The organism is uncultured Bacteroides sp. (assembly GCF_905207245.1).
Lineage (GTDB): Bacteria > Bacteroidota > Bacteroidia > Bacteroidales > Bacteroidaceae > Bacteroides.
The window spans coordinates 1-57671 of record NZ_CAJLKP010000023.1 but is presented as its reverse complement, the minus strand read 5'-3'; the positions used below and the strand labels follow the sequence as shown (position 1 = coordinate 57671).

The 57671-nt window shown below is 39.8% G+C and carries 52 protein-coding genes (1 of these 52 running past the window's edge); 43 read left to right on the top strand and 9 right to left on the bottom strand.

Annotation, left to right across the window (positions count from 1 at the left end):
- The 12 genes from QZ135_RS09440 to QZ135_RS09385 form a co-directional block, all read left to right on the top strand.
- Positions 1-471 carry the final stretch of a FecR family protein gene (locus QZ135_RS09440; RefSeq protein WP_294608325.1) on the top strand. Its footprint begins 534 nt before the window's first position, so the window shows 471 of its 1005 coding nt (coding positions 535-1005); the start codon falls outside the window, past its left edge; the stop codon is at positions 469-471.
- A gap of 57 nt (positions 472-528) precedes the next feature.
- On the top strand, positions 529-2808 hold the full coding sequence (locus tag QZ135_RS09435) for a GH92 family glycosyl hydrolase (protein ID WP_294608323.1): 2280 nt from the start codon (positions 529-531) through the stop codon (positions 2806-2808).
- A gap of 192 nt (positions 2809-3000) precedes the next feature.
- Complete coding sequence (locus QZ135_RS09430; RefSeq protein ID WP_294608321.1) at positions 3001-6363, top strand: TonB-dependent receptor; 3363 nt, start codon at positions 3001-3003, stop codon at positions 6361-6363.
- Positions 6364-6367: 4 nt separating this feature from the next.
- On the top strand, positions 6368-7984 hold the full coding sequence (locus QZ135_RS09425) for a RagB/SusD family nutrient uptake outer membrane protein (RefSeq protein ID WP_294608320.1): 1617 nt from the start codon (positions 6368-6370) through the stop codon (positions 7982-7984).
- 21 nt (positions 7985-8005) lie between these two features.
- Positions 8006-9007 carry a glycoside hydrolase family 18 gene (locus QZ135_RS09420; RefSeq protein WP_294608308.1) on the top strand — a complete coding sequence of 334 codons (1002 nt, stop codon included), beginning with the start codon at positions 8006-8008 and terminating at the stop codon, positions 9005-9007.
- Positions 9008-9015: 8 nt separating this feature from the next.
- Positions 9016-10182, top strand: a complete 1167-nt coding sequence (locus QZ135_RS09415) for a DUF1735 and LamG domain-containing protein (RefSeq protein ID WP_294608305.1) — start codon at positions 9016-9018, stop codon at positions 10180-10182.
- 30 nt (positions 10183-10212) lie between these two features.
- Complete coding sequence (locus QZ135_RS09410; RefSeq protein WP_294608302.1) at positions 10213-12156, top strand: DUF1735 domain-containing protein; 1944 nt, start codon at positions 10213-10215, stop codon at positions 12154-12156.
- 125 nt (positions 12157-12281) lie between these two features.
- Positions 12282-14291, top strand: coding sequence for a glycoside hydrolase family 97 protein (locus tag QZ135_RS09405; protein ID WP_294608300.1), 2010 nt, complete (start codon positions 12282-12284; stop codon positions 14289-14291).
- A 26-nt stretch (positions 14292-14317) separates the two neighbouring features.
- Positions 14318-16603: a GH92 family glycosyl hydrolase gene (locus QZ135_RS09400; protein WP_294608297.1), complete on the top strand. Its 2286-nt coding sequence runs from the start codon at positions 14318-14320 to the stop codon at positions 16601-16603.
- Positions 16604-16619: 16 nt separating this feature from the next.
- The gene (locus tag QZ135_RS09395) at positions 16620-17930 is read left to right on the top strand and encodes an MFS transporter (RefSeq protein WP_294608294.1); all 1311 of its coding nucleotides are present in this window, start codon (positions 16620-16622) and stop codon (positions 17928-17930) included.
- Positions 17931-17961: 31 nt separating this feature from the next.
- A complete protein-coding gene (locus QZ135_RS09390; RefSeq protein WP_294608291.1) occupies positions 17962-18933 on the top strand; it encodes a glycoside hydrolase family 130 protein in 972 nt (323 codons plus the stop codon).
- Between the two features lie 30 nt (positions 18934-18963).
- The gene (locus QZ135_RS09385) at positions 18964-21216 is read left to right on the top strand and encodes a GH92 family glycosyl hydrolase (RefSeq protein WP_294608288.1); all 2253 of its coding nucleotides are present in this window, start codon (positions 18964-18966) and stop codon (positions 21214-21216) included.
- Positions 21217-21245: 29 nt separating this feature from the next.
- On the opposite strand, the gene QZ135_RS09380 is transcribed toward QZ135_RS09385, so the two are convergent.
- The 4 genes from QZ135_RS09380 to QZ135_RS09365 form a co-directional block, all read right to left on the bottom strand.
- Entirely contained in the window at positions 21246-22700 is a 1455-nt protein-coding gene (locus tag QZ135_RS09380) for an ATP-binding protein (protein ID WP_294608286.1), read from the bottom strand.
- Positions 22701-22907: 207 nt separating this feature from the next.
- Positions 22908-23777, bottom strand: a complete 870-nt coding sequence (locus tag QZ135_RS09375; protein WP_044137555.1) for a DUF4373 domain-containing protein — start codon at positions 23775-23777, stop codon at positions 22908-22910.
- Positions 23778-23797: 20 nt separating this feature from the next.
- Positions 23798-24148: an SH3 beta-barrel fold-containing protein gene (locus tag QZ135_RS09370; protein ID WP_294608280.1), complete on the bottom strand. Its 351-nt coding sequence runs from the start codon at positions 24146-24148 to the stop codon at positions 23798-23800.
- A gap of 185 nt (positions 24149-24333) precedes the next feature.
- Positions 24334-24681, bottom strand: coding sequence for a hypothetical protein (locus QZ135_RS09365; RefSeq protein ID WP_294608278.1), 348 nt, complete (start codon positions 24679-24681; stop codon positions 24334-24336).
- A 589-nt stretch (positions 24682-25270) separates the two neighbouring features.
- Between QZ135_RS09365 and QZ135_RS09360 the strand changes: the two genes are divergently transcribed.
- The 31 genes from QZ135_RS09360 (at position 25271) to QZ135_RS09210 (ending at position 50786) form a co-directional block, all read left to right on the top strand.
- A complete protein-coding gene (locus tag QZ135_RS09360; protein ID WP_294608276.1) occupies positions 25271-25804 on the top strand; it encodes a UpxY family transcription antiterminator in 534 nt (177 codons plus the stop codon).
- 43 nt (positions 25805-25847) lie between these two features.
- Positions 25848-26327: a UpxZ family transcription anti-terminator antagonist gene (locus QZ135_RS09355; RefSeq protein WP_294608274.1), complete on the top strand. Its 480-nt coding sequence runs from the start codon at positions 25848-25850 to the stop codon at positions 26325-26327.
- Between the two features lie 568 nt (positions 26328-26895).
- Positions 26896-27309: a hypothetical protein gene (locus QZ135_RS09350; RefSeq protein ID WP_294608271.1), complete on the top strand. Its 414-nt coding sequence runs from the start codon at positions 26896-26898 to the stop codon at positions 27307-27309.
- Positions 27310-27315: 6 nt separating this feature from the next.
- The gene (locus QZ135_RS09345) at positions 27316-27396 is read left to right on the top strand and encodes a transposase (RefSeq protein ID WP_294608345.1); all 81 of its coding nucleotides are present in this window, start codon (positions 27316-27318) and stop codon (positions 27394-27396) included.
- An 18-nt stretch (positions 27397-27414) separates the two neighbouring features.
- Entirely contained in the window at positions 27415-27549 is a 135-nt protein-coding gene (locus QZ135_RS09340; protein ID WP_294608268.1) for a transposase domain-containing protein, read from the top strand.
- 314 nt (positions 27550-27863) lie between these two features.
- Positions 27864-28712 (top strand): 3-deoxy-manno-octulosonate cytidylyltransferase, encoded by an 849-nt coding sequence (locus QZ135_RS09335; protein WP_294608342.1) that lies wholly within the window; start codon positions 27864-27866, stop codon positions 28710-28712.
- 27 nt (positions 28713-28739) lie between these two features.
- The gene (locus QZ135_RS09330) at positions 28740-30302 is read left to right on the top strand and encodes an aldolase catalytic domain-containing protein (protein ID WP_294608266.1); all 1563 of its coding nucleotides are present in this window, start codon (positions 28740-28742) and stop codon (positions 30300-30302) included.
- Between the two features lie 8 nt (positions 30303-30310).
- Complete coding sequence (locus QZ135_RS09325; protein WP_294608264.1) at positions 30311-30988, top strand: inositol monophosphatase family protein; 678 nt, start codon at positions 30311-30313, stop codon at positions 30986-30988.
- Positions 30989-31011: 23 nt separating this feature from the next.
- Positions 31012-32538, top strand: coding sequence for a hypothetical protein (locus tag QZ135_RS09320; protein WP_294608261.1), 1527 nt, complete (start codon positions 31012-31014; stop codon positions 32536-32538).
- Positions 32525-33334, top strand: coding sequence for a 6-hydroxymethylpterin diphosphokinase MptE-like protein (locus QZ135_RS09315; protein WP_294608258.1), 810 nt, complete (start codon positions 32525-32527; stop codon positions 33332-33334). Before QZ135_RS09320 ends, QZ135_RS09315 begins: the two co-directional genes overlap by 14 nt.
- Positions 33335-33345: 11 nt before the next feature.
- On the top strand, positions 33346-34506 hold the full coding sequence (locus QZ135_RS09310) for an ATP-grasp domain-containing protein (protein ID WP_294608256.1): 1161 nt from the start codon (positions 33346-33348) through the stop codon (positions 34504-34506).
- 1 nt (position 34507) lies between these two features.
- Positions 34508-35428: a hypothetical protein gene (locus QZ135_RS09305; protein ID WP_294608253.1), complete on the top strand. Its 921-nt coding sequence runs from the start codon at positions 34508-34510 to the stop codon at positions 35426-35428.
- Entirely contained in the window at positions 35425-36183 is a 759-nt protein-coding gene (locus tag QZ135_RS09300) for a glycosyltransferase (RefSeq protein ID WP_294608251.1), read from the top strand. Before QZ135_RS09305 ends, QZ135_RS09300 begins: the two co-directional genes overlap by 4 nt.
- A gap of 12 nt (positions 36184-36195) precedes the next feature.
- A complete protein-coding gene (locus QZ135_RS09295; RefSeq protein ID WP_294608249.1) occupies positions 36196-36948 on the top strand; it encodes a glycosyl transferase family 2 in 753 nt (250 codons plus the stop codon).
- Positions 36938-38008: an N-acetylneuraminate synthase family protein gene (locus QZ135_RS09290; protein ID WP_294608247.1), complete on the top strand. Its 1071-nt coding sequence runs from the start codon at positions 36938-36940 to the stop codon at positions 38006-38008. Before QZ135_RS09295 ends, QZ135_RS09290 begins: the two co-directional genes overlap by 11 nt.
- Positions 38005-38514, top strand: a complete 510-nt coding sequence (locus QZ135_RS09285) for an HAD family hydrolase (protein WP_294608245.1) — start codon at positions 38005-38007, stop codon at positions 38512-38514. The genes QZ135_RS09290 and QZ135_RS09285 overlap by 4 nt, the downstream gene beginning before the upstream one ends.
- Before the next feature lie 35 nt (positions 38515-38549).
- Entirely contained in the window at positions 38550-39725 is a 1176-nt protein-coding gene (locus QZ135_RS09280) for a glycosyltransferase family 4 protein (protein ID WP_294608243.1), read from the top strand.
- Positions 39726-39766: 41 nt separating this feature from the next.
- A complete protein-coding gene (locus QZ135_RS09275; protein ID WP_294608240.1) occupies positions 39767-40960 on the top strand; it encodes a hypothetical protein in 1194 nt (397 codons plus the stop codon).
- A 5-nt stretch (positions 40961-40965) separates the two neighbouring features.
- Positions 40966-41994 (top strand): polysialyltransferase family glycosyltransferase, encoded by a 1029-nt coding sequence (locus QZ135_RS09270; protein WP_294608236.1) that lies wholly within the window; start codon positions 40966-40968, stop codon positions 41992-41994.
- Between the two features lie 49 nt (positions 41995-42043).
- The gene (locus tag QZ135_RS09265; protein WP_294608233.1) at positions 42044-42802 is read left to right on the top strand and encodes an SDR family oxidoreductase; all 759 of its coding nucleotides are present in this window, start codon (positions 42044-42046) and stop codon (positions 42800-42802) included.
- Positions 42803-42808: 6 nt separating this feature from the next.
- Complete coding sequence (locus tag QZ135_RS09260; protein WP_294608231.1) at positions 42809-43462, top strand: sugar transferase; 654 nt, start codon at positions 42809-42811, stop codon at positions 43460-43462.
- 5 nt (positions 43463-43467) lie between these two features.
- Complete coding sequence (locus tag QZ135_RS09255) at positions 43468-44481, top strand: transketolase (RefSeq protein WP_294608229.1); 1014 nt, start codon at positions 43468-43470, stop codon at positions 44479-44481.
- A gap of 9 nt (positions 44482-44490) precedes the next feature.
- Positions 44491-45408: a transketolase C-terminal domain-containing protein gene (locus QZ135_RS09250; protein WP_294608227.1), complete on the top strand. Its 918-nt coding sequence runs from the start codon at positions 44491-44493 to the stop codon at positions 45406-45408.
- Positions 45405-46232 (top strand): glycosyltransferase, encoded by an 828-nt coding sequence (locus QZ135_RS09245; RefSeq protein ID WP_294608224.1) that lies wholly within the window; start codon positions 45405-45407, stop codon positions 46230-46232. The genes QZ135_RS09250 and QZ135_RS09245 overlap by 4 nt, the downstream gene beginning before the upstream one ends.
- A 363-nt stretch (positions 46233-46595) precedes the next feature.
- On the top strand, positions 46596-46946 hold the full coding sequence (locus QZ135_RS09240) for a hypothetical protein (protein ID WP_294608221.1): 351 nt from the start codon (positions 46596-46598) through the stop codon (positions 46944-46946).
- A 395-nt stretch (positions 46947-47341) separates the two neighbouring features.
- Complete coding sequence (locus tag QZ135_RS09235; RefSeq protein WP_294608218.1) at positions 47342-48868, top strand: transposase; 1527 nt, start codon at positions 47342-47344, stop codon at positions 48866-48868.
- 41 nt (positions 48869-48909) lie between these two features.
- A complete protein-coding gene (locus QZ135_RS09230) occupies positions 48910-49077 on the top strand; it encodes a hypothetical protein (protein WP_294608216.1) in 168 nt (55 codons plus the stop codon).
- Positions 49078-49244: 167 nt separating this feature from the next.
- Entirely contained in the window at positions 49245-49472 is a 228-nt protein-coding gene (locus QZ135_RS09225) for a DUF6364 family protein (RefSeq protein ID WP_294608213.1), read from the top strand.
- A complete protein-coding gene (locus QZ135_RS09220) occupies positions 49472-49885 on the top strand; it encodes a PIN domain-containing protein (protein ID WP_294608210.1) in 414 nt (137 codons plus the stop codon). The genes QZ135_RS09225 and QZ135_RS09220 overlap by 1 nt, the downstream gene beginning before the upstream one ends.
- Positions 49886-50098: 213 nt before the next feature.
- On the top strand, positions 50099-50599 hold the full coding sequence (locus QZ135_RS09215; protein ID WP_294608208.1) for an HU family DNA-binding protein: 501 nt from the start codon (positions 50099-50101) through the stop codon (positions 50597-50599).
- Positions 50600-50690: 91 nt separating this feature from the next.
- Positions 50691-50786, top strand: a complete 96-nt coding sequence (locus QZ135_RS09210) for a smalltalk protein (protein ID WP_294608205.1) — start codon at positions 50691-50693, stop codon at positions 50784-50786.
- Positions 50787-50942: 156 nt separating this feature from the next.
- On the opposite strand, the gene QZ135_RS09205 is transcribed toward QZ135_RS09210, so the two are convergent.
- The 5 genes from QZ135_RS09205 to QZ135_RS09185 are packed head-to-tail and all read right to left on the bottom strand — an operon-like array spanning position 50943 to position 57538.
- Positions 50943-51827 carry a TraB/GumN family protein gene (locus tag QZ135_RS09205; RefSeq protein WP_294608203.1) on the bottom strand — a complete coding sequence of 295 codons (885 nt, stop codon included), beginning with the start codon at positions 51825-51827 and terminating at the stop codon, positions 50943-50945.
- A gap of 27 nt (positions 51828-51854) precedes the next feature.
- The gene (locus tag QZ135_RS09200; protein WP_294608201.1) at positions 51855-52367 is read right to left on the bottom strand and encodes a C40 family peptidase; all 513 of its coding nucleotides are present in this window, start codon (positions 52365-52367) and stop codon (positions 51855-51857) included.
- 2 nt (positions 52368-52369) lie between these two features.
- A complete protein-coding gene (locus QZ135_RS09195) occupies positions 52370-53179 on the bottom strand; it encodes an ABC transporter ATP-binding protein (protein ID WP_294608198.1) in 810 nt (269 codons plus the stop codon).
- Positions 53180-53187: 8 nt separating this feature from the next.
- Positions 53188-54681 (bottom strand): DUF5687 family protein, encoded by a 1494-nt coding sequence (locus QZ135_RS09190; RefSeq protein ID WP_294608195.1) that lies wholly within the window; start codon positions 54679-54681, stop codon positions 53188-53190.
- Positions 54682-54703: 22 nt separating this feature from the next.
- On the bottom strand, positions 54704-57538 hold the full coding sequence (locus tag QZ135_RS09185; protein WP_294608192.1) for a M16 family metallopeptidase: 2835 nt from the start codon (positions 57536-57538) through the stop codon (positions 54704-54706).
- Positions 57539-57671 lie beyond the last annotated feature (133 nt).

The following is a 57671-nucleotide window of genomic DNA, read 5'->3' as shown; positions in this document are numbered from 1 at the left end:
AAACCTTTTATTGTACGGAGTGAAGCCATGCAGGTCAGAGTTTTGGGAACTGTCTTTAATCTGAAGAGTGACAAGGCCAACCGCTCGGCGGTAGCCACGTTGATAAAGGGAGAGATTGAAGTAAAAGGGAATCATGAAGAAGGGATGATTGTTCTGTCTCCGGGACAGAAAGCGGAACTGAATGGTATGACCCGCCGTCTGGTAGTGAAGCAAGTGGATACAGGAATTGAAAACTGGCATAATAACCAGTTTGTATTTGAGAAGGCGGATATTTTCACCATTGCACGAACATTGGAAAATTCTTATGGAGTGAAAATTATTCTGGCACCCGATATGGACGTGACAAAGACATATACCGGTGCATTAAAAAAGAAGAATAGTGTGGAGGAAGTGTTGAACTCAGTTAAGAATGTGATACCTATTGAATATAAAATAGTGGGAAATAGTGTATTTTTGTCTTCGAAGAAATAAATAGTTTCAAATGGTGTTACGCATAACGCCTGATAACCCAATAATTATTGTAATAGTATGAAGAACCTTTTTTTATCGATTTGCTTTTTGTGCTGCGCTCTTTGGGGGCAGGCTAAAGATTTTACACAATACGTCAATCCATTGATGGGGACGTTGTCCACCTTCGAACTTTCTACCGGTAATACTTATCCGGCTATTGCGCGTCCCTGGGGTATGAACTTCTGGACACCGCAGACGGGGAAGATGGGAGATGGCTGGCAATATGTGTACACTGCCAATAAAATCCGCGGCTTTAAACAAACCCATCAACCTAGTCCTTGGATTAATGATTATGGTCAGTTTTCTATCATGCCGGTGGTAGGTAAACCGGAGTTCAATGAAGATAAACGTGCCAGTTGGTTCTCACATAAAGGAGAAATAGCATTGCCACATTATTATAAGGTATATCTTGCTGAGCATGATGTAGTAACAGAATTTACTCCTACGGAGCGTGCCGTCCTGTTCCGTTTCACCTTCCCCGAGAACGACCATTCTTATGTGGTGGTAGACGCCTTTGATAAAGGTTCTTACATCAAGATTATTCCTGAACAAAACAAGATTATCGGATATACTACTCGTAATAGCGGTGGGGTTCCTGATAACTTTAAGAACTATTTCGTTATAGAATTCGACAAGCTTTTCACTTACAGGGCTTCCGTTGCCGATGGCAAGCTGGCTGAAAACCAGAATGAGCAGTCTGCCGGACATGCAGGTGCCATCATCGGTTTTAAAACCCGTAAAGGTGAAATCGTTCATGCACGTGTTGCTTCTTCTTTCATCAGCTTTGAACAAGCAGATAGAAACCTGAAAGAATTGGGTAATGACAGCTTTGAGGCTTTGGTTCAGAAGGGACAGGATGCCTGGAATCAGGTATTGGGAAAAATAGAAGTGGATGGTGGTAATCTTGACCAATATCGCACTTTCTACTCTTGTTTGTACCGCTCGGTACTTTTCCCCCGTTCTTTCTATGAGTTCGATGAAGCCGGAGCTCCTGTGCACTACAGTCCTTACAACGGACAGGTGCTCCCCGGTTATATGTATACCGATACCGGTTTCTGGGATACTTTCCGTTGCCTGTTTCCTTTCCTCAACCTGGTGTATCCGTCAGTAAACAAGCAAATTCAGGAAGGTCTCGTCAATACATATAAAGAAAGCGGTTTCTTCCCCGAATGGGCCAGTCCGGGACATCGCGGTTGTATGATTGGCAATAACTCGGCTTCCGTGCTTGCCGACGCTTATTTGAAAGGTGTTAAAGTGGATGATGTAACTACTTTGTATGAAGGACTTATCCATGGAACCAAGAATGTGCATCCCGAAGTTTCTTCCACCGGTCGCCTGGGTTACGAATATTATAATGAACTGGGTTATGTTCCTTACGATGTGAAAATCAATGAGAATGCTGCCCGCACGTTGGAATATGCTTATGATGACTGGTGCATCTACCAGATGGCCAAGGCTCTGAATCGTCCGAAGAAAGAACTGAAACTTTTTGCAGAGCGTGCCATGAACTATAAGAATGTATTCGACAAAGAGAGTTTGTTGATGCGTGGCCGTAATAAGGATGGCCAGTTCCAGTCTCCCTTCTCACCGTTGAAGTGGGGTGATGCCTTTACGGAAGGAAACAGTTGGCATTATTCCTGGTCTGTGTTCCATGACCCGCAAGGATTAATAGATTTGATGGGTGGCGAAAAGGTATTCGTTGGAATGCTGGATTCTGTATTTACTGTTCCTCCTGTTTTCGATGATAGTTATTATGGTCAGGTGATTCATGAAATACGTGAAATGACGGTGATGAACATGGGAAACTATGCTCATGGCAATCAGCCGATACAACATATGATTTATATGTATAATTATGCCGGACAACCCTGGAAAGCACAATATTGGTTGCGTGAGGTGATGAACCGCATGTATACTCCCGGTCCCGATGGTTATTGCGGAGATGAAGACAACGGTCAGACTTCTGCCTGGTATGTATTCTCTGCGTTGGGCTTCTATCCTGTTTGTCCGGGAACCGACGAATATGTCCTTGGTGCTCCTTTATTCAAGAAAGCTACTCTGCATTTCGAGAACGGTAATTCCTTGGTGATTGATGCTGCGAATAACAACTCTGAAAATATATATATCGAGTCACTCCGTTTGGATGGAAATACGTATACCAAGAATTATCTGAAGCATGGAGATATGATAAAAGGTGGTGTCCTGAAATTTGATATGGGCAGTAAACCCAATCTACAGAGAGGAACACAGCCGGAAGACTATCCTTACTCTTTCTCCAATGAACTAAAAAAGAAGTAAGAAAAAGCGTTAATGATGTGTTGAAGAAGGGGATAGTCAAAAGGAAACTATCCCCTTCTTCATTTTAAAGAAAAAAAATATCATTTTGTACTAAGTGTATTTTAAGTGCCTGTTGTTTTATAATACGAAGGCCGGGAGAAAGACTCCCTTGGCTGATTAAATTAACCAATGTGTAACCTTTAAACTTTGTTTATGAACAACAATCATGCTTTTCAAAGTTCGAAATTTCTGCGGACTTTATTAGTTTTGTTCTTCATGGCTGTATCAGTTCAGTGGACTTTTGCCCAACTGAATTTGAACGTGTCCCGCACAACGTTAGGAACAGTCATCGAACAGATTAAATCTCAATCCAAGTATCAATTTTTTTATGACGACAAACTCGCCACAGTGACAGTTGAGAGCGTCAAGGTGAAGAATGCATCGATTGAAGATGCCTTGAATGCTATTCTTAAAGGAAAGGACATTTCTTTTAAAGTAGAAGATAACATTGTTTATCTTTCTGAAAAGTCGGCTACGCCGCAAGAGGGGAATCAACAAGGTAAGGAACGCACTATCACCGGAGTGGTATCGGATGATATGGGGCCCCTTATCGGTGTGAATGTATTGGTGAAAGGTACCAGTGTTGGCTGTATTACCGATTTGGACGGTAACTTTACGCTGACTACTACCGAAGCTAATCCTGTTATCCAGTTCTCCTATATTGGTTATAAGCCACAGGAGATTGCTGTTAAAGGCTCAGGACCTATTAACTTGCTGATGGAAACAGACTCACAATTGATAGAAGAGGTAGTAGTGACGGCTTTGGGTATCAAGCGTGCTACGAAGGCGCTGAGTTACAATGTACAGGAAGTTAAGAGTGATGAGATTACCCGTGTAAAGGATGCCAATTTCGTAAACTCTTTGAACGGTAAAGTTGCCGGTGTAAATATCAACGCTTCTTCATCCGGTGTCGGTGGTGTATCAAAGGTAGTGATGCGCGGTACAAAGTCTATCATGCAGTCTTCCAATGCACTCTATGTCATTGATGGTGTTCCTATGTATGCCGGAACCGGTAAGGGTGGTACTGAGTTTGACTCAAAGGGTGCTACCGAACCTATTGCTGATATTAATCCTGAAGATATTGAATCAATGTCGGTATTGACCGGTGCGGCAGCAGCAGCCCTTTACGGGTCGGATGCTGCAAACGGTGCCATCGTCATTACAACGAAAAAAGGTAAAGAGGGACGTGTAAACATTACTGTGAACAGTAATACCGAAATCTTTAATGCCTTTGTGACACCTGATTTCCAAAATCGTTATGGAACCAGTAGCAGTCAAATTACACATAGCTGGGGGAATCGGTTGAATTCTTCTAATTCTTATGGATACAATCCGACGAGTGATTACTTTCAGACAGGTGTTACCGGAACAGAGAGCATTTCCTTGTCTACCGGTACGGATAAGAACCAAACGTATGTTTCGGCTGCCGCTGTTAATTCTAAGGGACTTATACCGAATAATAAGTATGCACGCTATAACTTTACTTTCCGCAATACTACTTCCTTCCTGGATGATAAGATGACTCTGGATGTGGGTGCAACTTATGTGCTTCAGAAAGACCAGAATATGGTGAACCAAGGTACTTACAACAATCCGTTGGTGGGCGCTTACTTGTTTCCGCGCGGCAATGACTGGGCAGACTTCAAAATGTACGAACGTTATGATGCTTCTCGCAAACTGAATACCCAGTATTGGCCGATAGGTGATGCCGGTATTGTGATGCAGAACCCATACTGGATTAATTATCGTCAGCTTCGTAATAACAATAAAGACCGTTATATGCTGAATGCCAGTTTGAACTACAAGATACTGGATTGGTTGAGTGTAAGTGGGCGTGTCCGTTTGGATAATTCTTTCAATGATTATACTGAAAAGTATCATGCCGGAACAAACACGCAGATGACTGAGGCATCTACACGCGGTCTCTATACTATTTCTAAAACGACAGATAAACAACTGTATGCTGACTTCCTTATCAATATTAATAAGAGTTTCGGAGAGAACTGGAACCTTTCGGCAAATATCGGTACTTCATTTATGGATATGCGTTCGGATGGACTGGAAGTGAGAGGACCTATTGCCGACGAAAACTTTGAAGGTGAAACTCCGGGGCTTGCCAACGTATTTAATGTGCAGAACCTGAGTGCTAAGAAAACGAAGCGTATGCAGAGCGGCTGGCGTGAGCAAACCCAATCTGTGTTTGCTTCTGCTGAACTGGGCTACAAGAGTACTTATTATCTGACATTGACCGGACGTAATGACTGGCCTTCACAGTTGGCAGGACCTAACTCTACCAGTAAGTCGTTCTTCTATCCTTCAGTCGGCCTTTCAGTTGTGTTGTCTGAGTTGATGCCTAATCTGAATCGTGATTATCTTTCTTTTATGAAGTTGCGTGGTTCTTTCGCTTCCGTAGGTACGGCATTTGAGAGATACATAGCCAATCCTCGTTACGAATGGAATGAAAGTACAGGACAGTGGAGTAACACCACTCAATATCCGGTATACAACCTGAAGCCGGAGCGTACCGAATCATGGGAAGTCGGTTTGACTTTGCGTTTTTTGAAGAACTTCAATTTTGATATGACCTACTATAATACGACTACCAAGAACCAGACATTCAATCCTCAATTGGGAGTATCCGGTTATTCAGCGTTGTATATCCAGACGGGTGCTGTGCGTAATCAGGGTATAGAACTGGCATTGGGATATGAAAATACCTGGAAAGACTTTACCTGGAGCAGCAATTATACATTCTCTACCAATCAGAACAAGATTACGACTTTGGCAGACAATGCCATTAATCCTGTGACCAATGAGGTGATTTCTATATCTACATTGAATATGGGTGGTTTAGGATCTGCGCGTTTCCTATTGAAGGAAGGCGGCTCTATGGGAGATATCTATTCTAATATAGATATGAAACGTGATGCCAATGGCAATGTGTACGTGGATCAGAACGGCAACGTGGCTACCGAAAAGATAGACAACTCGGATGAATGGATTAAACTGGGAAGTGTATTGCCGAAAGCCAATATGGCATGGCGCAATAACTTTTCCTGGAAGAACTTTAATGCGGGATTTATGATTTCAGCCCGTTTGGGAGGCGTAGTATTTTCGCGTACACAAGCAGTTCTGGATGAATTTGGCGTATCAGAGGCTACGGCTGCGGCAAGAGACTTAGGATATGTGTCGGTGAATGGAGGAGACCGGGTAAATCCGGAGTCATGGTATGATGCTATAGGTGGTGGTGACGCAGTGGCGCAGTATTACACTTATTCGGCAACAAACGTACGTTTACAGGAAGCCTCTATCGGGTATACATTCCCTCGCAAGATGTTCAATAATGTATGTGACCTGACGATTTCACTTGTAGGACGTAATTTGTGGATGATTTACAGCAAAGCTCCGTTCGATCCTGAAAGTGTAGCATCCACTGACAATTTCTATCAGGGTGTCGATTATTTCATGATGCCTTCTACCCGTAATTTCGGTTGTAGTGTAACTCTTAAATTTTAATGTTATGAGAAGAAGTATTATTAATAAAATAATAGTAGGAACGCTGGTTTTTACCGGAGTATCTTGTACAGGTGATTATATGGATATCAACTCGAATCCTTATCAGCCTGGAACCGATGATATGCAGGCCGACGATTATATGTTGGGCTCGGCAATGAACAACCTTTCCAGTTGCGTGGTGTCTTCGGACGTAAACACGGCACAGTTCACCGATTGTTTGTTGGGTGGACCGATGGGGGGGTATTTCTCGGATACCAATACCGGATGGGGAAATACGATTGGAAACTTTAATGCTACGGATAATTGGACCAATGTATTTTTGAAGTCCGACAAGCTCATTCCGCAGTTGTTTACTAATTTGACTTCGGTTAAAAATATATCCGAACAAACCGGAAACCCTGTCCCGTTTGCCATTGCAAAGATTATTAAGGTAGCTGCCATGAGTCGCGTGACGGATACTTACGGTCCTATTCCTTATTCAAAAATAGGTCTGGATGGTGCTGTTACCACTCCTTATGATTCGCAGGAAGCTGTGTACAAGCAGTTCTTTACCGAATTGGATGAAGCTATTGCTACTCTGAACGATAATCCCGGAGCTGCTCTGGCTGCTACTGCCGACTATGTATATAGCGGAAACATCAGCAAATGGACCCTGTTTGCCAATTCTTTGAGATTACGCCTTGCTATGCGTATTGTGTATGCTAACCAGGCATTGGCTGAACAAGAAGCTCAGAAAGCTATACAGGGGGGAGTAATTGAGTCAAATAATGATAATGCCAAGTGGAGTTATTTCGGTTCGATTGTCAATCCGCTTTATACCGCAACCCGCTATAATTCAGCTACGGACCATGCTTGTCTCACTGGTGGTGATACACATGCGGCTGCCGACATTATCTGCTATATGAATGGATATAATGATCCTCGTCGTTCTAAATACTTCGTTCCGTCCGAATGGGCTGGTTATGACTATGTGGGAGTTCGTCGGAGTATTGATCGTACTACATTGGGCGCCGACGCACACAAGTATTCCGGTGTCAATGTCGGTCAAAGCGATCCGGTTATGTGGATGAACGCCGCTGAAGTTGCCTTCCTGCGTGCTGAAGCTGTGGCTGTATTTAATTTCTCCGGTATGGGCGGTACTGCAAAGGAGTTCTACGAAAGAGGTATCGAACTGTCATTTGAACAATGGGGTGCCGGAAGTGCAGTTGATTATATAAACAATGCTACCAGCAAGCCGGGTATCTATGATGATCCTTCCGGAGCTAACAGCTATGGTTCACAGTTGTCCACCATTACCATTAAATGGAATGACGGAGATACACAGAACGTTAAACAAGAACGTATCATTACCCAGAAATGGATTGCCAACTGGATGCTTGGAAACGAAGCATGGGCGGACTTCCGTCGTACGGGCTATCCTCGCTTGATTCCTGCGGATCCTGCTGGAAACAAAAGCGGTGGTGTAGTCGACAATGAACTGGGAGCACGCCGTATGCCTTTCCCCACTGACGAATATGTCAGCAATAAGGAGAATGTGGAAGCTGCTGTGTCAAGCCACCTGAAAGGTGCAGACAATTATGCTACCCGTGTATGGTGGGATTGTAATTCCAATATCAGATAACCCTATTTTATTCGATAAGTTATGAAAAATATAATAAAACCTATTACCGGTCTGTTCGTTTTGGTAAGCATAGCTTTGGCTTCCTGTACGGATGTGGAGAGTCTCTCCATCAATGAGTCTACCATAAAAGATCAAAATCCTGAAGGGTATGCAAAGTACCTGAACAACCTGACCGCCTATAAGGCCTCTGAGCATAAAGTAGTATATGCTTATTTCGATAACAGTAATAAGGAGCCTTATAGTCCGGCGCAGCATATTACTAATATGTCGGACAGCATCGATGTTATTTCAATGATGTATCCCGAATTAGCGGACTTCGAGAAAGCTGATATAGAAACAGTTCATCAGAAAGGAACGAAAGTTGTTTATACCGTCAGTTATGATGCTATAAAGGCGGCTTATGATGAATTGGCATCAGCTGGCGACAATACTTCTCTGGAAGCCTTTGATAGTTACCTGCAAAAAGAACTTACCACACAGCTTGCCTACTTGGACAGCTATGACGGACTGATTGCAGAGTTTTCCGGAAAAAATCCGGCATTCATGTCGGCAACTGACTTGGCAACTTATCAGGCAACACAGAACATTTTTCTGAATGCGGTTAATACATGGAAGGCAGCTAACGTAGATAAGTTTTTTGCATTCAAAGGAAAACCGCAGAATCTGATTGACAAAACTATCTTGAATAGTTGTAAGCACATCATTCTGGACAGTGGAAGTGCAACTACTGCTGCCGGGTTAAACCTGTTGGTGAACAATGCCTTGGAGGATGGGGTTCCGAGTGACCGCTTCGTTATGGCTGTGTCTACGATTTCTTATGATACAACTGATAAGAAGACAGGGTATTGGAATGGTACTCGTGCATTGGGTGAGGTAGCCTATTGGGCCACTGTGGAGGCTGCCGGATATGAGATAGCCGGTATTGCCATCTATAATGTTCAGAATGATTATTACTCTACCAGTGGTGCCTGCACCTATGTGAAAGAAGCGATTGATATAATGAATCCAGCTCCCGTTAAATGATTACTATTATGAAAATTAAGAATATCTATTTTATCTCTCTGACACTGATTTCCGGTATGTTATCCGGTTGTGCCGATGATACGGAGAATTTTGACAACCAGTTGTTCATGACCTCGAAGGCTCCGACCACGTTTTTTGTAAAGGCAATTACTCAAAATGCTACAGGAGAATTTTCTATGTCTATTCCGAAACCCTCAGAGCAGGATATCACCTTCACTATAAAAGCAGATGCAAGTTTGGTTTCCGCGTATGAGGACACTTATTATGTCAGTGATATGGAGATGCTTCCGAAAGGTCACTACAGTTTCAGCACAACAGAAGGAAAAATTGCAGCCGGTGCTTTGAAATCGACCCCAATCACGATTTCCTTTACCGAACTCGGTAGTTTAGACCTCAATAAAACCTATGTATTGCCGGTTACGGTTGCTGATGCAAGTATCAATGTGCTGGGCTCGTCAAATACATCTTATTATGTATTCAAAGGTGCTGCGCTGATTAATAAAGTGGCGAATATCAATAAAAATAACGTATATGTAGACTGGGTAAACCCGAATGTTGTTCAAAATATGAAGACGATGACGGCTGAGGCATTAATCCGACCATATAGCTTTGATAACCAGTTGAATACATTGATGGGCATTGAAGGACAATTCTTGTTCCGTTTCGGTGATTCGGGCGTCCCCTCTAATCAATTGCAGATAGCAACAGGCAAGGGTAACTTTACGAATAGTTCAATGGTGGCTCCACTGAACACATGGACACATGTTGCCGTAGCTTATGATTCGGAAGCGCAAACCATTAAGGTCTATTTCAATGGCAAACTTGTAGGTGACTTTACAGATGCTACGTATGGTCCGGTAAACTGGGGTATACCCCATTCTGACGAATCGGATGGTAAACCGCGTTGCTTCTGGATTGGTTATTCCTATAATAATGAACGTTTTCTGGATGCCGACATCTCGGAAGTACGCATCTGGAACCGAGTGCTGACTCAAGATGAAATAAATGCCGAAAACCATTTCTATGCCGTAAGTGAAGATGCTCAAAATCTGGTGGCTTACTGGAAATTTGATGACGGAGCAGATATTATCAAAGATTACAGTAACAGTGGAAATGATGCAACAGCATCTGATAAACTGACTTGGGTAGATGTAGAACTCCCTGCAAAAAAATGATAACCCTTAATCTAATTAAAAGTGCTTATTATGAAACATTGTTATAAAATAAGAATCGCTGCATGGTCGTTGCTATTGTTCGGAGCTGTATTTACAGCTTGCGAAGACGACCTCACTATATCAACAGGCAACGATAAAATCTTTGAGACTGTTGATGGAACCTATGGTAGTGTGCGTTCGGCTGCCGGAGCAAAGCAACTGACTACTATTGCCATCAGGGACAATAAAACCGGTGCAGGTCACTTGTTCTTTGAATTGAGCAAGAAAGCAGAAACGGATGTGCAGGTAACTTTCAAAATTGATGCAGATGCGTTGGCTGCTTATAATGCCGCCAATGGCACAAATTATCAGATGTACCCCACGGATAAGTTGTCTTTGGAAAATGGTGGTAAGGTGACGATTGCTACCGGAAGTAAGAGATCTGAATCACTGGAACTGGATATCAATCCCGGTGGAACAGTGGGCACTACTTATGCTGTTGCCATTTCGGCAACAGCCGGTAATGGTGTGGAGGTGTCTTCCAATACTCAGTCTTACATTTATTTGGTTGAGAATCTGGGTGTAACTCCTGATCCTGCTACGAAGGGTGATATTAAGAATCTGGTCTATGTAGAGGTGAACAATGAAAGTCCGTTGAATGCTGGCGAATATATGGTAGATGGTGTTCCTTTCTTTGATATCGTCAGTATTTTTGCAGCCAATATCAATCTGGATAGTGATGGCAGACCCTATATTTTCTGTAATGATCAGGTGTCTTTTGTGTTGGCGAATGCCGATAAGATTATCCGTCCGTTGCAGCAAAAAGGTATCAAGGTTCATTTATCTATCTTGGGTAATCACGATGATGCCGGTATGCGTAGTTTGAATGAAAAAGGTGCTAAAGCTTTTGCAAAAGAGTTGAAAGCATATATCGACATTTATGGTCTGGACGGGTTTGATTTTGATGATGAATATTCTTCTTATGCTGAAGGTAACTATAAAGGTACTTCCGGCAGCGTAGTATCCAGCGAAAGTGAATGTACGCCGGAGAATTACAAGAAACTATTGGAGGAATGCCGTAAGATAATGCCGAAAGAAGATGGCGTGACATTCGGAATTTATTGGTATACTGCTGACGACCATCCGATGGGCAGCGGTTTGGAAAATTTGATTGATTACTCTGTATATGGTACTTATGGGGCATTCCGTGACTATTACGGTCAAGATATACCGAAAGAAATCCAGGCACCGTATGCCATTACATTAGTGAGTGAAGATGGTGGAAATCTGAATAAGATTAGTGTTAACGATACGCATTTGGATAATGTGGTGAATGGTGGTTACAGATACTTTGCATTCTACAATCTGGGCTCAAGCCGTATGTACGAGTCTTATTTCGACAAGGTGGCTGCAAAGCTCTGGAATAAGGATGTGTCGTGGACCGGTAATTATTACACCCGTACTGACTTGTCTGCAAAGAAAGGTTCCGTACCCGGTTATGAATTCTATTTAGGAGAATGGACGGTAACTCCGGGTGCAGCATTGTATGTTTATCATGAAAATGATGTTCCTAAGTGGTGGGATTGGACAAATGCCGATGCTTTCGACATCACTATTGCCGAGGATGTTCAGGGAAAAAGCTACAAGGTTTACGGTTGGGACGGTAAGGATATTACCGGTACGTATCCGTTCATTATGAACTATGATGAAAGAGGAATAGCTCTTTGTCCTTCTCCTCAGGTTATCGGTACTGCTGACGGCACGACTTATGCCATGTCTCGTGCCACATATAGCGGTGCTGCTTGGGCTGCTATGGCGGCATCGGACGATGCTTTCGTTCTTGAAACATCTATGAGTGGCGGAGCTGTCTATATGTATGACTCGGGAAAACGCTATGGTTTCAGCCTGTTTACAAAGGATGGTGATACTTATAATGCAGTGGAAGGACTTAAGAATCCACATTCAAGCGGTATGTATACGCTGGTAAAGAAATAAAAGTAAAAACAGTAGTAATTTAATATATGTCAGAACGAGCCTCATGCTGACATCAGGATGAGGCTCGCAATGATATAAGTAGTATCATTGCTTGTGAGGCTACTCTCCCCTATACAATCAAACATATGAAACAACGTCTTATATATATAATTGTATCCTTTTTGTCTCTGGCAAGTTGCATTTCTCCGAAACGGACAGAAGTAACCTCGCCTGATGGTCATATCCGGCTTGTCCTCACTCTGGATGATAATGGTAGAATAGCTTATCAGGTAAATATTGGAGATACCTTGTTTATCAAGCCCTCCATGTTGGGTTTAGAGGCTAATGGCGGAGTCAATCTATCCGGGAATTTCCACGTGGTGGATACCGATTTCACTACTCAGGACGAAACCTGGACCCAGCCTTGGGGCGAAAATAAAACCATCCGCAACCATTACAATGAAATGGCTGTTCACTTGTCCGATACGGCAAAGACGAAATTAACTTTGCGCTTTCGCATTTTCGATGATGGATTGGGATTCCGCTACGAGTATGAAGTACCCGGAGCAGACAGTATTCTTGTGACGGACGAACTGACTGCGTTCAATATAGCACAGGATGGCACTTCGTGGTCCATACCTGCTAATTATGAAACCTATGAATTGCTATATCGTACACAGCCTGTCAGCCGGATAGAGAATGCCAATACTCCTATGACCTTCAAGACAGGAGGCGTGTATGCCAGCATTCACGAGGCTGCGTTGACAGACTTCCCGGAGATGACACTGAAAAATACCGGAGGCTGTAACTTCAAATCCGAACTGGCTCCCTGGCCGGACGGCATAAAAGCCCGCGTAAACGGTGGAAGTTTTAAAACTCCCTGGCGTACTATACAGATTACTCCGAAAGCTGTCGGACTGATAAATTCAGGACTTATATTGAATCTGAACGAACCTTGTGTACTGGAAACTACAGACTGGATACGTCCGATGAAATATGTAGGTATCTGGTGGGGAATGCACCTGGGCGTGGAAAGTTGGGTAATCAACGACCGTCACGGCGCTACCACCGAGAATGCCAAACGATATATTGACTTTGCTGCCGCCAACAACATAGAAGCAGTGATGTACGAAGGCTGGAATGAAGGCTGGGAAAACTGGGGTGGGACACAGGCTTTCGACTATACCAAACCCTATGCGGATTTCGATATGGATGAGATAGCCCGTTATGCCAAAGAAAAAGGTATTGAGATTATCGGGCATCATGAAACCGGAGGGAATATCGTGAACTACGAGAAGCAACTGGATAAAGCTTATAAATGGTATGCTGACCTGGGGATTCATTCGGTGAAGACCGGTTATGCCGGCGGACTTCCCAATGGATATAATCATCATGGACAATATAATGTGCGTCATTACCGCAAAGTGGTGGAGACTGCTGCAAAATATCATACCACTCTCGATGTACACGAACCCATCAAAGATACGGGTATTCGCCGTACCTATCCCAACATGATGACCCGCGAAGGCGCCCGTGGTATGGAATGGAATGCCTGGAGCGAAGGTAATCCGCCCGAACATCATGTGATGTTGCCTTTCACCCGTTTGCTGGCAGGTCCGATGGATTATACTCCGGGTATATTCGATATCATGTACGAGCGTGCAAAGAAATCTCCTTACCGCAAAAAATGGAATATGATGGATAGCAAGGACTGCCGCATCAACACTACGCTGGCAAAGCAGATTGCTAATTGGGTGATACTTTATTCGCCTTTGCAGATGGCAGCCGATATGATTGAGAACTATGAAGGACATCCTGCATTCCGGTTCTTCCGTGATTTTGATGCCGATTGTGACTGGTCCGAAGCACTTGCGGGCGAACCGGGAGAGTTTGTGGTAATCGTCCGTAAGGCGAAAGCCAAGTATTTCCTGGGTGCTGCAACGAATGAAGAAGCGCGCGAAGTAAATGTCAAGTTGGATTTTCTGGAAAGGGATAGAGTGTATCGTGCTGTAATCTATGCCGATGGAGCCGACGCAGATTGGGAGCTTAATCCTACGGCTTATGAAATTATTGAAAAACTGGTGACTGCTAACGACACCCTGACTATTAGCATGGCAAAAGGTGGCGGACAGGCCATTAGCTTTGAACCCGCTTAATATTTAAAACGTAATATAATCAAAATATGAGGAAAAACATGAAAATCAATTCTATGCTGGTGAGTGGTCTTTTGTTGCTGGGCATGTACAGTTGTACACCGGTAGCACAGGATTATTCATCCTACGTCAATCCGTTCATCGGTACAGGGGGGCATGGGCATACTTATCCCGGAGCAGTAGTGCCTAACGGCATGATTCAGCCCAGCCCCGACACACGCATTTATCAATGGGATGCTTGTTCCGGCTATTATTATGCAGATTCTACCATCAATGGATTTTCGCATACTCACCTCAACGGTACGGGGTGCGGTGATTATGGTGACGTGTTGCTGATGCCTACCGTGGGCAAACAAGATTACCACCCGATGGGGGAGGAGAGCCAGCAAATGGCTTATGCTTCGGCATTTTCACATGATAATGAAACGGCTCAGCCCGGTTATTATTCGGTCTTCCTGGACCGCTACAAGGTGAAAGCCGAACTGACTGCTACCCAACGGGCAGCCATTCATCGCTATACTTTCCCGAAGGCGGAAGATGCCGGATTTATCCTTGATCTGGATTATAGCCTGCAACGCCAAAAGAATGAAGAGATGGAGCTGGAAATCATCAGTGACACAGAGATACGCGGTCGTAAGAAAACCGTATACTGGGCTTTCGACCAGTATATCAACTTCTATGCTAAGTTTTCAAAACCGTTTACTTATACATTGGTGACCGATTCCATGGCACTCGATGAAGGTGGTCCGCTTCTGCCGACAGCCAAAGCATTGCTGCAATTCCAGACTGCGGACAACGAACAAGTCCTTGTGAAAGTAGGCGTTTCTGCTGTAGACATGGACGGGGCGCGTAAAAATGTGGAAGCCGAAATCCCTGCGTGGGACTTTGACGGTGTGCGTAGTGCCGCCCGCGAATCATGGAATAGTTATCTTTCAAAAATAGATATTGAAACTACTGATGCTGACCAGCGGACGATGTTCTACACGGCGCTCTACCATACAGGTGTACAACCCAACCTGTTTACGGATGCCGACGGTCGTTATCTGGGAATGGATTTGAAACCTCATCAGGGTAGTGTGGACAATCCTGTTTATACGGTATTCTCCTTATGGGATACTTTCCGTGCCTATCATCCGTTGATGACGATTATTGACCCGGATCTAAATCAGGCTTTCATCCGTTCACTCATCCTGAAACAGCGTGAAGGAGGCATATTCCCAATGTGGGAACTTGCGGGAAATTATACCGGAACCATGATTGGCTATCATGCTGCATCTGTCATTGCCGATGCTTACACAAAGGGATATCGCAATTTTGATGTGGAAGATGGCTATAGAGCCTGTATCCGTGCCGCTGAATATGACACAACCGGTATCCTGTGTCCTCCGTTGGTGTTGCCTCATCTGATGCCGCAAGCTAAATACTGGAAGAACAAAATAGGTTATGTGCCTTGCGACAAGGATAATGAATCAGTGGCCAAAGCCTTGGAATATGCTTATGATGACTGGTGTATTTCTGTTATGGCAGAGGCGCTGGGTGATGAAGCCAATCAGGAAAAATATGCAGCGTTTGCTAAGGGATATCAGGTTTATTTTGACGCTTCCACCCGCTTCATGCGTGGTCTGGATAGTGAAGGCAACTGGCGCACACCTTTCAATCCCCGTTCTTCCAATCACCGTAACGATGATTATTGCGAAGGAACTGCCTGGCAATGGACCTGGTTCGTGCCTCATGATGTAGACGGACTGGTGAAACTGATGGGAGGCCGTGATGCTTTTATTGGTAAGCTGGACTCTTTGTTCATCGCTCCCTCAGCCATGGAAGGTGAATCGGTGTCGGTTGATATTTCCGGTCTGATAGGACAGTATGCACATGGCAATGAGCCGAGTCATCATATTGCACACCTGTATAATTATGTAAATCAACCTTGGAGAACACAGGAACTGGTAGATGAAGTGCTCCATACGCTTTACTTCAATGATCCGGACGGATTGTCGGGTAACGAGGATTGCGGGCAGATGTCAGCATGGTTCATACTCAATTCAATGGGTTTTTATCAGGTATGTCCCGGTAAACCGGTGTATTCCATCGGTCGTCCTTTGTTCAATAAGGCAACGATAAACCTGAAAGACGGAAAGACTTTCACTATTGTTGCACACAATAATAGTCGTGAGAATAAGTATGTACAGAGTATGTTGCTGAACGGAAAAGAGCTGGCAACACCTTTCTTTACACATCAGGATATTGTAGACGGTGGTACGCTGGAATTGACGATGGGGGCGAACCGTCCTGCCCGGGATGGTCATCTGAATTAATTAAACGGAAATAGGTATGAGTCGAAATAATCATAGCCCCATTTCCTGGGTACCCACCGTCTACTTTGCCATGGGATTGCCCTTTGTGGTATTGAATATGGTATCTGTGCTGATGTTCAAAGGACTTGGCATCAGCGATGCGCAGATTGCTTTGTGGACGTCGCTGATAATGCTTCCCTGGACATTGAAGTTTCTTTGGAGCCCGTTTCTGGAGATGTTCAAAACGAAGAAATTCTTTGTAGTACTGACGCAAATGGCTACCGGGGCAGGTTTTGCCTTGGTAGCATTGGCACTGCATCTTCCGGCTTTCTTTGCCGTGTGTATAGCTTTGCTGGCAGTTATAGCTTTCAGTGGAGCCACACACGACATTGCTACGGACGGTGTTTATATGTCGGAACTGAACAAGCAGGATCAGGCAAAATATATCGGTTGGCAGGGTGCTTTCTACAACATTGCAAAGATTGTGGCATCCGGCGGGCTGGTATGGGTGGCGGGTTGGTTGCTGAAACACTTCGGTGGAGTGGATGGAGCTACGGAAGCGGTACGACACGAAGCAACCGTACAAGCCTGGATGGTGGTAATGCTGATGATGGCGGCTATTATGGTATTTCTGGGATTTTATCACATGCGCATGTTGCCATCGGGCGGGGCTGCGGTAACTACCGCAGTATCAGGTAGAGAGACTTGGAATCGCCTGGTGGAAGTGATACGGGACTTTTTCCGGAAGAAACACATTTTTTATTATGTTGCTTTTATAATTATTTATCGTCTTGCCGAAGGTTTTGTGATGAAAATTGTACCTTTGTTCCTGAAGGCGGAACGTTCGGCGGGTGGCTTAGGACTGAATGAACAGGAAATTGGGCTATATTATGGTACTTATGGAGCGGCGGCGTTTGTTTTAGGTTCACTTCTGGCAGGATATTATATCTCTCACAGAGGGCTGAGCAAGACTTTATTCTCTTTATGCTGTATCTTCAACCTGCCGTTCATTGCTTATACTTTGCTTGCTGTTTACCAGCCGGAAAATGGTATGTTGATAGGTGGTGCCATTGTATTGGAATATTTTGGATATGGATTTGGATTTGTGGGACTTACCTTGTTCATGATGCAGCAAGTAGCTCCGGGGAAGCATCAAATGGCTCATTATGCTTTTGCTTCGGGAATCATGAATCTGGGTGTGATGTTGCCGGGAAGTATCAGTGGCTTTGTCAGCGATGCGATGGGATATAAATCTTTCTTTATTTTCACGTTGTTTGCCACAATTCCGGCTTTTCTTATCACCTACTTTGTGCCATTCACGTATCCTGATGAGAAAAAGAGTAAATGAAATATATAACTAACTAATAAATAGAACAATAATGAAACTGACAACAAATATGCCTTGGGAAGAACGTCCGGAAGGCTGCACAGATGTAATGTGGCGCTATTCTCAGAATCCGGTTATCGGTCGCTATCACATCCCGACTTCCAATAGTATTTTCAACAGTGCGGTAGTTCCGTTTGAGGACGGATTTGCCGGTGTGTTCCGTTGTGACAATAAGGCTGTGCAGATGAATATTTTTGCAGGTTTCAGCAAAGACGGAATCAACTGGGAGATTGCCCATGAACCTATCCGCTTTAAAGCCGGAAATACGGAGATGATAGAGTCTGAATATAAGTATGATCCGCGTGTGACCTGGATTGAAGACCGCTACTGGATTACCTGGTGCAACGGTTATCATGGCCCTACAATCGGTATCGGCTATACTTTTGATTTTAAAGAATTCTTCCAGTGCGAGAATGCTTTCTTGCCCTTCAACCGCAACGGGGTGCTGTTTCCACAAAAGATAGATGGAAAATATGCCATGCTGAGTCGTCCGAGCGATAACGGCCATACGCCCTTTGGCGATATTTACATCAGTTATAGTCCGGATATGAAGTATTGGGGCGAACATCGCTGTGTGATGAAAGTTACCCCGTTTCCTGAGAGTGCATGGCAGTGTACGAAGATAGGGGCAGGCTCCGTACCGTTCCTGACTGATGAGGGCTGGCTGATATTCTATCATGGGGTTATTACTACCTGCAACGGTTTCCGCTATTCCATGGGTGCTGCTATTCTTGATAAGGAGAATCCGGCCAAAGTATTGTACCGTACGCGTCCGTACCTGCTTGCTCCTGCTGCTCCTTATGAATTACAGGGAGATGTGCCTAATGTAGTATTCCCTTGTGCATCCTTGCAGGATGGTGATAAAGTTGCGGTATATTATGGCGCGGCAGACACAGTGGTGGGGATGGCTTTCGGTTATATTTCGGAAATTATGGAGTTCACGAAGAAAAACAGTATTGTATAGTTGAAGAGCTCACTAAAGAAACAGTAAACTATGAAACGTATATTATTGACTTACACACTTTCAGTCCTCTTTTTGCTTCCGGCATTTGCCGGAGGTGAAGAGGGGACTTCGCTTTTAAAATACGTCAATCCTTTTGTCGGGACTACCAACTTCGGGACTACCAACCCGGGAGCTATCTGTCCTAACGGAATGATGTCTGTAGTTCCTTTCAATGTTATGGGATCGGAAGATAATAAGTATGATAAAGACGCTCGTTGGTGGTCTACCCCTTATGAGTATCATAATTGTTTCTTTACGGGTTATTCGCATGTGAATCTGAGTGGTGTCGGCTGTCCCGAGCTGGGCTCATTGTTGCTGATGCCTACTACAGGTGATTTGTCTGTGGATTACAAAGAATATGGTAGCCGTTATAAGGACGAGCAGGCGTCGCCCGGTTATTACAGCAACTTCCTGACCCGCTATAATGTGAAGACTGAGGTTACTGCTACTTCCCGCACAGGTGTTTCCCGCTTCACTTTTCCTGCCGGACAGAGCCATGTATTGCTCAATCTGGGTGAGGGACTGACTAATGAGACTGGTGCATTCCTGCGGCAGGTAAGTGACACTGAGTTCGAGGGTATGAAAGTTCTGGGGACATTCTGTTATAATCCTCAAGCTGTATTTCCTATTTATTTTGTGATGCGCGTCAACAAACAGCCTTCTGCCAGTGGTTATTGGAAAAAACAACGTCCCATGACCGGAGTGGAAGCCGAATGGGACCCGGATAATGGACGCTATAAACTTTATACCCGTTATCACAAAGAAATTGCCGGAGATGATATTGGTGCCTTCCTTACATTCGATACGGAAGAAGGTGAGCAAATAGAGGTCCAGATGGGCGTTTCTTTTGTCAGCATGGAGAATGCCCGTCTCAATCTGGATAAAGAACAGGAAGGGAAGAATTTCAATCAGGTACTTGCTGAGGCTCGTATCCGCTGGGAGGATGACCTTTCACGTATCTTGGTCGAAGGTGGTACGGAAGAACAGAAAACAGTGTTTTACACCGCGCTGTATCATACCTTGATACATCCTAATGTTTTGCAGGATGTAAACGGCCAGTATCCGGCTATGGAAAGTAACGAAATTCTAACAACTCAGGGAGAACGCTATACTGTCTTTTCTTTATGGGATACTTATCGCAATGTCCATCAGCTTCTCACGCTGGTTTATCCCGAGCGCCAATTGCAAATGGTCCGTTCCATGCTCGATATGTATCGTGAACACGGCTGGTTGCCTAAGTGGGAACTTTACGGACGTGAAACTTTAACGATGGAGGGTGACCCGTCTATCCCTGTTATAGTGGACACCTGGCTGAAAGGTTTGCGAGATTTCGATATTGACCTGGCTTACGAAGCTATGTATAAATCTGCCACTTTGCCCGGTGCTGAGAATCTGTTGCGTCCGGATAATGATGACTATCTCTCATTGGGGTATGTTCCTTTGCGCGAACAGTATGATAACTCTGTGTCTCATGCGTTGGAGTATTACATTGCTGATTACTCTCTTTCTTTACTGGCTGATGCTTTGGGAAAGAAAGAAGATGCACGCCTTTTTTACAATCGTTCGTTAGGCTACAAGCATTATTACAGCAAGGAATTTGGTACTTTCCGTCCTATTTTGCCGGATGGACAATTCTATTCGCCTTTCAATCCGCGTCAGGGAGAGAATTTTGAGCCGAATCCCGGTTTCCATGAGGGATGTGCCTGGAACTATACTTTCTATGTTCCCCATGATGTGAAAGGGCTGGCACGCCTGATGGGTGGTCAGAAGCCTTTCATTGAAAAGTTGCAGCGCGTCTTCGATGATGGTCTTTATGATCCTGCCAATGAACCTGATATAGCCTATGCTCATCTTTTCTCTTATTTCAAAGGTGAAGAATGGCGTACACAGAAAGAGATACAACGCCTATTGCAGAAGTACTTCAAAAATACCCCTGATGGTATTCCGGGTAACGATGATACCGGAACGATGTCTACCTGGGCCATCTTCAATATGATGGGCTTCTATCCTGATTGTCCCGGTGCTCCGTATTATACTCTTTCCACGCCTGTGTTCGACCGTGTGGTTATCCGCTTGGATGCTAAGATCTGGGGACGTGACCGGTTGGTGATTGAAACAGAACGTCCTTCTTCGGAGTCTTTGTACATTCGTCAAATGGAGTTGGGCGGAAAGAAATTATCCCGCTATCGCATCAGTCACGAAGAATTGGTAAAGGGGGGGACGCTGAAGTTTATTCTTCGTTAGTGTAAAAGTAAGGAATCCCTTGTAGGGAGTTACTCTTTCAATAATGTCTTCCCTTTTTCTGTAAGGCGGTATTTTTGTTTTGGATGTCTTGGTTGAGCCGGATATAGAGGTTCAACCAAGTTAGCGTCCATTGAAGGATTGAGATAGTTATTTAAGAAGTTTTCTCTATCTTTCAATTGCATCAGTCCCATCATCTCTTTTACTGAATATATATTTTCACCAATCAATTCGATAAGACTCTTAACTTGTGGAGTGCTTGTCGGGTGCTTGTCGGATGCTTGTCGGGTGCTTGTCGGATGCTTGTCGGGTGTCTGGGCATAACGGAATACGACCCAAACAAATGCTCCGTCCGTATGGAATTCCGGGTCTGGAAGTTCTACTCGGCGGCATTCACTAATCATCAAGCCTATGCCTCGACCCCAACTTTCCAAGATTTTGCTTTTATATAAAACATTAGCTATTATTGGATTTTGTGGTTCGGAATCATGCGAATTTAATAGCCGTTCCAAAGTCATATCTTCCGGGAAAGTTCCACTATTAGTAACTTCGACACGGTCATCGTAGATGGCTATGCTAACGGAACTTCCTGGTTTATGATAAATGCGATGGGAAAAAGCATTGATGCAGCACTCACGCAAAGCTCTATAAGGAATGGCTAACTCTTCTTCCCTGTACAGCCCCTCTATTTTCCCGGAAATGGAAAGGTGTTTGAAACAGAATGCCATGGCAGCATCCAGTAAATCAAATATATTGCCATATATACGTTGATTATCTATGAATTCTTCCTTGTTTATCCCTTTGAAACGGGCCATTCGCAATAGGCATTGAGGATAATCGGATAAATCTTTTCCAAACAATACAGCAGCAGCGTTTTTTAACTTTCCATTATTTGATGACAGGTTGAACTTTTCAAGAATGAGGGGAATATCCTCCCTTATTGTCGTTTCGGGTAAACGTCCACTTGCAACGCCTGTACGGACTGCTCCAAGAATAGCATTCTCATCAAGACTTTCAACCTTTAGGTCCTCGTTGATTATCGCTTCCCAACCATATTTTCCACCTCGCTGCATCAAAAGCAAATTGTAATTATCTTGAGGCATAACAGAAGTTACGCTTTCCATTCTGTAATAGGCCCTCCCTTTATATGTAAATGGGCGGGCATACATTTGCGATTCAACATGAAGAGCAATAATGTATTTGATTGTATCTGGAATCGTGATATATGAAACACTGATTACTGTCAACGGTTCTATTTTTCTGATTGCTTCTACAATGTCTCGCTTTGTTTTGTCACTCAAATCTTGTCCGATAATCTTTCCCTTATCTGTAACACCGAATAAAACAGTTCCGCCTTTACTATTAAGGAAAGCACAAAGTGTTTCCATACCACGTTCTAACTGGCCTGTGGTTTCCTTGAACTCCACTTGACTGTTTTCCATGTTAGCTATTAGCTCTTTTACTATATTGAGATTGTCTATATTCATTACATAATTTATTAATATATGTACAAAGGTAATGCTTTTAACGGATTTTCTGACAAATAGTCAGGAGAATGTGAATACTATATCAATACCCTGTCGACAAGGAGTTAAGAGTTTGTCAACAAGAAGTTAATTCTTTGTCGACAAACTCTTAACTTTTTGTAAGATGTTGATAATCAATATCTGTTTTTGCTCTTCATTCTGCGTTTTTTATCCCTGTTTTCGTGTCTTGTTCAGTGCACCGATGATGTATTTTCCATTGTTGAGCACTACGCTCCATCTGGTGTTATGAATTATTTTCCAGACCCCATTACCCAGGCGACCGTAATCGGACAGCTTCAATATTGCCTTTATATCGTCCGGGTCATTGATGTGCAATTCGTCCAATGAGAGTAGCAGGCATTCCAGATTATGCGTGCTCTTGTTGTAAGCGTATCCCGGAAACTCAATAAAAGAATATCTCCTCCATACATCAACGTCCTCCCCCGGCGGGGGAGTTAGAGGGGGAAGTCCTTTATTTTCGTCTGCTTTGTTTTGTTCTGTTTTGCTTTGTCCGGAATTGTCAGCTATTTCGGGTAAACTGTCTGCATCCTGCACGCTATTTTCGGGATTTTGCATACCATCAGCCTCTCTACTATCCTTATTATCTTTATCACTTTTGCCATCCTGATCGCCTTTTTTATCTTCTTCCGGCTTTACCAGCATGTAGGGTAGGGACGCTAAGTCCCTCCTCCTACGTTTAGTGGCATCCAGCCACACTTTCTGTATATTGACTGAAGTCAGTATGCAGTGCTCTTCGTAACTTCCCTTGTCAAAGAATCCTTTTTCTATCAGGATGTCCACGATTCCTTGCATCTCGTCTGCTGCAATCTCCTTTCCCGCCTTATTGCTGAACAGTACGCACTGCTCGTCATTCCAGTGCAGGTAATATCCGTTCTCCTTATAGATTTTGCATATCAGCTTCATTACCGCCGTTTCTGCTTTCATTCCATATTTAGCCTCAATCAGCTCCATCGATACCTCTTCGAACAGGTTCACCTGTGTCGGAAAATAAGGTATACTGTTATATATCATTGCCATACTCTTTTATTTTTCAATTTTTAATTTACCACCGGTCTCCATTCCAGAAAGTTCTCCAATTGGAAGCTTCTCCATGCCTGCAGTTCTACATCCCAATATACAATGTGTCCTTCTATGCGCTGTATATCGTATTCTTGATGGAAGTATCCTTCATAGGGCAGGAGTGTTGCTTTTACGAATTGGAAGGTTCCGTCTTGTTTGTAGTATGCTATGAGTGCATATCCATACTGCATGTAGTCGATGAGGCTTTCTATTCTGTCTGCCATCCATAGTGCTGCGTCCTCCGTATAGTCCTTTTCGAGCATAATACGTATTTCCCATTTCTTTTTAAGTGCTTCGTGGAGTGAAGCTGGTTTCTTCTTCTTTTTCATAACCTTTTAATTTTTAATTCTTTAATTTTTAATTGTTTAGTAGGTGTTTATGTCGGGCATAAAAAAGAGAAGATGTCGCTTCTTAGCAAAAGCGGCATCTTCTCGTGCGGGGCTTAATCTTTGCTAAAGTGGGGGCAAAGATATAAGTTGTTTCAATAGAGTGTAACTATTTAATTATTGTCTGCTTATTTCGTTTTTCTTTCTCTTTTTTTCTTCATCTTTTCTATCGTTTCTTTGGGATATAATTCTCTATTTAGCTCACCCATTCTTAATTCTATCGTTTTGGCTGACAGGATAGTGTGCTCTTTTGTGAGGAAGAGTCCTTTTCTCTCTGCCCAGTTTGCTACTCCCTTTATGGTTACTTCGCCTTTTTTACCGAGGTATCCTTTCTTCATGCCTATAAGTAGCAGTCTCATTACTGCTTTTTGGCATTCGGGAGGTATTCCCTCTACTACCGGGCTTTTGGGACGTCCGGGTTCTCTCTTAATCTCAACTACAATACTTTCCTGAGCTGAATTTTCAACCTTTTCCAACTCTTTTTTTCCAGGCTTTCAGCCGTCTTTTGATTCTTCATTTTCTTCTTTTATTTTAATGAATAATTAAATATCGTGTAATTGTATTAAATATAGAAAAAGCGACAAAGGTAACGTAATCTTCCTTATGATGGATGAAATTGATGAAAAGAAAAAATAGGAAGGATTTTTTGTAGGTGTAAATAGTTTGTATACAATGATATATGTACTGATTTTATGAGTGTTCAAAAAACGTTCGTTTAGTGGGCACAAAGATAAGGGGTATTTTCTGAACGTGCAAGATGTTTAATAAAAATATTTTCAGATAAGCCTTTTTTATAGCTATGTTATTGATAATCAGTCTTACTTTTTTGTCGTTTTATATATTTAATATCTCTTCATTTTTATGTTTTTGAACCATCTGCTTTTTCTTAAATCTTGACGTTTATTAAACGAACGATTAAAAGACGTTTTTTCTATTTTAATGTATTCGTTTCTAATGTATTAAGTCGTTCTTGATAATTTTCTACGGTTTGAAAGAGAATATGTCTCGTTCAAACCGCGAAGCGCACCCGAAACAGAAGTAAATTCTTAGATCTTGTTTTTGTAAGTGATTGAAAATCAAAAATATTGGTTTGCGGCTCGTACTCGTGACAAGCAAGAATTTGCAGTCCGAAAATTCTTAGATAAACTTAAATCTGAGGAGAATTTAGATATTGATTACTACCTTCCTACACGAATTGTCATATCACAATTGAAATATCGTCGTAAGCGTAGTGAAGTTCCTGTTATTCGAAATTTGATCTTCATTCGTGCTACCAAACAAGTTGCTTGTGATATTTCTAATGTTTATAGTGCCCAGCTTTTTTATATGAAGGATCTTTCTACCCATTCTATGCTGATTGTTCCCAATAAACAAATGGAAGACTTTATGTTTGTCATGGATCTGAATCCTAATGGGGTTAGTTTTGATACTGAACCTTTCGCTGTAGGAAACAAAGTGAAAGTCATTAAAGGAGATTTTAGTGGCATCGAAGGTGAAATTGCTACAGAATCCAATAAGACTTATGTTGTTATTCGTATCAAAGGTGTTTTGGTTGCCAGTGTCAAAGTACCCAAATCTTATCTAAAGATGATACAGTAGTCTTATCTTAATTGAGATTAATCATATTTTAATCATATACCAAATGAATTCTTTACTTTCTCGTGCTCTTGAGCTTCAACATGCTGCTCATGAGTTGATGTATCTTGGTATGGACGGTGAACCTATCTATTCTGATACTTTTTGTCGGCTAAATAAGGAACTTCTCGTCAAGACCGATTCCCTTTTTTCCTCTCGGAGTTCCAATATTGAGGAAGAAGCCAACTTGTGTCTGGCTCTTCTGATGGGCTATAATGCTACCATTTATGATTATGGAGATAAAGGGCAGAAAAAGCAAGCTGTTTTAGATCGAATCTATAATGTTCTGGAAGAACTTCCTGATTCTTTGCTTAAGGTTCGTCTGCTGACTTATACTTATGGGGAAGTTTATGAGGAATCTATGCTTCAGGAGGCTCATAGCATTATGGACGATTGGAATAAGTCGGTTTTGACTGCTGAGCAAATGGAAGTAATGGAGGAGTTGAAAAATATAGAGGAAAATCCTTATCCTTTCGAGGTGATTTAAAAAAAGTTTTAAGGGCAAAATGGTCTCTTTCCTTGCATCAATTGAAAATATGCAAACAATTTTCCTTTCCCTCTTAACAGCTGCTATTCAGATATGACTACTGAAGAATAGTCGAAGCTCAGTAAACACCCATTGTATGGCTCTTGACATGTTTTATTTTGTCCGTTACCTTTGCGCCAAATTTAAAAATCTACAAAAAATGAACATGAGTAAATTTTACATTGAGTTTTTGTTCCGTTATTAGCCGGATGCTGCTCCTCGAAAGATTTCAATCAATACCTATTGTATTCTTTTCGGTGTTTTGGAAGAGTTGAAAAGTCTCCGTGCCGCTGAGCTTTTTGAAATAGCAAAGCATAAACGTCAACTTTATGGTCGTAGGTCCGAGAAACTTTCTTTCTCAAAGGCATTGATAAAAAACTGAATAAGGGATATGGATGATTTTGATGGGATTAATCCGTCTACAGTATCTGGCAACGACTCATTCGCTACTGTCACATCCGAGATGAGTCTTGAATTAGGCTTCTAATCCGAACGGTAAAGTTTGGATTATGTCCAGTATTTTACTAATGTGGACAAGGTGGTGATGTATTACTGCGATGGGAGTGGCATTCCTTTGGATGCCCGTAAGATTGATATTCGTCATTGGATTCTTTATAAGTGGGATTGGAATGCCACCAAACATGTTTGTGAGTTATTGCGTGTGATTGATGGGGAGGGTATTATTTCTAATTACTACGAATCGGTTGATGTTGATGATTCCCTGCGTCTTTTTGATAATATTCTTCAGGGTTGTCATGTTGACTTTAATATGATTGCTCAGATTTTGGTTGATGAATATCAATACGGCATGTCTCTAGAACGTGTGGTAGACCGTTTTAAAGATGTAGACACTGTATTTTTCCCTTCTACTCTTTTCATTAAAGCGGTTCGCTATGTGGTTAACGAATGGGAAGCCGTGCGTCGTTATGTGAACAATGGGTAGGCCGAGATTGATAACAATATTGCTGAACGGTTGATGAAACCTATTTGTTTAGGAAGAAAGCACTATTTGTTCTGTGGCTCGGAATAGGCTGCTAAAAATAGGTCTTTGATTTACTCGATAATAGAAAGTTGCAGAATGTATGGACTGCGTCCAGTTAAATATATTTCAGATGTTTTATGTAAATTAGTATCCAGTGAAACGGATTATATGGAACTTCTGCCAATTAATATTACTAAATAACTTAATAATTAATCAAAAATATAACTCAATGTGGGCTACAGTACCTTTACAGGTATTATAGCTATGCAGTAAGTACTTGCTAATGAAACTCTTGAAGAATTAAAGGAAAGGACATCATCTATAAATAGTGACTGGGAAGATTATATATGGTTCGTCCAATTAAGTATGTGAAAGATGCTTGGATAAACTGAGGTTATGTGATGTTTGATTTTGGACAGGACCTAGAAGAACTACATGCGGATGTATTTCTAGTTGATAACGATGGTACCAGAGAGGATTAACGGGAATAATGTAAAGAACCTGGTTTGGAATATATGATTCTTCATCGTGTTTTTGAAATAGGACCCCTACAAATAGAACTGATAGAGATTTTTTTGAGTGGCTTGAATAAAAATTATATAAAAAATATGGCAGATTTTACACAAAAGAAAATAATAGCTATTATCCCAGCTAGATATAGCTCGACTCGTTTTCCAGGCAAACCTCTTGCTGATATATGCGGCAAACCAATGATTTGGTGGGTTTATAATCGGGTATCTCAAGTAAAGCAGTTTTCTGACGTCTTTGTCGCAATTGATGATGAGCGCATTAAATATGTTTGTGAAGAAATGGACATTAAATACGTGATGACAAGAAATGATCATCCAGAACATATCTCACGTATTAAAGAGGTCTCTGATAAAATTAAAGCAGACATGTATGTTTGCGTCAATGGTGATGAGCCATTGATCTCACCTTTATGCATCGAGCAGGCGCTTCCTGAAGAAATTCCATCTGGCTTTTTCTTTGGTGGAGCGATGAGAAAAATGTCTGATGCTGCAGAGACAATTGATCCGGCTAGAATCAAAGTTGTTGTTTCTGACACAGGTAGATGCCTCTATATTACAAGAACTCCAGCCCCTTATCCTAAAGGTTCTTTAATGTTTAAGTATAATAAGTATGTTGGTATTGAGTGTTTTACGAAAGAAGCATTGGACTTCTTTGTAACGACCCCTCAAGCGAACTTAGAACGAATTGAAGACATAGATCATCTCCGATTCTTGGAACATGGTAAAGAACTCCATTTTAAATTTGTTGATTCTGAATCAATATCCGTAGATACTCCAAAGGATTTAGAAAAGGTAAAACTCTTAATGGTGAAAGATCTCAAGGAAAATAAATAATTTTAGATTAGGTTCAATATGACAAATATGCAAATCCTAGATTGTACCCTCAGAGATGGTGGATACATCAATAATTTTGATTTTGGAGAGAAAGGAATAAAGGAAATTATCAATCAACTAACAAATGCTGGTATTGATATCATCGAGACAGGATTCCTGCAGGATGAAGAATATAGTATCAACCGTTCAATTTATAACACTGTTGAACAGATAAAGCATTTCTTGCCTGCAGACCATAAAAAGTCCATGTATGTAGCGATGGCTTGTTATGGTGAATATTCGTTAGATCAGCTGTCTGATTATGATGGTACATCTATCGATGGTATTCGAGTTACTTTTCACTATCCTGAAGTAGAGCCTGCTTTAGAATATTGCAAGCAAATTATGGATAAAGGTTACAAAGTGTTTGTACAGCCTGTAGGTACTAGTAGCTATTCTGATGAAAAGTTATTAACTCTTATTAAGAAGGTCAATGGACTTCATCCATATTCTTTTTATTTGGTTGATACATTGGGTTTGATGGATAAAGATGAATTGCTCAGATTCTATTATATTATAAATCATAATTTGGCATCAACAATTCATATGGGATTCCACTCTCACAATAATTTGCAGCTGTCATTCTCTAATAGCCAAGCTTTATTGTCTGTGGAAGGAGATAGAGTTATGTCTTTAGATTCATCTGTTTACGGTATGGGAAGAGGTGCTGGTAACTTAAACACAGAATTAATTGCTAATTATCTAAATGAGCATGCTAACAAATGCTATGATTTAGATCCTCTATTAGAGATAGTTGATGATTATATTTCCAAAATCAAGGAGAAGTACGAATGGGGCTATGCTGTTCCATATTATTTGGCAGCAACTAATGGTTGCCATCCAAATTATGCTATCTATTTATGTAGTAAGAATACCTTGAATGTTAAGAGTATATCTACTATTTTACATATGATTGAACCCAATAAACGTTCGCTCTTTGATAAAAATTTGGCTGAACAAAAATACATTGAGTTTCAATCAAGGGAAATTGATGATAAAAAAACAATAGATTTACTTAAATCAAAGTTCGTAGGACGTAATATTCTAATTCTTGCCCCTGGTTCATCTTTATCAAAAAATGAAGAGTATATCAAGAAGACTGCTTCTGATAATAATTGTCTTATTGTTAGTATTTCATTCGTTCCAGGCTTTATTAAGCCGGATTTCGTATTTATGAGTAATAAGAAAAGATATCTAACATTAGGAGACGACCAATATAATAACGAGACTTTAATACATACATCTAATATCAACATTGAGGGTGATAATCTCGTTGTTAATTATTCAGATGTTATAAATGAAGATGATAATATCACTGATAATTCTAGTTTAATGATGCTTAATCTTCTTTGTAAACTTCAGCCATCTAAAATTTACATTGCTGGTATGGATGGTTATATAGTTGGCCAAGACAATTATTACAATTCTAAGATTGCCATTAAGCATGATATTGAACAAACTGTAGTTTTAAACAAATCAATATCAAGAAGATTAGTTCAACTTGAGAGTCAGTTGAATATTGAAATGATAACCCCTTCGGTATACAAGTAATAACAACGATGGATATTTGTAGAGATATATACAGTATAATAAGAAGTAAGTTGAACGAAATTTTAGAACTTCGTTCAACAGGCACTCTTAAAGCCGATAATACCTTCGTATCAGAGGGTGATTTGCTTTGCGAATCACTCATATTTAGTTATTTAAAAGATAATCTCGCAAATTATATTGTTATTAGTGAGGAGTCAAACAATGATATTTTTGATATAGATGGAGCTGAATTTGTTGTTACCGTAGACCCAATTGATGGCACTGAAAATTTTGTTTCTGGTTTAAAGGAATGGGGAGTAGGGATTAGCGTTTATCGTAATGGTAAACATTATCAATCAATGATTGCATTACCAGAGTTGGATATTTGCCTTTGTACAGGTGAGAAACTCGAGAGAATTAAAAAATCTCGTATATGTGGGCTATCATCATACATGACCCCAGAAGATTTTGAAGTGTTAGGAGGTGGGCTTGAATATCGCATTATGGGATGCTGCATGTATAATATGTATAATGTAATTCACGGAAGCTATAAGCAATTTCAACATTTGAAAGGATGTTTTTCTTGGGATATTCTACCAGGTATAAATCTTGCGTTAGAACATGGACTTTCGGTTATTATTGATGGTAAAGCATATAATGGTGAATTTCTTAAACCAGGCATGAGATATATGTTTGAAGTATATTGATTCAAGCTATATGCTACTATGCAATGGATCAAAATAGTAAAAGAATTATAAAAAATACGGGGTTTCTATACCTAAGAATGATACTTTTGATGTGTATAAATATATACGCTTCAAGGGTTATACTTGATAATCTTGGAATAGAGGATTATGGAATATACAATGTGGTAGGTGGACTTACAAGTATGTTTGCATTCTTTCAAAGTTCTCTTGCAAATGCTACTCAAAGATTTTTAAGTGTTGAATTAGGTAAAGGATCTAAAGAAGGTGCAAAAAAAGTTTATTCTCATTTTTTTTTCATATATCTTATTTTCGTAATAATTGTGCTTATAGCTCTTGAAACAATAGGATATTGGTTCGTTGTTAATAAACTTAATATTCCTATAGAGAGGCTTGATGCTGCAGTCAAAGTCTTTCATATGACGGTGATATCGTTATGTTTTACTTTGATAGGAACAGTCTTTAATTCAGCGATTATTGCGCATGAGGATATGTCTTACTACTCTTATGTAGGAGTATTTGAAGGAATAATGAAACTTATCATTGCTTATGCAATAGTAATTAGCGGTTTTGACAGGCTTGTTACTTATGCATTTTTGTTGATGCTGGTTGTTGTCGGAGTCCAGGTATCATATGCTGTTCGATGTTTTGTAAAATATGAAGAATCTAATATCATTTGGTGTTTCCAACGTTCTACAATAGTCCAAATGGGCAAGTTCTTTTCCTGGAACTTTCTTGGAACTATTATATATATGACCAAAGATCAATTTGTTAACATACTGATAAATATATTCTTTGGTCCAGCAATTAATGCCGCCAGGGGTATCTCTTTTCAACTAAATAGTGTTTTAAGTAATTTTTCATCTAGTATTTTTACTTCGGTTCAACCGCAAATAGTTAAAAGTTTTGCTGCTCGTAAAATCGATTATTTACATAAGCTTGTATTTTCAAGTAGTAAATATTCTGTAATATTCTTTTGGATAATGGCTCTTCCTGTTATTCTTAATGTTGATTTTCTTTTATCAATATGGTTAAAAAAAGTACCAGAGTTTACAGGAATATTCACTATATGGATTTTAGTTGACTCTCTTTTGGTTCAGCTAACAAATGCCCCTTGGGGGGTAGCATTAGCATCTGGTAAATTGAGAAAGTATACCATCTATGGAAATGGTGTACTATTATTGGTATTTCCATTATCTTATCTCGTTCTCTCTTTAGGTGCTAGCGCTGTATCTGTTTTTATTATTACAGCGTTCGTTCGAGCTTTGCAGGTAGTACTTGTAGTCAATGAATCGAATAAACTATCATCATTTGGTCTTTTGAATTATCTCAAAGAGGTTATATTACCAATTGTAAAAGTAATCATTTTATCTACACCTATCCCTTTTTTAGTATCAAGTTTAATTGTGAATGAAGTAATTTCCTTTTTTGTATCTGGAATTATATCTGTTTTATTCACAGGTCTAGCTATTTGGGTAGTAGGTTTAAATAAAATGGAGAGACAATATGTGCTACAATTTGTGAAAAGTAAAATAAATAATGAAGTTAATTAAGAAATTTTTAGGTGCAACATATATAAAGATTATTGATGGCATAAATCTTGTTGCATATTATGCTAGTGGTGTCGAACTCAATAATACGAGAAAATTGCGTTCTTTAAAAAACTATTACAAGGGCAAGCAATTTTTTGTAGTGTGTAATGGTCCTAGTTTAAGCCCTGATGATCTGACACAGATTTCAAAAGCAAACTTTATATCTATAGGGATGAATCATATTGCGCGCATATATGAAAATACACCATGGCGTGTCGACTTCCTTATGGTCACAGATAATTCTTGTTATAAGGGGAAACATGCTAAAATGGTTAAAGAATGTTATGCTAAGTATAAAATATTTTCTAAGAAACAATTTATAAAATCTCTTTCTTTTAAAGGAGATAAAATTTATGAAACAATTAATGGTTCTAGGAAACTTTTAGATCATCCTGAATTTTCAGAAGATCTATCTAAAGTTGTATTCGCCATTGGTACTACTGCATATGAATCAATAGAATGGGCTCGTTACTTAGGAGCAGAAGTGATATATTTGATAGGTTGTGACATGTCCTATGCTGTTAATGCAAACAGAGATGGTAGTATATATTATAACACTTCAGGTAGCAGCCATTTTTATGGAAAAGAGAAAGAAGATCTTTCTAAGATAACACCAGTGCAGACATGGGAACAAAAAGTTGCTCATATTGCAGCAGAAAAATACTCTAGAAGTCATGGCTTTCGTATTTATAATGCTACAAGAGGTGGCTGCTTACAGGAATATGAGCGTGTAGATTTTGATGAATTAATCAAATAAATTGAGAATCTATGAATAAAGTAATAATTTTCGGAGGTAATCATACAAATGCCTTGGGTATGGCTAGGGTATTTGGTATTAATAATATACCCGTCTATGGGATTATTACAACTTCGTCATTGAAAAAACGTGACAATTATTGCACCTATTCTAAGTATTGGTGTAAATATTATTTGGTGAGCAGTGAAGAGGAGGGTTTGAATATATTACTTAATGAGTTTTGGAACGAAACAGAAAAGCCTGTAGTAATGCCAACCTCTGATGGTGCTGCATTAATTGTTGATGATAATATGGAATTGTTGTCAAAGAAATTTTATTTGCCATCAATTAATGGTGAATCAGGAAAGATTCGTTCATTAATGAATAAATTTAATCAATTTATTTTTGCTAAGCAATTAGGACTTAAATATGCTGATTCGTGGATCGTCGATCAAATAGACACTGGTTGTTATGATATATCTCAGATAGAATATCCATGTATTGTCAAGCCTGTATTAAGTCCTGAAGGCTCTAAAGTGGATATTTGTCGAATAGAAAAAGAAACTGATCTTAATGCCTATTTGAAAGAATTACAAGAAAAAAAATATAAGAGAGTCTTAATTCAAAAATATTTGAATAAAGATTATGAAATGGAGTTGTTTGGAAGTATTCCTAAACACACAGATAAGATACCTTTCTTTTTAACAAAACATTTTAGGGAATATCCTAGCATATGTGGTACTGTATCATGTCATCAATACATTTATGATGCCAATTTAATTAGTCAAGCGCATACAATATTGTATAAGGTTAAGAAGTATGGATATACAGGAAACATAGATATCGAATTGTTTAAAATAGGAGATGATATTTGGCTGAACGAGGTTAACTTTAGAAATAGTGGTGATATCTATGCTTGTTTTGCTGATAAATTATATTATCCAGTAATTCTTTATCTTGACACATTGGGAATGTCTACAGAACATTTAAATTTTAACATGATTAAATCAAAATATGCTATAGATGAATTTCAAGATCTTGGGCTCGTTCTTAAAAAAGAACAGAGTGTTTTTACATGGCTTAAATATATATTTAAATCTAGTAATCACGCTTATTTGTTTAAAAATGATTATATGCCTTTGTTTTGCGTATTATTCAAGAAAATCACTTGTAAGTTAAAAAGAATAATATAAAATGGTTGAATGTTTCAAGATATGCCTTCATCAATTAGAGAATTCTAATAGCCTTTTTAATATAAAAGAAGGTAAGAGCATATATCAGATAAAATGTTTAAAGCCTTATTTCAGGCTTAATCCAACTACTATAGTTGCAGATCCCTTTCTTTTTGTTAATAAGGATACGCTCTATTTGTTTTACGAAAGCAAACAATGGTTATCTCCGGGTGTGTTAAAGATGGTTTGCACAAAGGACTTGAAAAATTGGTCGTCGCCAGTTGTTGTTCTTGAAGAGCCATACCATCTTTCTTTCCCATGGGTGTTTGAGGAGGATGGACATATTTACATGTTACCCGAAGCTGGTGCTACAAATACTATTCGACTCTACGAGGCAAGAAATGAAGACTTGACAAACTTTATATTTGTTAAGGAATTACTGTATGCACCATTGGATGCTCAAATATTAATGGGATATGGCGATAGTTGTATTAATAAAATTGGTGATAAATATTTTCTTTTTACTCAATTACAATACACTGACAGGATAAACACATTAGAATTATTTGTGTCAGATTCTCTTATGGGTGAATATAAAGCACACCCAATGTCGCCAATTCAACATAATCAAAAGTTAGGTCGTAATGCTGGTTCGTTAATGAGATTTGAAGGTAAACTTTTGCGATTTTCGCAAGATTGCACAAATCTTTATGGTGATAATGTAAGTATAAGCCAAATCGAAAAGATTACTCCAACGGAGTATAAAGAAAAACTGATATTAGATAATATCATACCCACGGATATTCCATTTTATAAAGATGGTGGCCATCAGTTTAATGCTGTTATGTTTAAAGGAAAATGGATTGTAGCAACAGATGCTAAGGAATATCATAAATTGACATTACAACGTATTTATAATAGGATTAAAAGAATTTTTTCATGATACCAAAAATTATTCATTATTGCTGGTTTGGTCGAAGTCCATTACCTCCTTTAGCAAAAAAATGTATATCTTCTTGGAAAAAAAACTTTCCAGATTATGAAATTATAGAATGGAATGAGGATAATTTTGATGTCGATATTATTCAATATACATCTGATGCATACAATGCTAAAAAGTATGCATTTGTCAGTGATTATGCTCGCTTTTTTGTTTTAAATAAGTATGGTGGTATTTATTTTGATACAGACGTTGAAATTATTAAGAATATGGATCATATAATTAGTAATGGTCCATTTATGGGATGTGAGCACGAATCTGTGCTAGGGGAATCTCCCCTCAAACTTGGAGTTGCCACAGGGTTGTGTCTGGGTGTAGAGCCTAATCATCCATTTATAAATAAACTATTGAAACATTACGAGGCAAAGGAATTCGTATTGCCAAATTCTAATAATACTTCAGAGCATAATGTTGTTGCATACACTACTCAGATATTGTGTGACGATGGATTAAGACAAACTAATGAAATACAAGAATGTTCAGGGTTTAAAATTTATCCTAAAGAATATTTTTGCCCCACTCTAATAAAAGGTAGGCCTATTATTACCGACAAAACTGTTTCTGTTCATTATTATGCAGCATCTTGGTTTCCAAGAAACAAGAAAATCAAAAAGTGGTTAATTGATAATTTTCCAGCTTTTTCTCATTTCGTTTTCGGATTTAAGTCCATTTTAAGAAGGTGTCATATTATATCATAACATAAATACACAATGAATATCGGAATTATCATACAGGCTAGAATGGGCTCAACTCGATTGCCTGGAAAAATTCTTAAAAAATTTTATAGAAATGATACGCTTCTAGAGATTTTACTTAATACTTTGCATAAAGTAGAAGGCGTGAAGGTCATCGTTGCAACCTCTGTAAATCCTAATAATGATGAATTAGAGCAATTCTTGAGAGTCAAAAGTGAGATCGTGTTTAGAGGATCAGAAAATGATGTTCTCGATCGATTTATAAGGGCTGCTGATGAAAATAAATTAAATGGTATTGTTCGTATCTGTTCTGACAATCCTTTTATGGATTGGCATGGAGTAGCAGAACTAGTCAACAAGGCCAAGAATAGCGAAGCTGACTACATAGGATTTCGCATAAACGACACACCGTCTATCAAAACTCACTTTGGTTTTTGGGGAGAGTACGTTAAGTTTGATGCTTTAAAGAAAGTTCAGGCTACTACAGAAGTAAATACACCTGCTCACGAGCATGTTACAATTCAAATTTATACACATCCTGATGAGTATAAATGCGAATGGATTGAGTGTCCTTCTTATCTTCAGGGACGTAATGATATTCGATTGACCATTGATACTCCAGAAGATATGCAGATTACTCAGAAGGTCTATTCAGATCTTAAAGCGCAGGATGACAATTTTAACTTGAAAGATGTGGTAGAATATCTTGATGAAAATCGGATTCTAAAAGAATCAATGTTGCAGATAATAAGTGATAATGAAAAATAAGACGAAAATGGATACGCAAGGGAAAACTTACATTATTGGTGAGATTGGTCAGAATCATAATGGTTCGGTAGACATTGCTAAACTACTCACTGAGTTAATCATAAGGCCCATCAAAGAGGATACTTTTGGCATCGACCTACCTCCAATAGATGCAGTCAAAATGACAAAGCGCGATTTAAATGAGGAGTTATCATCTTCACAAATGAATCGTATTTATGATACTCCAAATTCTTTCGGAAGAACTTATGGAGAGCATCGTGCTTTCCTTGAACTATCAGATGAGGAGCATTTCGAAGTTTATAAGTATGCTAAAAGCCTTGGTCTTAAGTTTGTAGAAACACTTTGTGCAAAGGGGTGTCTTTCGATGCTGAAGCTCTTCACTCCTGATCAACTCAAGGTTGCTAGTCGAGACCTTACAAACTTGCCTCTTCTTGCGGCAATGGCTGAAACTAAGATTCCAATCATCTTGTCAACTGGTATGGCTGGTAAGAAAGAACTTGATGATGCCATTGGGGTTATTACAAAGTGTCATGATGATATTTCAATCTTGCATTGTGTATCACAATACCCAACAGAGCCAGATAATTTGAATCTGCTTACTATAAAGTACTTACAGAAGCATTATCCTCAGTATACGATTGGTTTCTCTGATCATACCATCGGTATTGCTGCACCTATCATCGCAGTAGGCATGGGTGCTAAGATTATTGAGAAACATATCACTGTTGACAGAGGTATGAAGGGGACTGACCAGAAGGGGTCCTTAGGCCCTGATGGTGTTCGCAGAATGGTTCGTGATATCCGACTTGCAGAGCACTGGATGGGAATCGAAGATATGTACATTGATAAGAGTGTAGCAGGCTCAAAAGAAAAATTGGAGCGTTCAATTGCTTCTAATAAAGATTTAGAAGTTGGCCATGTAATTATTGAAGATGATCTTCATATGCTGAGTCCAGGTGATGGTTATAAGTGGAGCCAACTCAACGAAATCATAGGCAAAACTATCACTGTAGCAGTTCCTAAAAATGAAGTCATTTATCCAGATTTCTTGAAACAATGAATTTACCAAAATTGATATTGACCGACATTGATGGAGTCTGGACTGATGGAGGCATGTATTACAATGGTACTAATGTAGAATTGAAGAAATTCAATACCTACGATAGTGCTGGCATATTATTCGCACATCATTTAGGCATACCCGTAGGAATTCTTACTGGAGAAAATACGCAGATAGTACAACGAAGGGCAGATAAGTTGAAGGTTGATTATTGTTATTTAGGGGCAAAGGATAAGGTAGAAATAGCTCGCTCTTTGTGTCGTAAACTTAGTATACAATTTGCAGACATTGCCTACATTGGGGATGATCTAAATGACGTTAAGCTCTTAAAGCTTGTCGGGTGGTCAGGAGTCCCGTCATCAGCCCCTTTCTACATTAAAAAAATTGCAAATATTCACCTCAATAAAGCGGGCGGGGATGGAGTCTTTCGTGAATTCGTTGAAAAAATATTAGGAAATCATATTATCGAAGAAATAGTCGGAGATATTACTCTTGCAGAACAATGATAATGGAATGATTCTATTGCATAAGGCTGAAGAAAATGAAAAAAATAGCATTAATATATGGTAGTTGGTTGAATGCTCCAACAGGTGCAAGCAAGGTTGTTAAGTCTTTAGTTGAAAACAGAGACTTTTTAAGGAATGGGGTGGAAATAGTATCATTTTCGATGGATACAATATCACCTAGAAATTATGATGTCAATATAAAAAATAAGATATCTGTGACTTCAAGGATAAAAGATATCATTAACTTTATTTCTCAGTATAGTAGCTTGATAGCTCTTTTTTCGTTGTATATCACATACATGCGTCATGCCAAAGCAATAGTTAGATATTATAAAGATAATATTAATAATATCGATACTATTTTTATTCATGATATGTATACATGTTATTATTTTCTAAAATACAAATGTCCTTTTGAAAAATTAGTGTTAGTACTTCATACTAATGGCGAACCTTTAAAGATGGAGAAATGCTACCATCGAAGCCTTGCTCGCAAAAGAAATATTGGTATGAAGGTTCTTCTTTGTATGTATAAGAAGGTAATAAATTTTGCAACAGATATCTGTTTTGTGGCTCAGAATCCTGCAAATACATTTTGCAAATTAAATCCGGAAATTAATCCTGGTAAAGTTCATTATATTTATAACGGCCTACCTGACTTAAAAGACGGTCGTCAATATGTTCATAATGAACGTAAGGAGATTGTTTGTGTAGGATCAGTGACTGAACGTAAAGGTCAGAGAATGCTTGTAGATGCAATATGCTTAATTGCTCAAGAGAAAAAAATAGACTTTCATGTTACTGTTTTAGGAGATGGAGTGATAAGATCTGCATTAGAGAAAAAAATCAAAGATAATAATCTTTCGGATTATGTATCTTTTAAAGGATTTACGAATAATGTTGACAAATATTTGATAGAAAGTGACATTTTTATTCTTCCAAGTAAAGATGAGGGATTTCCCATGTCAATTCTAGAAGCAATGAGATTGTCTTTGCCAATTATTTCAACAAAGATTGCAGGTATACCAGAAATGGTTAAAACTGGATATAATGGCATACTAGTAGAGCCATCTACCAAGGAAATTTATAATGTATTACTTAATATTGATAAATATAATTGGGAAGAGATGGGAACTAATTCGAGAAAACTTTTCTTAGATCAATTCATAATAGATGAAATGGTAAATAAATATTCGGATATATTACTATAAATTAAATTAATATGTCAGTTGTTGCATAAACGCATCTATTTATGATTAAATTTTTAAGATTATTTGATTTTGTATCGTTTTCGTTTTTCCTTATTGTGGCTATTCTTTCTTGGGCAGGTTCGCATGGGGATAGTACTCTAAGTACTCAAGGAGAAAAACAAATTCTTACGATTGTAACCTTAATACTTTCTTTATTTGCATTATTCTCAATTTTGAAATCAAAAAAACGAACTAGTTCTGTTGTCATTATAATGCCTTTTTTGATATACTGCTCATTTAGATATTTATATTTATATGATGTAAGTATATGTTTCGAACCATTCTACTTCTATTTGATGTGTTTGTTCTGTTTTCTGGATAGTGACACAAAATTTAAAGTCTTTACATATTATAGGAAATATCTAGTGGTCATGGGCTTTTGCGGTATAATAGCTATATTGGGATATATTACAAGTCTTTTCCCATTTGAGGTATTACCATATTATCTGGATATACCTGGTACTTATTATATCAATTTCCATTTTGCTTATTTTTATGCATCTGAAACAGGTTTTCGTCTGTGCGGACTTTTTAACGAACCGGGTTATTTTGGAACGTTATTAGCTCTATATTTAGTAGCTGATGGGGTCAAGTTAAAGAGATGGGATAATATTGTAATGTTTGTAGCAGGAATCTTCACGCTATCGGCAGCTTTTCTTATTTTAATCTTTGTATATTTTGTTTTTACACGTTATAAAAGCAAAATGATGTGGATTGTCTTAGCAGTAATATTAAGTCTTATTATTAGTGTTGCAAATTTAGATTTCGGTAATCAGGCTGTAAATAGTACTATTCAAAGATTTTCTCCTAGTAATAAAGAGGGTATTTTAAATATGGATAATAGAGCCGAAGATGCCTTTAATAAATTTTATCAATCGTTTGTAATGTCTGAAGATTTCTTAACTGGAATGGGTTCTGGATATGCTTCAAAGACGTCTTTTAGCGTTTCATCATATAAATCATATGTTGTTGATTATGGCTTAATAGGTACTATTCTTATATTGGGTTCTTTATTCTTAAGTGCTTATAAATTTGCATATAGTAATAAACTTAAAGTTTTATATATTTTTATATTTTTTCTATCTGTCTACCAAAGGCCTTTCGTTTTTGCATTGCCGTATTTTTTAGCTTTATATGGAGGACTTCTTTATATTGATTATAGCGGAAATGTGTTAAAAAAACAAATAGCACAATGAAATAAATGAAACATCTATTCTGTGTTCACAGTTCTATAACGTTTTATATTTCGAAGGGTATAATATCTTTCTTAGATATTAATCCTGATGATGTGATTTTTTTTATAGATAATCATTACGTAAATAAATATGAAAAAGATATATATAATTCAGTAGATGGAACTGAAATAATGACTCTATTTAAGTCAATATCAATTGGAAAATTCTTAAGATTACCTTTAAGTATACGGAAGTTGGATGCTTTTGTACGTGAGGCTACAACGAATGAGAAATATATTCTATATATTCCAAATACTACATCATTTGCGTGCCAATCGATGATAACAAATTCATTGTGTGTAGGTTATAATTTAATCGAAGAAGGAATTGGAAGCTATAAAAAAGAATTGTTCAAACGTCCCCCCGTATTATTTCATGGCATAAAGCATTACTTATTAAAAGGACTTGATTTTTTTAGCAATAGAATTGAATTTGAACATCCATTTCTTGCACCGTATCGCAAATCGTCATTACGACCAAAATATTTCTATTTTAAAAGTGACATTGAGCCATTGATAGATGATTTTATTCAATTACCTTTTCCTAAGTATAATGGATTTCTACCTCTGGAATATGGGTCTCATATTTTTATAGTGAGTCCCCTCCTTGAATACAATCTCATTAGCGAAAAGAGTTTTATAAGTTCAATTAGTTATTTGGTAAATAAGCTAAAAAAGAATTGTAATACGCTTTATATTAAGTATCATCCATTTCAAGATTGTAAGGTTAAAGCATTGATAGAAAAAAAAATTGAAGAGGAATCTATAAAAACGAGCGTAATCAATGATGATGAACCTATGGAGCCACTTATTATGTCGAATAGAAAATTATTCCTGTACGGTTATGAATCAAGCCTGTTATTCTACGCTAGCCAAGATGACACAAATAGAGTCTATTCATTGGACGATTATGTATATAAACTTGATAATCTCTATAGGATACACAAAAAAGGTATATCGTATGAATTGTTGTTTAGGCATATAGAGCAACTTTAAGTTTAATACGAGAGATTAAGGTATGGAAAAATAAAACAAATTATAAATAATGGATATAGGCTTAAGATCAAAAAACGTTCTTATTGTTGGTGGTAGTAAGGGCATAGGTGAAGGTATTGTAATGGGCTTTGCAAAGGAAAATTGTAAGATCGTTAATATTGCACGTTCTGAGGATCTCTTAAAGGAGGTAGGAAAGAAAGCTCTTGAAATAGGTGTAGAATCATATCAGTACGAGGTTGTTGACATCATGGAATGTGATACAAAGAAGTTTGCTTCTGATTTGATCGAAAAATATGGTGTCTTTGATGTGGTAGTTCACAATGTAGGTGGTTCGCTTGTTAGTCGTGATCATCTTGCTGGTATTGAGGATTGGATTTATGCATTGAGATTTAATGTGCTTGCTTCAATTGATATGAATAGTATTCTTCTTCCTCCAATGATTGAGAGAGGTTGTGGGCGCGTTATTCATATTTCTTCTATTTCTGCTCAGATGCTTCGTGGCAATCCATTGTATGCATCTGCTAAGGCATTTTTGAATGCTTATGTTACTACTGTTGGGCGCAAGTTAGCTCCTACAGGAGTGTTGATGTGTTCTGTTATGCCAGGGGCTGTAGCTTTCGAGGGCAGCTATTGGGATAAGTACGTAAGAGAAGGTCACCCACGTGTTGAGGACTTCCTTCGTCATCATCAGGCTGTTAATCGCTTTGGTTCTCCTGAGGAGATTGCGAATGTGGTTGTTTTTATGGCAAGTGATAAATCATCTTTCATGCAGGCAGCAAATATTCCTGTAGATGGTGCTAACATGTAATAAAATATGAAAAGATTATTTGATATAATATTTAGTTTTATAGGATTGGTCTGTTTGTCTCCAATCCTCTTGATTATTTCATTGATTATCGTTATCGACTCTAAAGGCGGTATATTCTTTCGTGGTGTTCGTGTAGGTCATTATGGAAAGGATTTCCGCATATTTAAGTTCCGGAGTATGAAACCTGATTGCGAGGGTAAGGGCAAGTGGAATGTTGGTGATGATGACGATCGTATCACAACGATTGGTCACTACCTTCGTAAAACTAAAGTGGACGAACTTCCTCAGTTAATTAATGTTTTGATAGGTGATATGAGTTTGGTTGGTCCACGCCCAGAATTGCGTTACTATATAAATATGTATACCGATAGAGAGATGCCAATTCTTGATCAGAAACCAGGAATTACTGATTGGGCATCAATGGTAAATATTGCTCAGTTTAAGGACTTTACAGAGGCTGCAGACTCTGATGAATATTACTTGAAAATGGTTCGCCCATTGAAGTTGGAACTACAGCTTTACTATCGTTATCATCATTCATTCTTTGGTGATATCAAGTGTATTTTGTGGACAGTTTATAAGGTAATAACCAAGTCAGACAAATTACCTAAGTCTGTACAGGAGATTGTAGATAAATACGAAAGGACTCAACTAAAATAGAAAATATGGCAATTTATAAATGGACTAGCGAGCAACTAGCATGGAAGATTCGTCGACATGGAGTAGAAATGACTCATTTAAGTGGTGGTAGTCACCTTGGTGCAATTCTCTCTGTTGCAGATATTGTGGCAACATTATATGGCAATGTGTTGAATTACGATCCAAAGAATCCTAAATGGGAAGGTCGTGACCGCTTTATTTTGAGTAAAGGCCATGCAGGTGCTTCTATATATGCTGCACTTGCAGAGTGTGGTTTCTTTGATATTGAGGAACTGAAAACCCATTATCAGAATGGCAGTCGTCTTTCTGGTCATGTATCTCACCACCTTCCTGGTGTTGATTTCTCTACAGGCTCTTTAGGTCATGGTCTAGGCGCAGCTGTAGGTTTTGCTTATGCACTTAAGAAAGATAATCGCAAGGAACGTTCATTTGTTGTCCTTGGTGATGGAGAATGTGATGAAGGTTCGGTATGGGAAGCTGCATTGTTTGCTAATCATTTCCGCTTAAATAATCTTTGTGCTATTGTAGATCATAACCATATGCAAAGTATGGACTTCAATGAGAATACATTGGAAATTGAGGACTTTGGTGAGAAGTGGAAGGCTTTTGGATGGAATGTGATAGAAGTCAATGGCAATGATCATAAAGAGTTGAAGTCTGCTTTCAAGAAGGTTGCGGAATATTCTGCAAATGATGACCACAAGCCAACTGTTATCATTGCGAATACCATCAAGGGGTATGGAATACCTTTTATGCAGAATGATATTCTTTGGCACTACCGTTTCCCACACGACGGATGGGAGTATGATTGTGCTGTTAACGAATTGCATAAGATTAAGCCAGAGGGATGTGATGATTTTTATACTCCAAATGGCATTGAGAACCCTCAATTGCCTACTGAGAATGATGACATCTACAATGATCACACTTTCTCTTATACTTGGAATACATCTTATCCAGAGAAGATGAGAAGAGTGGATGCAAAGATTGGTACAACAGAAAAGGTTCATAACGTATAAAATAAAGAAATGAGAGATACATTTGTGAGAACTTTGGTAGCTTTTGCCAAAGAAGATAAGGATATAGAACTCGTAACTGGTGACCTCGGATTTGGAGTTTTGAAACCTTTCTGGGAGCAATGTCCAGATCAGTTTACCAATGCCGGTATTGCAGAGCAGAATATGACTAGTGTGGCTGCTGGTATGGCACTAACGGGCAAAAACGTATTTACATACAGTATTGGTAACTTTCCAACACTTCGTTGTCTAGAACAGATTCGTAATGATTGCGCTTACCACAATGTTAATGTGAAAATTGTTTGTATTGGTGGTGGCTTCGTTTATGGTGCTCTTGGTATGAGCCATCAGGCAACTGAGGATCTTGCGATTCTTCGTGCACTACCAAATATAGTTGTACTTGCTCCTGCGGATCTTATTGAGGCTGAGGAATGTACTAAGGCATTAGTTAAATACCAGGGAACTGCTTACCTTCGCTTAGGTAGAGGAGGAGAGAAACGTATTCATGATAAGATTGATAATTTTCAGATTGGTAAAGCTATCAAGGTGTGCGATGGCGCGAAGGTTGCTATTTTCTCTACTGGTGCTATCTTTGAGGAGGTAACAGCTGCAAAGGAAATGCTGAATGACAAGACTATCAATCCTGCTGTTTATACATTTCCAACAGTAAAGCCTATTGATAAGGAAACTGTCGAGCAGGTTGCAAAGAGTTTCGAATTGATTGTAACATGTGAGGAGCACAATATCATTGGTGGTTTTGGATCAGCTGTTGCTGAGGTAATGGCTGAAATGAAGGAAAAAAAAGCCACATTGCTTCGCACGGGTTTGAATGATGAATACTCGGTAAGAGTTGGTGATCAGAAGTATCTGAGAGGTCAGTATGGTATTGATGCCAAGGGTATTGTAGAAAAGATAAACAATAACTTATGAGTTACAGCCAATATAGCGTTTTAAGTTCAGTTTATAATAAAGAAAATCCTCATTATTTTAGAAGGAGTATAGATAGTATTATATCGCAAAGGTTTGTTACAGATGATTTTGTCATAGTCAAAGATGGCCCACTAACAAAAGAACTTGAAGCTATCCTTGATGAATATTCATCTAAGTATAACTTCATTCATGTCTGTGGTTATGAAGCTAATAAAGGCCTTGGGGCGGCTCTTAATTTTGGATTGGCAAAATGTAAAAATGAATTGGTAGCCAGAATGGATGCTGATGATATTTCACTGCCTAACAGATTTGAAAAGCAGATAGCTGCTTTTAATAAAGACCCTGAGCTTGGAATTTTAGGATCGGACATTTTGTTGTTTTCTGATGATGAAAATGTAATTGAAGGAAGAAAAAAAATGCCATCTACTTATGAAGAGATTTATAGATTTGGCAAGAGACGCAATCCTTTTAATCACCCAACAGTCATGTACAAAAAGAGTATTGTGGCCCAATATGGTGGGTATAACGAGACTCAAAGAGGTGAGGATTTTGCTCTATTTACTAAAATAGTGCAAAATCATGTGAATGCAATGAATATTCCCGAACCTCTTTTGTTATATAGGTCCAATAAAGACCAGTTCTCACGGAGAATATCAATGACAGATTCAAAAGCTGTTATACGAGTCATTTATAATAATTATAAAAGCGGATATGCTGGCTTGTCTGACCTTCTATATGTTATTGCACTCCAATTGGCAGGGCATCTTATTTCACCAAAGATTGGTGTTTTTTTATATAAGAAATTTTTCTTGAATAAATCCTAGAATTTCTTTCTTTTGATTATTCTATTTTTTTGAACTTTTAGCAATTGCTATTGAAGAGTAAGCACTCATTGGTAAGCGTCCCAAAATGACGTCTTGATCTGTTCCCATTTAGTCTTTACCTTTGCTGGACACTTAAAAAAGTAGTTTTATGTACAGCAGCAGTGATTTTGAAAAGTTATGGTTCCTCTACAAGACTGAGGGTGATCCCCAAGGAGTTTCGATCAATTCGTTTTGTCTAACCCAAGGTGTTCCTTATCGTGACTTTAATGCTTGGTTTGTTAAGACTCGTAAGAAAATCGTTCCGGTCCAGAGTTAGCGTCCCAAAAAGCTATATATGACCTTCGCTGATGAATGCATAAATTAATGTACAGCAACTCAGATTTTGAAAGATTCTTTATTCGCTACAAAGCTGAAGCCGCCCCTTCCGGCGAATCGATGCAGAAGTTCTGCTTTAGAAACAAGCTCCCTTATAACCTGTTTGAAAAATGGTACAAGGATACGCGTCACAAGTTAGTTCCCGTTCATGTGGAAGGTGCTCCTGCGAGTCTCGCGGAGAGTACTTCGGAGAACGAAGTTGCCCCTTCTCCACAATCATCAGGTATTTCCCGCATCATGGTGGATATTCGGATGACCAACGGTATTCATATTCAACAGCGAAATTTAAGCTACGATGGTCTAAAACGCTTAGTAGAGAAGTTGGAGGCTTTATGTTAAGCATCACCGGCCTGAATCAATTCTATTATTTGCGTGGCTTTCACGATATGCGTTGCAAATATGAGCGTGTATTGTCTATCATACACCAGCAATTGGCCCGTGAGCCTCAGGCTGGCGACGTGTTTATAGTGATGTCCAAAGACCATAGGCTTATCGTCTGTTCAGCTACGACAGACGTTCTTACAGCCTGTATGAGAAACGTTTTGTTCCCGGTTATAAGTTTATGCATGTCGAGTTTGAAAACAACCTTCCCGTGCATAAAATCAATTGGGAAGATGTTGTGTTATTATTGGAAATCCCTGTAATTAAGGGTCTGAATATTAGGTAAATAATCGTGTGTTTTCTTGTCAGTATCATTGTTTTTTCGTATCTTTATAGTGTGACAGACAATGAATATGGACAAGGAAGAACGCACTAGAATATTAACTTCATCAAAGCTGCTTAAGGCCAGGGATGATTCTCCGGAACCTTGGGTGGATCCATATTCAGATATGTCAAGTGACGAAAAATCAAAATTGTTATGTGAGCTTATGGCCATGCACCTTCGCGATGAAAAGCGCAATGAGGAACTCATGGCCAAGCTTGATGGGCTTCTTGATGTGAACAGGCAAATGTCCGACCTCAAAGCTATGCTCGCAGAATCAGAAAAGCGGGCCAAGGCCAAAGATTCCCTGATAGAGCATCTGCTTAAAAAGATAACTTCTCTGGAAGAGGTTATCCGACTGAATAATAAGCATACTTATGGCAGCAAGAGTCAGCAACGTAAGTCCAAGAAAACAGAGGATGATGACCATACCAAAAACAAGGATGATTTTGACGGGACACGGGAATCTTTAGGAAACACATCGTCAGCTTCTGATAAGTCTGATGTGGAACCGGAAAAGAAGGAGAAAGAAGTCCGCCTGTACAGACAAGGTAAGGCATACCGCACCATGACGGCCGACAAATCCGTCTGCCATGAATGTGATATAACGAAATTGCCTGAAGGTGCCATTATCATAAAACGTATGCGCCGGTATTCTTACGAGCAGGTAAGCAGTATAATAGAGCATGATTATGAAGTAATCCGCTACAAGACAGTTGAGGGAATCATCCGTGACGGATACTTTCCTCTTGATGGCGAACCTGAAATAATGGATGTCGTACCCGGTACTCATGCGTCAAGTACCTTTATGGCTTATCTTGCTTTCAACAAATATGTTCTTGACACTCCTTTGTACAGAGAGATATCACGTATCCTTGACGAGGATATGCGGCTAAGCCGCATGACCCTGACCAATTGGCTTGAGAAAGGTTCATTTCATATTAACAAACTGATAGGTTTCCTGAAAGAATGTTGCCTTGAAAAAGATTCAGTCATCCATTGTGATGAGACCTGGTGCAAGGTGAAAGTTAAATCCGCTTACAGGAGGTATATATGGTATCTTGTCAACAAGACAGAGAAGATTGTCATATATTGCTATGAGGATGGTTCCAGAGGTCGTGACGTATTACGCCATATCCTCGGTGACCATGGAATAAAAGCGTTACAGTCAGATGGATATAACGTATATATGTATCTTGATGACAATCTGACAGACATCGAACATGTTTGTTGCATGGCACATGCAAGGGCAAAGTTCAAATATGCCATGGAACAAGGTGGTGACCTTGATGCCGCTTTCTTCGTTGATTGCATTGGTGAACTTTATGTGTTGGAGGCTGAATATGAGCATGGGCGGCTTTCCCCGGAACAGATAAAGACATGTCGGAACAATCTTAAGACAAAAGAAATCATAATCCGTCTGCGCAGTAAACTTGACGCATTGTTGAGTGATGATCATCCTCCACGGGGTGAACTAATGGAAAAGGCTCTCCGGTATCTGAAGGCTTTTTGGACACAACTGTTTGCATATACGCATGACGTTTCATACGTCCTTTAGCCGGAGAACGTAAGAACTCGCTATTCTTCGGAAGCGGAAAGATGGCAAGTGTATCAGCCGCATACCATACGATAATATCTACCTGCAAGATGCAAGGCGTACCTGTACTGCAATATCTGAAGGAATTCTTCAAACAGATAGTGATCGGTCGTACCGATTATGAGAATTTGCTGCCGATAACTATCGGATTAAATAATAATAAATATTAAAAAACAATCCAGATTTTAATAAACTTTATACGGAAACCGCTTAAATGCGGTTTTCCGTATGGGATATGTCTAAATTGGACGCTAACCGACTCTGAAAGAACTTTCTTTTTATCTTCTTGTTGATTGAATAAATAATGGTATCTTTGTATTGGAAAGGAGAATGAAGTATGACAACGAATTTAATAATAGAATTAGATAATACTCTATTAGAAAGTCTTAACCAATATGCTAAAAGTAAAGGAAGAACTGTGTCTGAAATATTAGAGGGACAGTTGCGCAAATTGGTGCAAACTCAATCAAGAAGGAAAGCGACTCCGGTCTCTTCTAAACTACGTGGAGTTGTAAAGTTGCCTAAAGATTTTGACTATAAAAAAGAACTGGAAGAAAGAATCTGATGAAGCACTATTTTGTAGATACTAATGTTGTAATTGATATGTTGGCAGATCGCGAGGGATATGCTGATGCTGCTTGCGAGCTTTTTGATGCTGCAGGAAGAGGGGAGGTGCATTTGTCTATCTGTGCTCTGTCTTATTCTACTATTTATTATATTCTGCGTAAGTATGCAGGAAAAGAGAATGCTATTTCAAGTTTACGTGATTTGTCTGAATATGTTTCTATTTTATCAGTTGATGCGGAGATAATAAAAAAAGCATTATATTCTGAATTCTCTGATTATGAAGATGCAATACAGTATTATTCTGCATTACAAGACACTTCTGTTGAAGGTATAATAACGAGGAATATTAAAGATTATAAGTATTCGGGTATTCCTGTGCTATTACCAACAGAATTTCATAAATCATATTAGAACTTATTGTTCCGGAAAAATAACGCTATCCCTAAATCAGTTGGATAGCGTTGTTTTATATGCTTGATTTGTAGGAGTTTATAGATTTATTTGAGATAACAGTGTTTGTAGTCCTGCTTTCTTCGTTTATCCCTGATATAATCTTCACCTTTGCACTGTTGATCAACGCAAAAATAAAATGAAGTTGAATTTAAAAGTAAAAGGAGAAAGATTATGCCTTTATTGTATTATGCGAGACAATCGCAGTTGAAAACGAAAGATGGTGTGAACCAATGGCACCTGACTTTGAAGAAAGTGGGACGGGCTGTAAGTTTGCAGCAGTTGGGTGAGATGGTGGCTGAAAAGTGCTCGGCAACACCGGGTGATGTGCACAATGTAATCAGAAACTTGGTGTCGGTGATGCGGTTGCAATTACTGAATAGCCGTACTGTCCGCCTGGATGGTTTGGGAACATTTACTGTGATGGCACGAACACGTGGAAAGGGAGTGGATAATGAGAAAGATGTAACTCCGAATCAGGTGACATCTTTGCATTTCATGTTTACTCCCGAATATACACGTCCTGCAGCTCTGGGTACTACCCGTGCGCTATGGCAAGGTGTTGAATTCGAGAAGTGGACGGGTAAAGATGCTACTGGCAATGATGATTCGGGTAACGGTGGAGGAGGAAACTCCGGTGGCGAAGGAGGACTTGGCGAAGATCCACTGGGATAGGGTCTTGAAGCCGGAGGCTTCAGAAATTAAAAATTAAAGAATTAAAAATTAAAGGCTGCGCAGTCTGTTCATTATTAAAATGTTGAAGAATATGAAAAAAACGGTTTGGGATAAGATTTTGAAAATTGTAATAGCTGTGGCATCGGCTGTGTTAGGAGTTTTGGGAGCCAATGCTATGGGTATGTAGTGAAACTTATATAATGATGAACGAGGGTATGTTAGGTATGAATCCTGATGTACCCTTTTTTATGTAAAATCGGGTGACTGCAATCACTTGCAATCACCCGGTATCTTACATTGTTTCGTGTTTATAAAATGTTAGTAAAGAGAGAATTTATAGTTTTTATTTCATAGGTTCTACGCTATAACCTGCCTGTTTCAACAAGTTTAATACGCCATTATTTCCCGGCAGGTGGCCGGCACCAACCACAAATAGAGTAGGAGCATCCTTCATGATAGTCGGCATTTTCTCAATCCATGCTTTGTTGCGGTTGTCTAACAAAGCTTCCATCTCACCCGGTAGCGGATCACAGGAGTTACCATCACGTTCTTCCATCAGCTTCAGCATATCATCCAGTTTCTGGGCTTTATATGCTTCGTTCAGACGTTTGGTCTGGTCCATAGCCTTGTCAATGTCGCTTACGAGACAATAGAGTAAATTGGCTTGGCGTTGCAAAGTCTGGCTGTTGAAGAGTACGTTTATCTGGGACTGAAGGGTTTCTAAACCACCTACTTTTTTACCGTTCTGTATGGCTTGTTGCTGGAAGTAAGTATCCAGTTGTTCTTGCGGATTGAAACCGCCCAAATGTTTCATGCACAATATCACGGTAAGCTGTTGAGTGATGGCGGCCGGTTTCAATTTTGCCAGCATAGCAATGTCAGCCATCATATTTTCTTTTACTACCTTGCCTACTGCCTCATACTGTTCAGGAGTGAAAAGAGCTTGAAGAGTGGTATCTCCTGCTATCATCATGCTCTGTTGCATTGTTTGCATGAATTCGGGAGACATTGCTTCGGACATGACAACTTCTCCATATACTTGGGCAGTTCCGTCTATAGCTTGTGGCAGTCCGGCGATGCTATCTTTGATACTTAATGGTACCAAATGGTGTGTACCCAAAATGTAGGAAGGTTTTTCCTGACCGTTACCAGAGATTTTCCACAATAATTGTGCGTTGGCATTCAGCGCAATGCCGATAAAGAGGAGAATACCTAAAATTTTTTTCATTCTTTTTTCTTTTTGAAGTTTAAACTATCATTTTACCCTTCCCCCACAAAGCCAGTATTGCGTATAGTACTTTTCATTGAGAGCACTGACAATTACTCCTTTGCTGGTGCTGGCATGGATGAATTTTCCATTTTTGAGGTAGATACCCACGTGCGCCACTTTCTTTTTGGAGGCACGGCTGGTGAAAAAGACCAGGTCTCCCTCACGCAGGTTACGGCGGGATACTTTGTTGCTTTCTTTAAGCTGGTCGTTAGTACTTCGGGCCAGACGGATGTTATATACTCTTGTATAGAGTTGTGATACCAGACCGGAACAGTCGGTACCCTGTTTGCTGTCACCGCCTGCGCGGTAGGGAACACCTAACCACTCCGCAGAGGCGATGTACAGCTTATGGTTATCTTCCTTATTTATATCTACTCCCAAACGGACAGACGCCTTAGCCAGTGCCTTATAGTCGAGGCGCGGCGCCGAGCTGCGACAAGAACTTAAACTAAATGCCAGTCCGACAAGTGCAACTATATATAAGAAGTGTTTTCTCATTCCTATTCTTCTTTCTTTTCCGGTTGAACTACTGTTTCTTCAACGATTGTCTCCGGATCAGGTGTTTCTTCGATCACTGCTTCCGCCAGTTCTTCTTCAATTTCTTCTTCTACTCTGATATTGAAGTAGTCTTCAAGCTCTTTCTCTGCCGAATTGTTTTCATTCTGGATATCGCGGATAATCACACCGTTCTCCAACAGGGCAATACGGGGACATACATCTACCGTATGGTTCAGATTGTGGCTTGAAATGATTACCGTGGCATGATGCTCTTCATTATATTTTTTCAGCAAGTGCTTGATGATGGACTGCGAACTCGGATCAAGGAAGTTGAACGGTTCGTCCAGAATAAGTAATTGAGGATGATGCAACATAGCGGAGATGATACCGATTTTCTGCTTGTTTCCGGCAGAGAAGTTACGGATAAACTTTTTCTGACCAATCACTTCATTATTCATGAAACGTTCAAACGGAAGCAACCGTTCGTCTACTTCTTCTTTTTTCAGACCATACATCTTACCGATGAAGTAGAAATACTCTTCTGGAGTGAGATAATCAATCAGAAAACCATCATCGATGAAAGCACCGGTGAACTGTTTCCAGTCTTCGTTTTTACATACGTCGATGTTGTTGATTGTTACATTACCCTGATCAGCTTGCAGCAGGTCCAACATCAGGCGGAAAAGGGTAGTCTTACCAGCTCCGTTGTTACCTACCAATCCTAACATATCACCTTGTTCGATGATATATTTCTCAATATCTACGGCTTTCTTTTGTCCGAAGTTCTTTTGAAGTCTGTTAATCTCTATCATATTCGTAATTATTTTTGTCTACTATCGTGAAATCCTTCCATATTCTTATACCGGCGCTTCATGAAGCGGTGATATACATTCCTTAACCACCATCTTGAAGTGGCAATGAATATAATGCCGATGCCAATGAGAATCCATGGGGCAACTTCTGTACCGACGGTTGCTTTTAATGCGAAGAGCAACAACAATGGCACGCCAAAGGCTCCTCCCGATATGAGATTTTGCAAGCCTGTACCCACATTCTGACGACTGGTCATCTTTGAATTCAGTGCAAGTGTCTTGTTGTTATACACTGCCAACTGGAACAGGCAGCAGTATACAGCTCCCGGAACAAATACAAGCCATGACACACAGGTCAGTACGGACACTTTGCCTGTTACCATGCCAGGAATCATCAACACAAATGGAATGATGAGAGCCAGACTATATAAAATATATTTGGCACGCAACAACGAATAGATAGATTCTCTGCGGCTCATCAGTCCATCAATGTAATTACCTTCATAGCTCATCAGAGGTGAAAGGAACAGGATGCCGAAAATAATATAGTTATAAAGTACGAAGAAATCGCGCATACCTCCGTCGTAAATATCAGAGAAACTGATAATAAGGCTGAACATCAGTACTACTGCAGTGATGGAATAGAGTGACTTCTTGCATACTTTGTTACGCAGCAATAATTTTAGTTCCAACCGGATGTATTCACCTATTTCCCCGTAACGATCCAGAAATTTGTATTCGGATACGGTTTTAACTTGCACAGTCGTATCTTCTACTTTGTTCAATTCATTGTAGACCAATTTCTGCATGATGCTCCGGTTGATGAACCACATGAGAGCAATGGCTACCAGGGTACCGGCAAATATCAGTATATTTCCGGTAATGAATCCTTCACCCAGTTCGATTGAGAGAGCGAACAACGGACTGTTGTCCGGAATGAAGAGTGCCGCCGCAATGCCGCCATATACTGCTACCGGCAAGAGGAACCACCAGATGCGTTCGTCCATCAACGTGCGGCACAGTAAATACCAGTAATTATTGAATATAATAAGCAACCAGATGCCGATGCAATAGGTCACCACACCTGCTATTCCATAAAATTTGGTGACGGTGATGATGGCGAACGGAACAAACAGGAAGAGCCAGAACAGGTTGAAACTGCTGAGTCCGGAACGCAAGAGCAGAAAGTCTATCAAACGGTTGCGTTTGATGGGAAGCAATAAGTAGGGCTTAACTTCCTGCGTGGGCGTTTTCAAAAAAGGCAGCCGTAAGAGAAAGTCGAGGGCAAGGATAAATATCAGTCCGCTATTCATTACATGGTAGGCTTCTTTTGCTCCACCATCGAAGGCAAACGCAAATGTTGTACCAAAGAAGATCAGATAACCAGCCCAGAATACACTCATGAAGTACATCCAAAACTTTCCGAATTTACTCTTTTCGTACATCGGATGCCGCTTTTCTGCCAACTTTCCGTGCTTGCGTAGTTCGAGAAATAAGTTCATGTTATTTAGTTATTAGTTATTATCACTTATTCACCGTCATTGTTACTTCAATTTCGTTTCCTTGTTTCAGTAAGTCTGCTGCGAACTTCTGGAGTTCTTTGGCAGTGATACCATTTACAAGGTCTGTATAGTCCTTAGTCATATCCATACCATAGAAGAAGTAATCATTCAGGTTGTTCAGCCAGTATGCGTTTTCCTTTTGGTTGTCGGCATACTTTTTCAACAGATACTCTTTTACCTTCTGCAGATGTACCTCGGAAGGACCTTCGGCTGCCAGTTTCTTCAATTCATCTACTACAATACCAGCCAGTTTGTCTTTCTTTTCCGGATCGGTCTGGAAGATGATCTGCATCAGCAGTTGTTCTTTCGGATACTTCTGTAAATTGCCTATACAGTTCACACCGTATGTACCTCCTTCTTTCTCACGTACCTCTTCGGTATAAACCATATCGAGAACCTGAGTCATGCAGCTCAACAGGATATTGTTTTTCAATGTATAAGGAGCTTTTCCGCTATACAGGAATACGATGGTTGCTGTAGGAGTTTGTTGTTCCTTAGCAAATTCATTTTTATATACACCTTTACGGATCTCCATCTTGGTATCTTTAAAGGTCTCCTTGCGGTTGATGGCAGGCAGTGCACCCAGATATTCCGCAATCAGCGGTTTGGCGGTTTCAAGGTCGATGTTACCTACAAAGTAGAATGTAAAGTCGCTGGCATCTTTGAAACGGTCGTTGTACATTTCCAGAATGCGGTCATAATTGATTTGGTCTATCATTTCCGGTTTGAGCAATACTAAGCGCGGATGGTTGCCATACATAGCTCTCTGTAAAGAATCTCCAATGGAAGAAAGCGGGTTTGCTTGTGCACTTTCCAACTGCGCTTTCGTGCGACTCTTGTAAGATTCGAATGCTTCCATGTCTTTGCGCGGAGCTGTGAATGTGAGATATGTCAACTGCATCATGGTTTCAAAGTCTTTCGGGGAGCAAGTTCCGAATACGTTTTCAGTTGTTGCACCCAGACCGGCTTGAACAGATACTTTTTTACCAGCCAATACCTTTGTCAGGTCTACTTTGCTGAAATTGCCCAAACCACCTGCGGCAACCACATTATCCATAACAGCGAAGTTTAGTGCATCTTTGTCGGGGAAAATGGATTTACCACCCAGGCTGGTACCTTTCATACGAATTTCGTCAGCTTTGAAGTCGGTCTTCTTGATGTAAACCGTTACACCGTTAGAGAGGACGAGCTTTGTGCTGCCATAAATTTCACCTTCTTTTTCTGAAACGATTTTGCCACCTTTCGGTGCTTCTTTCATCAGAGGTTCGTCAGATACCTTATCTACATATGCTTGCAGGTCAAGATTCTTCATGCCTTTCAGCAAAGCGACAACTTCTTCTTTCGTCGGGTACTTCAATCCTTCTTTCTCAGGACCGGCAATAATTACTACCTGATTGCTGTCCGGAACGAGTTGCTGCATGACCATATTCATGGCTTGTATAGGGATGTTCGGAGCCAGTTGGTTCATCATGGCGTATTCTGTTTCGATGCCCGGGATAGGTTCTGCATCCAGGAAGTTGCGTACATATTCGCGTACATAAGAACCGTGTTTGGTTTTCTCGCGTTCATTGTAAGCAGATTCCAAACGTTGCAGATAATTGGCGCGTGCACGGCTATATTCTGATTCGGTGAAGCCGAAACGACGGGCACGTTCTGTTTCTTGTAATAGAGTTTTCATAGCTTCTTCAATGCCGTCAGCTTTGCTTGAAGCGTAAATATTGAGAGCTTCTTTTGTCTTAGACAGGAAGAAGTTGCCGTAAGTACTGGCAGCACGGGTAAACGGCGGGTTAGCGCTTTGGGTAATTTCGCTCAGGCGGGCATTCAGCATACTGGTAATCATGCTTACCATATATTGGGAAGCCAGATAACCTACATTGTTCTTTTCAGAATCAGGAGTTGCATCCTGCTTGAAATAGAGTTCGATAGACGGGTCGTCCACCTCTTTATCCGTACCGATGGCTACGATAGGTTCTTTGTTGTCTGCTACAGGGAAGTAAGTACGTTCTGCCGGATTTTCCGGTTTTTTCACGTCAGCGAATACTGCCTTCAATTTGGCTTCTACGGCGTCTACATCGATATCACCTACGATAACGATACCTTGCAAATCGGGGCGATACCATTTGTGATAGTAATCGCGGATATCTTTATAAGGGAAATTATTGATAACGTCGATAGAACCGATGGGCATACAATCTGCATACTTGTCGCCCGGATAAATTACGGGAGACAGGTCGGTATAAACACGCAGCATGCCACTGTTACGGCTACGCCATTCTTCACGGATAACTCCACGTTCCTTATCGATCTCATCATCTTTCAGTAAGATGAAGTTAGACCAGTCGTGCAGGATCAATAAACAGGAATCCAGTACATTGGGGCGGTCGATAGGAGCGTTACTGATGTTATAAACTGTTTCGTCGATGCTGGTATAAGCATTCAGGTTTGTACCGAATTTGATGCCTACGGTTTCACACCAAGGTATGATGCCGAGACCTTTGTCATCACCGGGGAAGTTTTTCGTGCCATTGAAGGCCATGTGTTCCAGGAAGTGTGCAAGTCCGCGCTGTTGCGGTTCTTCGAGGATGGAACCTACTTTCTGGGCGATATAGAACTCGGCCCGGTTTTCGGGTAATTTGTTGTGACGGATGTAGTAAGTAAGACCGTTGTCTAACTGGCCGATGCGGACATTCTTGTCAACGGGAAGGGGCGGGAATTGCATTTGTTGTGCTACCGCTTGTTGAAAACTGGCGCATAACACTAATGCTACAACCAGTAAACTGCGAAATAAATGTTTCATATTTGATGTAGATTAAAATTGTTTCTTGCTCTATTTGTCGGAAGGAGTGGGAGGAAATCACAGGGAAAGGGAAAGTTTTTACTAAAAAAAGGTGCAGAAGGGAATAAAGTTACGAGCTACAGGCTACAAGCTA

Bases quoted from the DNA above. Each gene is read 5' to 3' on its own strand.
- QZ135_RS09390 (WP_294608291.1), top strand. From the start codon at position 17,962: ATGAAACTGACAACAAATATGCCTTGGGAAGAACGTCCGGAAGGCTGC.
- QZ135_RS09330 (WP_294608266.1), top strand. From the start codon at position 28,740: ATGCAAATCCTAGATTGTACCCTCAGAGATGGTGGATACATCAATAAT.
- QZ135_RS09260 (WP_294608231.1), top strand. From the start codon at position 42,809: ATGAAAAGATTATTTGATATAATATTTAGTTTTATAGGATTGGTCTGT.
- QZ135_RS09430 (WP_294608321.1), top strand. From the start codon at position 3,001: ATGAACAACAATCATGCTTTTCAAAGTTCGAAATTTCTGCGGACTTTA.
- QZ135_RS09250 (WP_294608227.1), top strand. From the start codon at position 44,491: ATGAGAGATACATTTGTGAGAACTTTGGTAGCTTTTGCCAAAGAAGAT.
- QZ135_RS09375 (WP_044137555.1), bottom strand. From the start codon at position 23,777: ATGGCAATGATATATAACAGTATACCTTATTTTCCGACACAGGTGAAC.
- QZ135_RS09200 (WP_294608201.1), bottom strand. From the start codon at position 52,367: ATGAGAAAACACTTCTTATATATAGTTGCACTTGTCGGACTGGCATTT.
- QZ135_RS09420 (WP_294608308.1), top strand. From the start codon at position 8,006: ATGAAAAATATAATAAAACCTATTACCGGTCTGTTCGTTTTGGTAAGC.
- QZ135_RS09315 (WP_294608258.1), top strand. From the start codon at position 32,525: ATGAAGTTAATTAAGAAATTTTTAGGTGCAACATATATAAAGATTATT.
- QZ135_RS09295 (WP_294608249.1), top strand. From the start codon at position 36,196: ATGAATATCGGAATTATCATACAGGCTAGAATGGGCTCAACTCGATTG.
- QZ135_RS09275 (WP_294608240.1), top strand. From the start codon at position 39,767: ATGATTAAATTTTTAAGATTATTTGATTTTGTATCGTTTTCGTTTTTC.
- QZ135_RS09425 (WP_294608320.1), top strand. From the start codon at position 6,368: ATGAGAAGAAGTATTATTAATAAAATAATAGTAGGAACGCTGGTTTTT.
- QZ135_RS09235 (WP_294608218.1), top strand. From the start codon at position 47,342: ATGGACAAGGAAGAACGCACTAGAATATTAACTTCATCAAAGCTGCTT.
- QZ135_RS09245 (WP_294608224.1), top strand. From the start codon at position 45,405: ATGAGTTACAGCCAATATAGCGTTTTAAGTTCAGTTTATAATAAAGAA.
- QZ135_RS09265 (WP_294608233.1), top strand. From the start codon at position 42,044: ATGGATATAGGCTTAAGATCAAAAAACGTTCTTATTGTTGGTGGTAGT.
- QZ135_RS09195 (WP_294608198.1), bottom strand. From the start codon at position 53,179: ATGATAGAGATTAACAGACTTCAAAAGAACTTCGGACAAAAGAAAGCC.
- QZ135_RS09355 (WP_294608274.1), top strand. From the start codon at position 25,848: ATGAATTCTTTACTTTCTCGTGCTCTTGAGCTTCAACATGCTGCTCAT.
- QZ135_RS09325 (WP_294608264.1), top strand. From the start codon at position 30,311: ATGGATATTTGTAGAGATATATACAGTATAATAAGAAGTAAGTTGAAC.
- QZ135_RS09290 (WP_294608247.1), top strand. From the start codon at position 36,938: ATGAAAAATAAGACGAAAATGGATACGCAAGGGAAAACTTACATTATT.
- QZ135_RS09285 (WP_294608245.1), top strand. From the start codon at position 38,005: ATGAATTTACCAAAATTGATATTGACCGACATTGATGGAGTCTGGACT.
- QZ135_RS09280 (WP_294608243.1), top strand. From the start codon at position 38,550: ATGAAAAAAATAGCATTAATATATGGTAGTTGGTTGAATGCTCCAACA.
- QZ135_RS09335 (WP_294608342.1), top strand. From the start codon at position 27,864: ATGATTCTTCATCGTGTTTTTGAAATAGGACCCCTACAAATAGAACTG.
- QZ135_RS09220 (WP_294608210.1), top strand. From the start codon at position 49,472: ATGAAGCACTATTTTGTAGATACTAATGTTGTAATTGATATGTTGGCA.
- QZ135_RS09395 (WP_294608294.1), top strand. From the start codon at position 16,620: ATGAGTCGAAATAATCATAGCCCCATTTCCTGGGTACCCACCGTCTAC.
- QZ135_RS09380 (WP_294608286.1), bottom strand. From the start codon at position 22,700: ATGAATATAGACAATCTCAATATAGTAAAAGAGCTAATAGCTAACATG.
- QZ135_RS09370 (WP_294608280.1), bottom strand. From the start codon at position 24,148: ATGAAAAAGAAGAAGAAACCAGCTTCACTCCACGAAGCACTTAAAAAG.
- QZ135_RS09255 (WP_294608229.1), top strand. From the start codon at position 43,468: ATGGCAATTTATAAATGGACTAGCGAGCAACTAGCATGGAAGATTCGT.
- QZ135_RS09385 (WP_294608288.1), top strand. From the start codon at position 18,964: ATGAAACGTATATTATTGACTTACACACTTTCAGTCCTCTTTTTGCTT.
- QZ135_RS09205 (WP_294608203.1), bottom strand. From the start codon at position 51,827: ATGAAAAAAATTTTAGGTATTCTCCTCTTTATCGGCATTGCGCTGAAT.
- QZ135_RS09190 (WP_294608195.1), bottom strand. From the start codon at position 54,681: ATGAACTTATTTCTCGAACTACGCAAGCACGGAAAGTTGGCAGAAAAG.
- QZ135_RS09210 (WP_294608205.1), top strand. From the start codon at position 50,691: ATGAAAAAAACGGTTTGGGATAAGATTTTGAAAATTGTAATAGCTGTG.
- QZ135_RS09300 (WP_294608251.1), top strand. From the start codon at position 35,425: ATGATACCAAAAATTATTCATTATTGCTGGTTTGGTCGAAGTCCATTA.
- QZ135_RS09435 (WP_294608323.1), top strand. From the start codon at position 529: ATGAAGAACCTTTTTTTATCGATTTGCTTTTTGTGCTGCGCTCTTTGG.
- QZ135_RS09305 (WP_294608253.1), top strand. From the start codon at position 34,508: ATGGTTGAATGTTTCAAGATATGCCTTCATCAATTAGAGAATTCTAAT.
- QZ135_RS09225 (WP_294608213.1), top strand. From the start codon at position 49,245: ATGACAACGAATTTAATAATAGAATTAGATAATACTCTATTAGAAAGT.
- QZ135_RS09240 (WP_294608221.1), top strand. From the start codon at position 46,596: ATGTACAGCAACTCAGATTTTGAAAGATTCTTTATTCGCTACAAAGCT.
- QZ135_RS09230 (WP_294608216.1), top strand. From the start codon at position 48,910: ATGGCAAGTGTATCAGCCGCATACCATACGATAATATCTACCTGCAAG.
- QZ135_RS09320 (WP_294608261.1), top strand. From the start codon at position 31,012: ATGGATCAAAATAGTAAAAGAATTATAAAAAATACGGGGTTTCTATAC.
- QZ135_RS09415 (WP_294608305.1), top strand. From the start codon at position 9,016: ATGAAAATTAAGAATATCTATTTTATCTCTCTGACACTGATTTCCGGT.
- QZ135_RS09410 (WP_294608302.1), top strand. From the start codon at position 10,213: ATGAAACATTGTTATAAAATAAGAATCGCTGCATGGTCGTTGCTATTG.
- QZ135_RS09310 (WP_294608256.1), top strand. From the start codon at position 33,346: ATGAATAAAGTAATAATTTTCGGAGGTAATCATACAAATGCCTTGGGT.
- QZ135_RS09215 (WP_294608208.1), top strand. From the start codon at position 50,099: ATGCCTTTATTGTATTATGCGAGACAATCGCAGTTGAAAACGAAAGAT.
- QZ135_RS09405 (WP_294608300.1), top strand. From the start codon at position 12,282: ATGAAACAACGTCTTATATATATAATTGTATCCTTTTTGTCTCTGGCA.
- QZ135_RS09270 (WP_294608236.1), top strand. From the start codon at position 40,966: ATGAAACATCTATTCTGTGTTCACAGTTCTATAACGTTTTATATTTCG.
- QZ135_RS09185 (WP_294608192.1), bottom strand. From the start codon at position 57,538: ATGAAACATTTATTTCGCAGTTTACTGGTTGTAGCATTAGTGTTATGC.
- QZ135_RS09400 (WP_294608297.1), top strand. From the start codon at position 14,318: ATGAGGAAAAACATGAAAATCAATTCTATGCTGGTGAGTGGTCTTTTG.